General features: G+C 73.5%; 52 protein-coding genes (1 of these 52 only partly in view). 39 read left to right on the top strand and 13 right to left on the bottom strand.

Features of this window, described 5'->3' with window-relative positions; all coding sequences use genetic code 11:
• Window positions 1-80: 80 nt before the first annotated feature.
• The 5 genes from VFG42_RS24295 to VFG42_RS24315 all read right to left on the bottom strand — a co-directional run bounded on the left by VFG42_RS24295 (window position 81) and on the right by VFG42_RS24315 (window position 3,811).
• Window positions 81-530 carry a hypothetical protein gene (locus tag VFG42_RS24295; RefSeq protein WP_324911429.1) on the bottom strand — a complete coding sequence of 150 codons (450 nt, stop codon included), beginning with the start codon at window positions 528-530 and terminating at the stop codon, window positions 81-83.
• Window positions 531-655: 125 nt separating this feature from the next.
• Window positions 656-1,819 carry a flavin reductase gene (locus tag VFG42_RS24300; RefSeq protein ID WP_324911430.1) on the bottom strand — a complete coding sequence of 388 codons (1,164 nt, stop codon included), beginning with the start codon at window positions 1,817-1,819 and terminating at the stop codon, window positions 656-658.
• Window positions 1,816-2,568, bottom strand: coding sequence for a glucose 1-dehydrogenase (locus VFG42_RS24305; RefSeq protein WP_324911431.1), 753 nt, complete (start codon window positions 2,566-2,568; stop codon window positions 1,816-1,818). Before VFG42_RS24305 ends, VFG42_RS24300 begins: the two co-directional genes overlap by 4 nt.
• 4 nt (window positions 2,569-2,572) lie before the next feature.
• Window positions 2,573-3,409: an alpha/beta hydrolase gene (locus VFG42_RS24310; RefSeq protein WP_324911432.1), complete on the bottom strand. Its 837-nt coding sequence runs from the start codon at window positions 3,407-3,409 to the stop codon at window positions 2,573-2,575.
• Between the two features lie 63 nt (window positions 3,410-3,472).
• Window positions 3,473-3,811 carry a hypothetical protein gene (locus VFG42_RS24315; RefSeq protein ID WP_324911433.1) on the bottom strand — a complete coding sequence of 113 codons (339 nt, stop codon included), beginning with the start codon at window positions 3,809-3,811 and terminating at the stop codon, window positions 3,473-3,475.
• A gap of 78 nt (window positions 3,812-3,889) precedes the next feature.
• Here VFG42_RS24315 and VFG42_RS24320 point away from each other — a divergent pair, with 78 nt between their 5' ends.
• The 6 genes from VFG42_RS24320 to VFG42_RS24345 are packed head-to-tail and all read left to right on the top strand — an operon-like array spanning window position 3,890 to window position 10,407.
• Window positions 3,890-5,347, top strand: coding sequence for an aldehyde dehydrogenase family protein (locus VFG42_RS24320; RefSeq protein ID WP_324911434.1), 1,458 nt, complete (start codon window positions 3,890-3,892; stop codon window positions 5,345-5,347).
• A gap of 14 nt (window positions 5,348-5,361) precedes the next feature.
• Complete coding sequence (locus tag VFG42_RS24325; RefSeq protein WP_324911435.1) at window positions 5,362-6,111, top strand: SDR family NAD(P)-dependent oxidoreductase; 750 nt, start codon at window positions 5,362-5,364, stop codon at window positions 6,109-6,111.
• Entirely contained in the window at window positions 6,108-6,740 is a 633-nt protein-coding gene (locus tag VFG42_RS24330) for a hypothetical protein (protein WP_324911436.1), read from the top strand. The genes VFG42_RS24325 and VFG42_RS24330 overlap by 4 nt, the downstream gene beginning before the upstream one ends.
• Before the next feature lie 10 nt (window positions 6,741-6,750).
• Entirely contained in the window at window positions 6,751-7,980 is a 1,230-nt protein-coding gene (locus tag VFG42_RS24335) for a cytochrome P450 (protein ID WP_324911437.1), read from the top strand.
• Window positions 7,970-9,040 (top strand): hypothetical protein, encoded by a 1,071-nt coding sequence (locus VFG42_RS24340; protein WP_324911438.1) that lies wholly within the window; start codon window positions 7,970-7,972, stop codon window positions 9,038-9,040. Before VFG42_RS24335 ends, VFG42_RS24340 begins: the two co-directional genes overlap by 11 nt.
• Window positions 9,040-10,407 (top strand): phosphotransferase family protein, encoded by a 1,368-nt coding sequence (locus VFG42_RS24345; RefSeq protein ID WP_324911439.1) that lies wholly within the window; start codon window positions 9,040-9,042, stop codon window positions 10,405-10,407. Before VFG42_RS24340 ends, VFG42_RS24345 begins: the two co-directional genes overlap by 1 nt.
• Window positions 10,408-10,414: 7 nt before the next feature.
• Here the strand turns inward: VFG42_RS24345 and VFG42_RS24350 are convergent, their stop codons facing one another.
• Window positions 10,415-11,362, bottom strand: a complete 948-nt coding sequence (locus VFG42_RS24350; protein ID WP_324911440.1) for a PDR/VanB family oxidoreductase — start codon at window positions 11,360-11,362, stop codon at window positions 10,415-10,417.
• A gap of 79 nt (window positions 11,363-11,441) precedes the next feature.
• On the opposite strand from VFG42_RS24350, the gene VFG42_RS24355 reads away from it, so the two are divergent.
• The 7 genes from VFG42_RS24355 to VFG42_RS24385 all read left to right on the top strand — a co-directional run bounded on the left by VFG42_RS24355 (window position 11,442) and on the right by VFG42_RS24385 (window position 19,322).
• Window positions 11,442-12,581 (top strand): amidohydrolase family protein, encoded by a 1,140-nt coding sequence (locus tag VFG42_RS24355; RefSeq protein ID WP_324911441.1) that lies wholly within the window; start codon window positions 11,442-11,444, stop codon window positions 12,579-12,581.
• Window positions 12,581-13,630, top strand: coding sequence for an amidohydrolase family protein (locus VFG42_RS24360; RefSeq protein ID WP_324911442.1), 1,050 nt, complete (start codon window positions 12,581-12,583; stop codon window positions 13,628-13,630). The genes VFG42_RS24355 and VFG42_RS24360 overlap by 1 nt, the downstream gene beginning before the upstream one ends.
• On the top strand, window positions 13,627-14,085 hold the full coding sequence (locus tag VFG42_RS24365) for a Rieske (2Fe-2S) protein (RefSeq protein WP_324911443.1): 459 nt from the start codon (window positions 13,627-13,629) through the stop codon (window positions 14,083-14,085). The genes VFG42_RS24360 and VFG42_RS24365 overlap by 4 nt, the downstream gene beginning before the upstream one ends.
• Window positions 14,082-14,930, top strand: coding sequence for an SDR family NAD(P)-dependent oxidoreductase (locus VFG42_RS24370; RefSeq protein ID WP_324911444.1), 849 nt, complete (start codon window positions 14,082-14,084; stop codon window positions 14,928-14,930). The genes VFG42_RS24365 and VFG42_RS24370 overlap by 4 nt, the downstream gene beginning before the upstream one ends.
• Window positions 14,927-15,076 (top strand): DUF1059 domain-containing protein, encoded by a 150-nt coding sequence (locus VFG42_RS24375; RefSeq protein ID WP_324911445.1) that lies wholly within the window; start codon window positions 14,927-14,929, stop codon window positions 15,074-15,076. Before VFG42_RS24370 ends, VFG42_RS24375 begins: the two co-directional genes overlap by 4 nt.
• A 16-nt stretch (window positions 15,077-15,092) precedes the next feature.
• Window positions 15,093-16,487 (top strand): 4Fe-4S dicluster domain-containing protein, encoded by a 1,395-nt coding sequence (locus VFG42_RS24380; RefSeq protein WP_324911446.1) that lies wholly within the window; start codon window positions 15,093-15,095, stop codon window positions 16,485-16,487.
• A 102-nt stretch (window positions 16,488-16,589) separates the two neighbouring features.
• Window positions 16,590-19,322, top strand: coding sequence for an ABC transporter permease subunit (locus VFG42_RS24385; protein ID WP_324911447.1), 2,733 nt, complete (start codon window positions 16,590-16,592; stop codon window positions 19,320-19,322).
• Between the two features lie 4 nt (window positions 19,323-19,326).
• Here the strand turns inward: VFG42_RS24385 and VFG42_RS24390 are convergent, their stop codons facing one another.
• Entirely contained in the window at window positions 19,327-20,157 is an 831-nt protein-coding gene (locus VFG42_RS24390) for an SDR family oxidoreductase (protein ID WP_324911448.1), read from the bottom strand.
• 81 nt (window positions 20,158-20,238) lie between these two features.
• Here VFG42_RS24390 and VFG42_RS24395 point away from each other — a divergent pair, with 81 nt between their 5' ends.
• Entirely contained in the window at window positions 20,239-21,417 is a 1,179-nt protein-coding gene (locus VFG42_RS24395; RefSeq protein WP_324911449.1) for a serine hydrolase domain-containing protein, read from the top strand.
• A 28-nt stretch (window positions 21,418-21,445) separates the two neighbouring features.
• On the opposite strand, the gene VFG42_RS24400 is transcribed toward VFG42_RS24395, so the two are convergent.
• Window positions 21,446-21,856 carry a nuclear transport factor 2 family protein gene (locus VFG42_RS24400; protein ID WP_324911450.1) on the bottom strand — a complete coding sequence of 137 codons (411 nt, stop codon included), beginning with the start codon at window positions 21,854-21,856 and terminating at the stop codon, window positions 21,446-21,448.
• 59 nt (window positions 21,857-21,915) lie between these two features.
• Here VFG42_RS24400 and VFG42_RS24405 point away from each other — a divergent pair, with 59 nt between their 5' ends.
• Genes VFG42_RS24405 through VFG42_RS24475 form a run of 15 tightly spaced genes read left to right on the top strand, consistent with a single transcriptional unit; the run spans window position 21,916 to window position 39,388 of the window.
• A complete protein-coding gene (locus VFG42_RS24405; protein ID WP_324911451.1) occupies window positions 21,916-22,590 on the top strand; it encodes an ABC transporter ATP-binding protein in 675 nt (224 codons plus the stop codon).
• Window positions 22,590-23,954 (top strand): 4Fe-4S dicluster domain-containing protein, encoded by a 1,365-nt coding sequence (locus tag VFG42_RS24410; RefSeq protein ID WP_324911452.1) that lies wholly within the window; start codon window positions 22,590-22,592, stop codon window positions 23,952-23,954. Before VFG42_RS24405 ends, VFG42_RS24410 begins: the two co-directional genes overlap by 1 nt.
• Window positions 23,951-24,802, top strand: coding sequence for an LLM class F420-dependent oxidoreductase (locus VFG42_RS24415; RefSeq protein WP_324911453.1), 852 nt, complete (start codon window positions 23,951-23,953; stop codon window positions 24,800-24,802). Before VFG42_RS24410 ends, VFG42_RS24415 begins: the two co-directional genes overlap by 4 nt.
• Entirely contained in the window at window positions 24,799-25,659 is an 861-nt protein-coding gene (locus VFG42_RS24420) for an SMP-30/gluconolactonase/LRE family protein (RefSeq protein ID WP_324911454.1), read from the top strand. Before VFG42_RS24415 ends, VFG42_RS24420 begins: the two co-directional genes overlap by 4 nt.
• A gap of 22 nt (window positions 25,660-25,681) precedes the next feature.
• Window positions 25,682-27,256 (top strand): GMC family oxidoreductase, encoded by a 1,575-nt coding sequence (locus tag VFG42_RS24425; protein ID WP_324911455.1) that lies wholly within the window; start codon window positions 25,682-25,684, stop codon window positions 27,254-27,256.
• Entirely contained in the window at window positions 27,253-28,455 is a 1,203-nt protein-coding gene (locus VFG42_RS24430) for a cytochrome P450 (RefSeq protein ID WP_324911456.1), read from the top strand. The genes VFG42_RS24425 and VFG42_RS24430 overlap by 4 nt, the downstream gene beginning before the upstream one ends.
• 22 nt (window positions 28,456-28,477) lie before the next feature.
• On the top strand, window positions 28,478-28,678 hold the full coding sequence (locus VFG42_RS24435) for a ferredoxin (protein ID WP_324911457.1): 201 nt from the start codon (window positions 28,478-28,480) through the stop codon (window positions 28,676-28,678).
• Complete coding sequence (locus VFG42_RS24440) at window positions 28,675-29,844, top strand: NAD(P)/FAD-dependent oxidoreductase (RefSeq protein ID WP_324911458.1); 1,170 nt, start codon at window positions 28,675-28,677, stop codon at window positions 29,842-29,844. The genes VFG42_RS24435 and VFG42_RS24440 overlap by 4 nt, the downstream gene beginning before the upstream one ends.
• Before the next feature lie 58 nt (window positions 29,845-29,902).
• On the top strand, window positions 29,903-32,023 hold the full coding sequence (locus tag VFG42_RS24445) for a hydantoinase/oxoprolinase family protein (RefSeq protein WP_324911459.1): 2,121 nt from the start codon (window positions 29,903-29,905) through the stop codon (window positions 32,021-32,023).
• Window positions 32,020-34,215, top strand: a complete 2,196-nt coding sequence (locus tag VFG42_RS24450; RefSeq protein WP_324911460.1) for a hydantoinase B/oxoprolinase family protein — start codon at window positions 32,020-32,022, stop codon at window positions 34,213-34,215. Before VFG42_RS24445 ends, VFG42_RS24450 begins: the two co-directional genes overlap by 4 nt.
• Window positions 34,216-34,271: 56 nt before the next feature.
• Window positions 34,272-34,913: a TetR/AcrR family transcriptional regulator gene (locus VFG42_RS24455; RefSeq protein WP_324911461.1), complete on the top strand. Its 642-nt coding sequence runs from the start codon at window positions 34,272-34,274 to the stop codon at window positions 34,911-34,913.
• A 54-nt stretch (window positions 34,914-34,967) separates the two neighbouring features.
• Window positions 34,968-36,239: an acetyl-CoA hydrolase/transferase C-terminal domain-containing protein gene (locus VFG42_RS24460; RefSeq protein WP_324911462.1), complete on the top strand. Its 1,272-nt coding sequence runs from the start codon at window positions 34,968-34,970 to the stop codon at window positions 36,237-36,239.
• A complete protein-coding gene (locus VFG42_RS24465) occupies window positions 36,240-37,226 on the top strand; it encodes a hypothetical protein (RefSeq protein ID WP_324911463.1) in 987 nt (328 codons plus the stop codon).
• A gap of 3 nt (window positions 37,227-37,229) precedes the next feature.
• Window positions 37,230-38,159, top strand: coding sequence for an NAD(P)-dependent oxidoreductase (locus VFG42_RS24470; protein ID WP_324911464.1), 930 nt, complete (start codon window positions 37,230-37,232; stop codon window positions 38,157-38,159).
• Entirely contained in the window at window positions 38,156-39,388 is a 1,233-nt protein-coding gene (locus VFG42_RS24475; protein WP_324911465.1) for a bifunctional 3,4-dihydroxy-2-butanone-4-phosphate synthase/GTP cyclohydrolase II, read from the top strand. The genes VFG42_RS24470 and VFG42_RS24475 overlap by 4 nt, the downstream gene beginning before the upstream one ends.
• On the opposite strand, the gene VFG42_RS24480 is transcribed toward VFG42_RS24475, so the two are convergent.
• Entirely contained in the window at window positions 39,378-40,277 is a 900-nt protein-coding gene (locus VFG42_RS24480) for an alpha/beta hydrolase (protein WP_324911466.1), read from the bottom strand. The genes VFG42_RS24475 and VFG42_RS24480 overlap by 11 nt on opposite strands.
• 120 nt (window positions 40,278-40,397) lie before the next feature.
• On the opposite strand from VFG42_RS24480, the gene VFG42_RS24485 reads away from it, so the two are divergent.
• A complete protein-coding gene (locus VFG42_RS24485; protein WP_324911467.1) occupies window positions 40,398-41,153 on the top strand; it encodes a TetR family transcriptional regulator in 756 nt (251 codons plus the stop codon).
• 6 nt (window positions 41,154-41,159) lie between these two features.
• Here the strand turns inward: VFG42_RS24485 and VFG42_RS24490 are convergent, their stop codons facing one another.
• Entirely contained in the window at window positions 41,160-41,996 is an 837-nt protein-coding gene (locus VFG42_RS24490) for a mycofactocin-coupled SDR family oxidoreductase (RefSeq protein ID WP_324911468.1), read from the bottom strand.
• 148 nt (window positions 41,997-42,144) lie between these two features.
• Here VFG42_RS24490 and VFG42_RS24495 point away from each other — a divergent pair, with 148 nt between their 5' ends.
• From VFG42_RS24495 to VFG42_RS24515, 5 genes are all read left to right on the top strand, one after another.
• Entirely contained in the window at window positions 42,145-43,755 is a 1,611-nt protein-coding gene (locus tag VFG42_RS24495; protein ID WP_324911469.1) for an AMP-binding protein, read from the top strand.
• A gap of 51 nt (window positions 43,756-43,806) precedes the next feature.
• Window positions 43,807-44,223, top strand: coding sequence for a nuclear transport factor 2 family protein (locus VFG42_RS24500; protein ID WP_324911470.1), 417 nt, complete (start codon window positions 43,807-43,809; stop codon window positions 44,221-44,223).
• Window positions 44,220-45,800 (top strand): GMC family oxidoreductase, encoded by a 1,581-nt coding sequence (locus VFG42_RS24505; protein WP_324911471.1) that lies wholly within the window; start codon window positions 44,220-44,222, stop codon window positions 45,798-45,800. Before VFG42_RS24500 ends, VFG42_RS24505 begins: the two co-directional genes overlap by 4 nt.
• Window positions 45,801-45,812: 12 nt before the next feature.
• On the top strand, window positions 45,813-46,682 hold the full coding sequence (locus VFG42_RS24510; RefSeq protein ID WP_324911472.1) for a mycofactocin-coupled SDR family oxidoreductase: 870 nt from the start codon (window positions 45,813-45,815) through the stop codon (window positions 46,680-46,682).
• 66 nt (window positions 46,683-46,748) lie between these two features.
• Window positions 46,749-48,131 (top strand): MFS transporter, encoded by a 1,383-nt coding sequence (locus VFG42_RS24515; RefSeq protein ID WP_414642468.1) that lies wholly within the window; start codon window positions 46,749-46,751, stop codon window positions 48,129-48,131.
• 22 nt (window positions 48,132-48,153) lie between these two features.
• Here VFG42_RS24515 and VFG42_RS24520 read toward each other — a convergent pair whose 3' ends face one another.
• Entirely contained in the window at window positions 48,154-48,465 is a 312-nt protein-coding gene (locus VFG42_RS24520; RefSeq protein ID WP_324911473.1) for a hypothetical protein, read from the bottom strand.
• 117 nt (window positions 48,466-48,582) lie between these two features.
• On the opposite strand from VFG42_RS24520, the gene VFG42_RS24525 reads away from it, so the two are divergent.
• From VFG42_RS24525 to VFG42_RS24535, 3 genes are all read left to right on the top strand, one after another.
• Entirely contained in the window at window positions 48,583-49,923 is a 1,341-nt protein-coding gene (locus tag VFG42_RS24525; RefSeq protein ID WP_324911474.1) for an ABC transporter substrate-binding protein, read from the top strand.
• Window positions 49,924-49,990: 67 nt separating this feature from the next.
• A complete protein-coding gene (locus VFG42_RS24530) occupies window positions 49,991-52,699 on the top strand; it encodes an ABC transporter permease subunit (protein ID WP_324911475.1) in 2,709 nt (902 codons plus the stop codon).
• Window positions 52,696-53,394 carry an ABC transporter ATP-binding protein gene (locus VFG42_RS24535; RefSeq protein WP_324911476.1) on the top strand — a complete coding sequence of 233 codons (699 nt, stop codon included), beginning with the start codon at window positions 52,696-52,698 and terminating at the stop codon, window positions 53,392-53,394. Before VFG42_RS24530 ends, VFG42_RS24535 begins: the two co-directional genes overlap by 4 nt.
• On the opposite strand, the gene VFG42_RS24540 is transcribed toward VFG42_RS24535, so the two are convergent.
• Entirely contained in the window at window positions 53,391-53,732 is a 342-nt protein-coding gene (locus tag VFG42_RS24540) for a hypothetical protein (protein ID WP_324911477.1), read from the bottom strand. The genes VFG42_RS24535 and VFG42_RS24540 overlap by 4 nt on opposite strands.
• 71 nt (window positions 53,733-53,803) lie before the next feature.
• Entirely contained in the window at window positions 53,804-55,054 is a 1,251-nt protein-coding gene (locus VFG42_RS24545) for an ABC transporter substrate-binding protein (protein WP_324911478.1), read from the bottom strand.
• A gap of 197 nt (window positions 55,055-55,251) precedes the next feature.
• On the opposite strand from VFG42_RS24545, the gene VFG42_RS24550 reads away from it, so the two are divergent.
• A protein-coding gene (locus VFG42_RS24550; protein ID WP_324911479.1) for an amidase crosses the window boundary here: on the top strand, window positions 55,252-56,517 show its 5' portion. 183 nt of this gene lie beyond the right edge of the window; the window shows 1,266 of its 1,449 coding nt (coding positions 1-1,266); it begins with the start codon at window positions 55,252-55,254; its stop codon lies off the right edge, out of view.

A 56,517-nucleotide genomic window follows, 5' to 3' on the forward strand; every position in this document is an offset into this window, starting at 1 on the left:
CGCGCCGCCGTCAGGCGGCGCGCCGGTGCCGGTGCGCTCGCGGCAGCCGACCGCGGCGCCCGCGGCCTGACGCCCCGGCGTCAGGCCGGGGTGTGCAGGATCGCGAGGAGGCCGGCCTGCTCCTCGCTCTCGTTGCGCCAGGCGTGGCGCGTGGCCTGCTGGATGACGACGTCGCCGCCGCGCAGCACGACCTTCTCGGTGTCCAGCAGCATCGTCAGCTCGCCGTGCGTGACGTAGTCGACGTCGAAGGTCCGCGTCGTGTGGAAGCCCTCCTCGTCGAGGCCGGGCAGGTCCGGCGGCGGGCCGGTCATCTGCGACACCGGCGTGTGCGCGATGTACATGATCTTGATGCCGCCCGCGGGCGGCTCCAGCCACTCGGCGGTGGTGCCGTCCTCGACGTCGCCGATGATCGACCGGACGTGGTCCGGGGTGAAGTTGTGGACGTCGATGAACAGCTCGACCTCGAGCTCCTCGCTGGACACGACGTAGGACTTGCCCTCGTCGTTGACGCCCGTGATGACCCGCTTCAACGCGGTCTCCTCTCCGTGGGGGATCGTGACCGTCAACATACAGGTTGACGACGGTCTCGGCTAGCGCTTTGCGCGCAGGCTCCAGGCGAACGCCCCGCGGCAGACGACGGTCCCGCCGCCGGCGCTCACGCCGGCGGCAGCACCGCGCCGATCGCGGCCGCCGCGCTCGTCAGGCGCTCGGCGAAGCCCGCGACCTCGGTCGCGCCCATCGCGTCCGGCAGCCCGTACAGCGCGAGCGCCAGCGGCACGCCGCCGCCGGCGTCCCGGACCGGGGCCATGATGTTGCTCGGGGCCGTCAGGCCGTCGAACGCGGCGGGCTCGTAGGACCCGACGACGCTCGACAGCACGTCGGCGACCAGCGAGCGGTTCCGGTCGGGGCCGTCGCCGTGGCGGAAGACCGCCGCCTCGACCTCGCGGACCCGCGGGTGGTCGACCGCGATCGACCAGCCGCGCGAGCGCACGCGCTCCAGCCCCGCGCGCAGCACCGCGTCCCGCTCCGGCGACGGCTCGGGCGCGCGCGCCAGCCAGGCGTCGACCTCCGGCTCATCCGCCCAGGCGACGAAGACGCCGCCGATCGGCGGGATGTGCGGGATCCGCTGGCCCAGGCGCGTCGGCTCGGGGCGCAGGCGCGGCTCGCCGGCGCTGCCGAGGACGACCAGGTCCTCGCCGACGAGCGAGACGGCCAGCACCTCGACCCGCAGCTCGTCGGCGAGCCGCTGCATCGGCCCGCGCGCGAGGTCGACGAGGCGCAGCTGCGCGACCAGGTCGAACTCCGCGACCGCCGCGCGCGACGGCTGCGTGAAGCTGCCGTAGCCGCCCTTGAAGAACAGCAGCGGCAGGCTGCCCTGGTGCACGTCGAGGTCGCGGACGCGGCCGAGGACGATGTAGTGGTCGCCGGCCTCGGCGACGCTCTCCAGGTCGCAGTCGATCCAGGCGACCGCGCCGTCGAGCACCGGGCTTCCCGACGGGCCGGCCGCCCACGGCACGTCGCGGAACTTGTCCTCCACCTTGGCCGCCAGCGCGCGGCAGACGTCCTCCTGGTCGGCGCCGAGCACGTTGACGCAGAACGACCCGGCCGCGCGGATCTTCGGGAAGCTCGTCGAGGACCGGTCGGGCAGGAACGCGACCAGCGGCGGGTCCAGCGACACGGAGGTGAACGAGCCGACGGCCATCCCGGCGGGCCGGCCGCCGACGATCGCGGTGACGACGCACACGCCGGTCGGGTAGTGGCCGAGCACCTGCCGGAACGTCTGCGCGTCGAAGCCCGGCCGGGAGGCCACGGCGCTCATGCCCGTCGTCCGCCGTCGAGCGAGATCGAGATGCCGGTGGCGAACGACGCCTCCTCCGAGCACAGCCAGACGGCGGCGGCCGCCTGCTCCTCGGGTCGGCCGAGGCGGCCGAGCGGGATCGCGTTGACGCGCTGCGCGACGCCGTCGGTGCCGTGGGTGTAGGCCTCGAGCATCGGCGTCTGGGTCGAGCCGGGGCAGAGCGCGTTCACGCGGACGCCGTGCTTGCCGTAGTCGACGGCGGCGGCCTTGGAGAGCCCGACCACGCCGTGCTTGCTCGCCACGTAGGCGGGCATGTTCGGGACCGCGTGGAGGCCGGCGTTGGACGACGTGTTGACGATCGCCCCGCCGCCGCGCGCGACGAGGTGCGGCAGCTCGTGCTTCATGCAGAGGAAGACGCCGGTCAGGTTGACGCGCAGCATCCGGTCCCACTCCTCGAGGCCGAGGTCCTGCAGCGGGCCGTTGGCGCCCATGATCCCGGCGTTGTTGTGGGCGAAGTCGAGGCCGCCGAACGCGTCGACGACCGCGCTGACGGCCGCGGCGACCGACGGCTCGTCGCCGACGTCGACGGTGACGGGCAGCGCGCGGCCGCCGGCCGCCTCGACCAGCCGCGCGGTCTCGGCGGCCTCCTCGGCGCGGACGTCCAGGACGCCGACCGCGGCGCCGCGGGCGCCGAACGCGATCGCGCTCGCGCGGCCGATGCCGGTCCCGGCGCCGGTGACGAGGCCGACCTTGTTGGTGAAGTCGCTCATGGGCTCAGTCCTCCTGCAGGAACTCGACGATCTCGGGCACGAGCTCGCGCCAGACGGCGAAGTGCTCGTTCTTGGTCCACAGGGACCACCAGTCGTGGCTGTCCCAACGCGCGGGCGCGATCAGGCGCGAGTCGGGGATCAGGCGGTGGTACTCCTCCGACAGCTCCGGCGGATGGCTGTCGTCGCCGCCCTGGAAGATGAGGGTCTTCATCGGCAGCCCGCTCAGCTGCTCCTCGGTCATCCCGCCCGTGAGGATCTTGTCGCCCTCGGGCAGGTAGAAGCGCGCCCACTCCTTCATCCGCGCGATGAAGTCCATCGGATCCCAGGCCAGCAGCAGCTCGCGGTTGCGCGGGTTGTCCGCGATGAGCTCGGCCATCTGCGGGACCTCGGCGACCGCCTCCATCCCGCCGATCCACGCGGCGCGGATCATCGGCGTGTAGCGGCCGCCGGCGAGGATCGCCCCGGCGAACCAGCCGCCGACGGCGTTCCACACCACCAGCTTGCGGACCAGCTCGGGGTGGCCGATCGCGAAGAACAACGACATGCGCGAGCCGCCCGAGCCGCCGAGCACGTGCAGCGGCCCGAGGCCGAGGCCCTGGACCAGCTCGGCCAGGTCCTGGCGCCACATCTGCCCTTCGGAGGGGCCGTCGAAGCAGATGTCCGACCGGCCGGTGTTGCGGCGGTCCCACAGCAGCACCTGGTAGTGGCGGGACAGCTCGTGCGCCATCGGCCAGAGCTCGTCGAGCCCCGCGGTGCCGCCGGGCGTCACCACGATCGGCACGCCGCTGCCGATGATCTCGTACCGAACGCGGCCGCCGTCGCTGAGGGTGAAGAAAGCCAACCCAGGTCCTCCGTCGTCGTAGTCGAGCGGGACCATACTACGGTCAACGCAACTGTTGAAAGATCAGTCGACGATGGGCGCCGCGGCCTCGTAGGGCAGCGTGACGGCGCCGGCGACGACGCCCGGCGGGGGCGGCGTGACGCGCCCTTCGGCCGACGCGGCGGCGATCGCGGCGCGGGCGGCGGCGACGTCGCCGCCGGCCACCGCGTACAGCGCCAGGAAGCGTGAGGTGGGGGAGGGCGGCGCCGCGCTCTCGGGCGCGCCGAGCGTGTAGCGCCGGGCGCCCACGATGCTCGGCACGGCGTCGACGACCTCGCGGATGTGCGCCTGGTGCCACGCGTGGTAGGCGGCCTCGGCGCCGTCGGCCACGTCGATCGAGATGACGATCAGCCCGTCTTCCATGGGGAGAGCCTAGCGGTCGGTCGACTGGTTTCAACACCTACGTTGACTTCGCTCGAGGGCCGGGCTAGCCTCGGCCCCATGGCCGGCACCATCCAGAGCATCGACAGCATCTTGATCGGCGGCGCGTGGACCGAGCGTCCCGACCGCGATGTCATCGAGGTCACCAACCCGTCCGACGGCAGCGTCATCGCCCACGTCGCCGAGGCGACGGTCGCCGACGCCGACGCCGCGGTGGCCGCGGCGCGCCGCGCGTTCGACGACGGGCCGTGGCCGCGGATGAGCTACGACGAGCGCGCCGCGATCGTCAACGCGATCGCCGACCGGCTCGACGCCCGCGCCGACGACGTGATCCGCGCGTCGATCGCCGACCTCGGGATCCCGCGCGGCTTCGCCGAGGCCATCAACCCCTTGTTCTCGGCGATCCTGCGCGACAACGCGTCGCTGGCGGGCGAGCTGGCCGAGCGGTCCCACCAGGAGCGCACCGGCATGGGCTCGCGCGTCGTCGTGCTGCGCGAGCCGGGCGGCGTCGCCGTCTGCATCGTGCCGTGGAATGCCCCGGTGCTGCTGGCCGCCACGAAGGCGGGCGCGGCGCTGATGGCCGGCTGCACGGTCGTCGTCAAGGTCGACCCCAACGCGCCGCTCGGCGCGCTCGTGCTCGCGGAGGCGTGCGCCGAGGCCGGGCTGCCCGGGGGCGTCATCAGCTTCCTGCCCGCGGGTCGCGAGGTCGGCGAGCGCCTCGTCGCCCATCCCGACGTCGACCACGTCAGCTTCACCGGCAGCTCGGCCACGGGCCGCGCGGTGATGGCGTCGGCCGCGGCCAACCTGACCCGCGTCACCCTGGAGCTCGGCGGCAAGTCGGCGGGGATCATGCTGGAGGACATGGACCCGGCGGAGGCGCTGCCGACGCTGTTCGCCGGCTGCCTGGGCATGAGCGGCCAGATCTGCACGCTGCTGTCGCGGATCCTCGTGCCCGCCGCGCGCTACCAGGAGTGGGAGGCGGCGCTGGCGGGGTTCTACGCCGCCCAGGGCATCGGCGACGCCGACCTGGCGACGACGTCGCAGGGGCCGTTGGTCTCCGAGCGGCAGCTCGAACGCGTCGCCGCGCTGGTCGACTCGGCCCGCGCCGAGGGCGCCCGGATCGTCACCGGCGGACGGCGGCCCGAGGGGCTGACGGGCTGGTTCTACGAGCCGACGCTGATCGCCGACGTGACGCCTGAGATGCGGATCGTCCAGGAGGAGGCCTTCGGGCCGGTCACCGTGTTGATGCCCTACGACAGCGTCGACGAGGCGATCGCCATCGCCAACGCCTCCGAGTACGGGCTGGCCGGCGCGATCTTCACCCACGACCGCGACCGGGCCTTCGCCATCGGCGTCCGGCTGCGCGCGGGCGCGATCTCCTGGAACGGCTTCGGGTGCTGCCCGACGCAGCCGTTCGGCGGCTACAAGCAGTCCGGCATGGGCCGGGAGGGCGGCATCGAGGGCGTCGAGGCGTTCTTGGAGGTCAAGCAGTTCGCCAACGGCGTCGGGGTCGTCTGATCCCGTCGTTCGACGTGCGGGGCAGCACGGTGCTGGTCACCGGCGGCTCCCGCGGCCTGGGGCGGATGACGGCGGTCGGCCTGGCCGAGCGCGGCGCGCGCGTGCTCGTCACCTCGCGCGCGCCCGACGGGCCACGGGACCTCGCCGGCGCCGGCTGCGTCCCGCTCCATGCCGAGCTGGGCACCGAGGCCGGCTGCCGCGCGCTGGCCGACGCGGTCGCCGCGCGCGTCGGCGACGACGGCCTGGACGTGTTGATCAACAACGCCGGGACGACGATCGCGGCGCCGCTGGAGGCGCACGACGACGCGGTCTGGGACGCGGTCGTCGACCTCAACCTCAAGGCGGTCTTCCACCTCACGCGGATGCTGGTGCCGAGCCTGCGCGCCGCGGCGCGCCGCCGGCCCCCGGCGCGCGTGATCAACATCGGGTCGGTCAGCGGCCTCGGCGTCCCGCGGCGCGACAACTACTCCTACGTGGCCAGCAAGGGCGGCATGCACCACATGACGCGGCACCTGGCGCTGATGCTCGGGCCGGACGTCGCGTGCAACGCGATCGCGCCCGGCGTCTTCCGCACCGAGCTGAGCGAGCGGATGCCCGCCGAGTACACGGACACGCTGCTCGCCGGCACGCCCGCCGGGCGGATGGGCACGCCCGACGACCTCCTCGGCGCCATCGTCTATCTGGCCTCGCCCGCCGGGAGCTTCCTCACCGGGACCGTGCTCGCGCTCGACGGCGGCATGTCGCTGACGACGCTCGGAGCGTGAGGATGGAGCTGGACGTGGTCTACGCGACGTTCGCGCGCGCCGCGCTGCCCGAGGCCGAGGCGCTGCTCGCGGGCGCCGACCTCGACGGCGCGGAGGTCGCGCTCGGCGGCGTGCGCCGCGACCGCGCGGAGCTGTGGATCCTGCGGCCCGCGACGGCGGCCGGGGCGCTGCCCGAGCGCGCCGCGTGGGCGCGGCGGCTCGGGCTCGCCGGCGACGACGCGGCGACCGGGGCCTACCGGGCGACGCCGCTGTCGGACCGGGGCGCGGCCGGTGGCGACGGCCCGGTCATGGTCATCGCGTTCGCGCCGCCCGACGCCGCGCAGCGCGCGGAGCTGGACGACTACTACGAGCGGGAGCACGCGCCGCTGCTGCTCGCCACGCCCGGCTGGCGGCGCATCCGGCGCTGGGCGCTGGACCCGCTGGCCGGGCCGCCTTGCACGCGCCTGGCCGTCCACGACCTCGTCGACCGCGACGCCGTGCGCGACCCCGCGGTCGTCGCGAGCATGGGCACCCCGTGGTACGAGCGGCTGATGGAGCGGCCCTGGTACGCCACCGCCGGGCGGCCCCCGATCGCACGGGTGAGGACTCCCGTCATCACATGTGTTGACAGTAGTCGTCCCAAGGCATAGCGTGTGAGCCGTGACGACCACCGCTGAAGCTGTCCCGCTGGATCAGGTCGAGCTGCCGTACCTGGACACCTCGACCGACGAGTACATCCAGAACCCGTTCGAGTGCGTGCGCCGCGTCCGCGAGAGCGATCCGCGCGGCGGTCGCCTGATGCGGACCCGTCAGGGCATCGAGACGATGGCCTACGACGACGGCCGCGTCATCCTGTCCGACAAGCGGATCACGAACCCCGACGCCGGGCACTTCAAGTCGATGGGCGCGGGCCCGCTGCTCGTCGAGTACCTGTCCAACGGCAAGATGACCGCGCTGCGCGGCGAGCACCACAAGGTCCACCGCCGCCTGCTCACGCCGCCGCTGGCCGCCGGCGCCGTCGAGCGCCAGCGCGACATGTACCGGGACGCGGCCAACAAGCTGATGGGCGCCTGGGTGGAGAAGGGCGCGTGCGACCTCGTCGGCGACTTCTCCCACAACTACCCGGTCGAGATCCTCTGCCGCGCGCTCGGCGTGCCGGTCGAGGACGTGCCGATCTTCGAGCGCGTCACGCTGGACTTCGCGCTGATCAACTCGTTCCCGCTCGAGCCGGTCGTGCCGCGCATCGAGGCGGCGCTGCAGTCGCTGTCGGACTACACCGCCGAGCTGATCGCCGGCCGCAGGGACGACCGGCGCGGCGACTTCATCGACGACCTCGTCGAGTACGAGCGCACCGGCGTCATGACCGAGCGCGAGATCGTCTGGAGCCTCGTCACGCTCCTGCAGGCCGCGCACTTCACGACGCGCAACCAGACGGTCTCGATCGTCCGGGCGCTGATCGAGAGCGGGGCGTGGGACGAGGTCGTCGCCGATCCCTCGCTCGTGCCCGCCGCCGTCGAGGAGGGCATGCGCTTCTACCCGGTGATCCTCGGCATCGCCCGCGTGGTCGCCGAGGAGGGCGTCGTGCTCGACGGCGTCGCGCTGCCGGTGGGCACGATCGTCCGCTGGAACCCGATGGGCACGACGCGCGACCCCGACAAGTTCGAGGACCCGGACCGCTTCGACCTGCGGCGCGAGGTCAAGGGCCGCATGCCGTTCGGCTGGGGCCTGCACAAGTGCCTCGGCCAGCACATGGCGCGCTCCGACATGGAGGTCGCGATCGAGGTGCTGACCCAGACGCTGAAGCGCCCGCGCATCACCGAGCCCGTCACGATGGTGGCCACCGGAGCCCTCTGGGGCCCCGGCGCGCTGCGGCTGGCCTTTGACGTCTGAGGCCGTCACCGCCGGGACGGCGCTCAGCGGCGCGGACGACCTGCTGGTCCACCAGCTGGCGCGGCCGTTCGCGCAGGTCGCCGAGCGGTCGCCGAGCTGGTTCGACCGGTTCTACTTCAACCTGCACGCGCCCGGCCCGGGGCCGTCGCTGGTGCTCGGCGCGGGCCGCTACGCCAACGCCGGCGTCATGGACGGCTACGCATGCCTGGTCGTCGACGGCCAGCAGCGCAACCTGCGCGTCGCGCGGCGGGTCGGCCCGGGCGAGGCGCCGACGTCGATCGGCCCGCTGACCTGGGACGTCCTGGAGCCGCTGCGCCGCTGGCGCCTGGTCGTCAACGGCGGCGTGGAGGGCTTCTCGCTCGACGTGGTCTACACCGCGCGCGCCCAGCCGTACCTCGTCGAGCCGATCGCGGTCGCCCACGCCGACGGCCCGCCGACCGAGTTCTCGCACTTCTTCCAGCCCGGCCGCTACGAGGGCGAGCTGCGCGTCGACGGCGTCGTGCACGACGTCGCCGGGTGGTGGGGGATGCGCGACCGCTCGTGGGGCGTGCGCCGCACGCAGGAGCGTCTCGGCCTGCACCTCTGGGGCGGCGCCCAGCTGGAGGACCGCTGCATCGCCGTGCTCTACAACGAGGGCCGCGACGGACGACCCGTCCATGTCGACGGCGCGGTGCTGCCCGAGGGCGGCGGCGCGCCGGAGCCGATCGTCGCCGTCGAGCACGACCTGCGCACGGACGCGCGCGGCGAGTTCACCGATGGCCGCGTCCGCGCGCGCCTGGCCACCGGCGAGGCGATCGACGTCGACTGGGCCGCGCTGGCGCCCGGGATCTACATGGCGCCGGCGGGATACGGCGGCTGGCACGGCCAGGATCGCGGCGCGCTGCACGTCGAGCACGAGCGGATGGCGCTGGGCGAGTCCGTCGTGCTGCGCGACATGTCGCTGGCGCTGACCGACAAGCTCTGCTCCTGCCGCGTCGGCGAGGAGGCCGGCACCGGCATCTTCGAGCTGGCGATCTCCCGGAGCAGGTCCTACACCTACCGCCCGACGCTGACGGGCTGATGGACCTCGAGGCGTCCGCGCGCCGGCTCGAGGCGCACCTCAACGCGTGCGGGCACGTCTGCCGCGTCACCGAGTTCGCCCCGCTGGGCGGCGGGCGGTCCGCCACGTCGGTCCGCGTTCGGCTGGACGACGGCGGCGGGGCGATGAACGTCGTGCTGCACCTCCACCCGGAGGGCGGGCCGCTCGCGGGGATGACGAGCGTCGCGCAGCAGCACGCGCTCCTGTGCGCGCTGGAGGCGACCGAGGTGCCCGCGCCGCACGCGCTCTGGGAGGTCCCGGCGGAGGTGCTGGGACGCGAGGGCTACATCACCGACTACCAGCCCGGCGACGTGCCCGACCCGTTCAGCCGGTCCGGGCGCGAGTACCTCGCCGGCCATCCGCCCAACGGCCCGCTGGCGGAGGACTTCCTGGCCTGCCTGTGCGCGGTCCACCGCGTGCGGCCCGAGCCGGCGGCCGCCGCGCTCGGGCAGCCGCTGGACGGCGGCGCGCCGCACGCCGTGCGCGAGCACCGGCGGTGGGCCGAGGTGCTCCGCGCCGCGCCGGCGTTCGCCGACGACCCGCTGCTGGCCTACGCCGACGCCTGGCTCGCGAGCACGGCCCCGGCGCCGGTCGCGCCGCGCCTGGCGCACTGCGACTACCGCGTCGGCAACGTGGTGATCGTCGGCGAGCGGATCGCGTCGGTGCTCGACTGGGAGCTGGCCGAGCTGGGCGACCCGCTCTACGACCTCGGCGCCGCCTGCTCTCCGGCGCTGCGCACCAACGGCCTGGCCTGCGGCCTGTGGGAGCCCGACGCGCTGGTTCGACGCTACGAGGAGCGCATGGAGCGCGACGTGCCACCCGTCGCCCTGCGCTACTTCGCCGTGCTCGCCACCTTCAAGGTCGTGTGCCTGTGGATCAACGCCAGCCGCCCGTTCAGCGACGGCGCCGACGACCTGACCGCGCTGCGCGCGGGCTTCAGCGCGCTGGAGAGCCGGCCGATGCTCGCGGAGGCGCTCGGGCTGCCGGCCGGGACGGGGTCGTCGTCCGACGGGGACGGCGACCGTGCCATCGCCGTCGTCCAACGCGCCGTGCGCGACGCCGCGCGCACCGGCGGCGGCGAGCTGCGGCTGAGCGCCGCGGTCCTGCGCGGGATGGCGCGCCCGCGCGGCGACCTGCGGCCGTCCTTCGCCGACGACGTCGAGGACCTGGCGCGCGACGCCGGCGCGCCGCCGTCCACCGGCCTGGCCGCGCTGGCCCGGAGGCTGCTGGACGACGCCGCCTTCGCCGCCGACCTGCACGACCCGCGCCACCAGCGGCTGCGCCGGCTCGTCGCCGAGGCCGGCAACAGCGACCCGGCCGGCTGGCCGCCGCGCACGCCCGCGGGCTGACCAAGACCTACAGGTCGAGGACCAGCCGCGGGGTCCGCGCGCGCGAGCAGCAGATCATCATGACCTCGCCCGACGCCTGCTCGCTCGCGCTGAGCACCGAGTCGCGGTGGTCGGGCACGCCCTCCAGCACGGCGGTCTCGCACGTGCCGCAGGTGCCCTCGCGGCACGACGTGTCGACGTCGACGCCCGCGGCCTCGATCGCGTCGGCGATCGTCTCGTCCGGGCCGACGGCGATCGTGATCCCGCTCTCCTGGAGGACGACCTCGAAGGCGGTGGCGGCGCCCTCCAGGGCACCGTCCTTGGGCGCGAAGCGCTCCAGGTGCAGCGCGCCCGCGGGCCAGCGCTCGGCGCGGGCCTCCACGGCCGCCAGCAGCCCCTCGGGCCCGCAGCAGTAGATCGCGGTGCCGTCGGCGGGCGGGCCGAGGAAGGCGTCGAGGTCCAGCAGCCCATGCTCGTCCTGTGGCCACAGCACGACGTCGCCGCCCAGCGCGGCCAGCTCGTCGACGAAGGCCATCGAGCCACGCCGCCGGCCGCCGTAGAGCAGCCGCCACGGGCGTCCCTCCGCGGACAGGCGGGCGAGCATCGGCAGGATCGGCGTGATGCCGATGCCGCCCGCGACGAACCGGTAGGCGTCGGCCTCGACCAGGTTGAAGTGGTTGCGTGGGCCGCGGACCGTCAGCCGGTCACCAGCGGCAACGGAGGTGTGGACGAACGCGGATCCGCCGCGGCTCTCGGGCTCGCGCAGGACGGCGATCCGCCACGCGTCGCGCGCCTCCGGCGCGCCGCACAGCGAGTACTGGCGCTCGAGGTCCCCGCCGAGCAGGAGATCCACGTGCGCCCCGGGCTCCCAGGGCGGAAGCGCGTCCGCGCCGGTCGGCCCGAGCCGCAGCGAGAGCACGCCGTCGGCCTCGCGATCCACCGAGAGGACCTCGGTCTCGATCTCCCGCACCGTCATCGCCACGACGGTAGTCGGCGTTCGGCGCTCCGTCAACAAAGATGTTGAAACAGCCGTGGCGATGCGTTAGCGTCGCGGAATGACCGACCTGCAAGTGGCCGCGCCGGCCGCGTCCGCCCGGCGCGTCGCCGTCAAGAGGATCGACTGCGACGTCCATCTGACGCCGATGCCCGCGACGCTCGTGGACTTCATGCCGCGTGACGTCCTCGACACGGTCATGCGCAAGGACCTCCGGCGGCTGATCCCGCGGTCGTGCTACCTGCTGCTCGGCGAGGGCCTGCGCCAGGACGCGTGGGGCCCGGACGGCGAGGTGCCCGGCACGCACAAGGAGACCGTCAAGCGCCAGCTCTGGGGCGAGGCGAAGATGGACTTCGGGTTCATGACGCCCTTGGTCGGCGTCGGCGCGGACCCGGCCGTCAACCTCGCGATCATGCGCGGCCTCAACGCCTGGCAGGCCGAGACGTGGCTCAACGAGGACAACTTGCGCTTCTTCGGCTCGATCTGCGTCCCCGTCGACAACGTCCCCGGCGCGATCGCCGAGATCGAGCGCTGGGCCGGGCACGAGGGCTTCCGGCAGATCCTGATCCAGCCCGACGGCGACCGCCCGTTCGGCCACCCCAGCTACCTCCCGCTGTGGGAGACGGCGGCGCGACATCGGCTGCCCGTCGCCATGCACTTCAACGAGAGCAACCGGCTGCAGATGGGGATCACGCCCACCGGGCGCTTCACCACGTACTTCGAGTACCACGCGATCTCGCACCCGCTGGAGTACGCCGCGCACCTGACGAGCTGGATCACGGCCGGCACGTTCGCGCGGCTGCCCGAGTTCAAGGTGGTGTTCGTGGAGGGCGGCTTCCTCTGGCACCGCCCGTTGATCGCCCGCATGAGCCGGCAGTGGGAGGCCAAGCGCGGCTTCCTGGCCGAGGCCACCAAGAGCCCGCTGGAGTGCCTGCGCGACCAGGTCCGCTTCTCCAGCCAGCCGCTGGAGAGCGCGGTCCGGCCCAAGGAGCTGGCCGCCTACCTGCGCGCGGCCGAGGCCGACAAGCTGCTGATGTTCGCGACCGACTACCCGCACTACGACTTCGACGACCCCGACGTGGCGCTCCCGCCCGCGGTCGACGACGCGCTGCGCGGCCGCATCATGAGCGAGAACGCGCGCGAGTTCTACAACCTGCCGGCGACCCGCCCCGGCGGCCCGTACGACGAGGTCGACGCCTGATGGTCGTCGACGCGGCGGTGCACCCGTCGATCTCCACCGAGGAGTACCTGCGGCGCCTGCCCGGGCCGTGGCGCGACCACAACATGGGGTTGCCGACGCCGCTGGGCCGGCTCTGGGAGACGCCGATCGACGAGGTGGCGGACCTCGCCGCGGCCGGCGATCCCGAGCGCGTCGCCGAGGCGGTCTTCGGCGCCGGCGACGTCGACGCGGCGATCCTGACGCCGCTGACCCGCGGCATCCTGCCCAACCGCCTGCACGCCACGGCTGTCGCCGCCGCCACCAACGACTGGCTGGCCGAGGCGTTCCTGGACGGCTCGGCGGACGAGCGCTTCTACGGGTCGATCCGCGTCGCGGTGACCGACGTCGAGGGCGCGGTCCGGGAGATCGAGCGCTGGGCCGGGAACCCGCGCTTCGTGCAGGTCGCGGTCGGGCTGCGCGCGTTCGCGCACTTCGGCGAGGAGCAGTACCTGCCGATCTGGGAGGCGGCCGCCGCGCACGGCCTTCCGGTCTACGTCCAGGACGACCTCGCCAACGCCGCCGAGATGTGGCACTCGGTCGCGGGCCAGCCTGTGCACTGGGCCGAGGCCGACACGCTGCGCGCGCTGACCGCCATCGTGCAGATGGCCAGCGTCATGGGCAGCGGCCTCTACGAGCGGCTTCCCGACCTGCGGTTCATCTTCGGCGACGGCGGCCTGGACCTCGCGCCGACGCTGCTGTGGCGCCTGAACAACGACTGGCGCGCCGGCCGGGTCGAGGTGCCGTGGATCGAGGAGCTGCCGAGCACGCTCGTCCAGCGCTACGCGCGGTTCGTCTGCTCCTACACCGACGGGCGCCCGGACGGCGAGACGCTCGACCCCGAGCTGGTCGCCGTCACGCGGCCCGGCACGCTGGCGATCTACGGCAGCCACCATCCGCACTGGGACGGCGCGACGCGCGCCGAGGCGACCGAAGGGCTGGGCGACGAGGACGCCGCGCGCGTGCTCGCGGGCAACGCGCTGGAGACGATCCCGCGCCTGGCCGCCGCGCTCGGCGTCGAGGTGGCGGCATGACGCGCTTCGTCGTCGGGCCCGCGCGCGAGATCCCGCCCGGGGCGGTGCGCGTCGTGCACCCCGAGTCCGAGCGGGCCGGCATCGGCGTCTTCAACGTCGACGGCGAGTTCTACGCCTTGCGCAACCACTGCCCGCACATGGGCGCGCCGCTGTGCAGCGGCTCGATCAAGGGCACCGGCGCGGCGCGGGCGCGCGCGTCGGGGGCGTTCGAGGTCGAGTGGACGCGCGAGGGCGAGATCATCACCTGCCCCTGGCACCACTGGGAGTTCGAGATCAAGAGCGGGCGGACGATCTTCCCGTCCAAGAGCCGCGTGCGGCGCTACGACGTGGAGCTGGAGGAGCCGGCGCCCGGCAGCGCGCTCGAGGCGCGGCTGAGGCGGGGCGTCGAGACGGTGCCGGTCGTCGTCGAGGACGACGCCACGGTCGTGCTGCTGCTGGGCGGTGGGGGAGCATGAGCGACAGCTCGTCGCCGCCCGACGCCGAGGCCGTCCCGGACTACGCCGCGATGGGCCGCCTGGACGGCCGCGGCGTGCTGGTCGCCGGCGCCGGGGCCGGCATCGGGCGCCAGACCGCGCACGCGCTCGCCGCGGTCGGCGCGCGCGTCGGCTGCGTCGACCTGACGCCCGCGCTGGCCGCGGGCGTCGCGGACGAGGTCGGCGGCGTCGCGCTGGTCGGCGACATCGCCGACGAGGACGACCTCGCGCGCCTGCTGGCGCAGGCCCGCGCGGCGCTCGGGCCGATCACGGGGATCGTCGACATCGTCGGCGGCGCCCGCTTCGTCGACATCATCGACTCGACGCTCGCCGACTGGGAGCAGTCGCAGCACGTCAACCTGCGCCACGCGCTCCTGCTCGCGCGCCTGGGCTCGGCGGCGATGGCCGCCGACGGCGGCGGGTCGTTGGTGTACATCTCGTCCTACGACGGCATGTCGGGCTCGGCGCACCACGCGTTCTACGGCATGGCGAAGGCCGCGCTGCTGTCGCTGGTGCGCAGCGCGGCGGTCGAGCAGGGCGAGCTGGGCGTGCGCGTCAACGCGGTCTCGCCCGGCATCGTCTGGACGCCGCGCATGGGCGCGGTCATCGGCGACGACTACCCGCGGTGGGCCGGCCTCGGGCCGCTCGGCCGCACGGCGCTGCCCAGCGACGTCGCCGCCGCCGCGCTGTTCCTGATCTCCGACCTCTCGGCCTACGTCACCGGGCAGAACCTGCTGCTCGACGGCGGCGTCGACGTCGTGTCGCCGTACCCGATCGGCGACCTGTACCGCAAGGCGAACGCCGCGAAAGGAGCTGGTGCATCGTGAAGACCAAGCTGGACTGCCCGTGCGGGGAGCGGATCACAGGCTCCGACGAGGACGAGCTGGTGGCCAACGTGCAGGCCCACCTGGCCGCCGAGCATCCCGACCACCAATACACGCGCGAAGAGATCCTGATGGTCGCTCACGCCTGAGCGGACCGCCACGACCATGCCTCCCGTCTCGGCCGAGCGCCATCGTCGCGTGCCGCGCAACCACCGGCCCGCGATCTTCGTCCGCAACGCCAAGGAGCGGCTGATCGAGCGGCTGGACCCGCGCCTCGCGCCGCTCACCAAGAAGCTCGCCTTCGCCATGTTCTCGGGCAACCGCTACGCCTGGCTGCGGTGGCTGCCCGGCCTGCCCGCCCGCCTCGGCGGCTGGTCGCGCACGCCGGTGTGGGACGACGCGTCCACGGAGACGCCGCCGGCGCTGCGCTCCTACCCGGGCACGAGGATCGACCCGGAGGGCGAGGCGCGCGCCTACGCGGAGCGCCCGCTGCACAGCTTCACGCGCACGCACTCGGAGTCGGTGATGTGGGCGCTGGAGCGCGCCTGGCCGTGGATGCTGCTGACCTACCCGCGCTTCGTCGCCGGGCTGCGCGCGCTGCACCGGGCGGCCGACGCGCTGACGGCGGGCGAGCCGCTGGTCACCGACCCCGACGAGCTGGCGACGCTCGTGCGCGACGAGGCGCGGCGGATCGGGATCAGCGACGTCGGCTTCACGGCGGCCGACCCCAAGTACACGTTCGGCGAGTACCCGGCGCCGGAGCCCGACGACACGATCATCGTCTGCGTCATGGAGCAGGACTGGGCGGCGACCCAGACCGCGCCCAGCTCGAAGGCCGAGCGCGCCGCGTTCCGCAGCTACGGCGAGCTGTTCCCGAAGGTCGCCGCGCTGGTCGAGTACCTGAAGGGCCTGGGCTACGAGACGCGCAGCACCGACGCGTTCTCGCTGGAAGGCATCGCCATCCACTACGGGGTGCAGGCGGGCCTCGGCCAGCTCGGCCTCAACGGGCAGCTGCTGACGCGCGTGTCGGGCTCGCGCTCGCGCATCGCGCTGATCACCACCAAGGCGCCGATCCGCCACGGCGCGCCGGTCGACCACGGCATCCCCGCGCTCTGCGACGCCTGCCAGCTGTGCGTGCGGCGCTGCCCGCCGGGCGCGATCCCCAAGACGCGGCGCGACAAGCGCGGCGTCCTGAAGGCCGCGATCAAGCCCGAGCGGTGCTTCCCGATCCTCGCCCAGACCCACGGCTGCGCCGTGTGCATCAAGGTCTGCCCGGTCCAGCGCTACGGCCTCGACGCCGTCAAGGACCACTACGCGCGAACCGGCGCGGTGCTCGGCAAGGGCACGCCCGAGCTGGAGACCTACGTGTGGCCGCTGGACGGCCGCGCCTACGGGCCGGGGGAGAAGCCGCCGATGAGCGGCAAGCTCATCAACCCGCCCGGATGGCCGTTCGACAAGAACGCGTACAAGCCGCTGCCGGGCGAGGTCGGAGCGGACGGCGCCGCGCCCGCGGACGGGGTCTGGGCGGGCGGCGGAGCGTCGAATCAACAAATGCGTTGACTTCGGGTTGAGCCCGCACTACAGTCGGCCGGCGGCGACCGCGTGACGGCCGGTCGTCAGCGGGGTCGTTGATTTCCGTCGAACGAGGAGAGCAGGTACACGATGTCGGACGTCATTCTCTTCGCGCTGCTCGGAGCCGGGACCGGCGCGCTCTACTCGCTGGCCGCCTTCGGCGTGGTGCTGACCTATCGCGCCTCCAACGTCGTGAACTTCGCCAGCGGCGCGGTCGGCATGATCGGGACGTTCGTCTTCTGGGAGCTGCGCGAGCAGTCCTCGTGGCCGGCCGTCCCCGCCGCGCTCGTCGGCGTCCTCGTCGCCACGTTCCTGGGCTGGGCGATCAACGCCGCGCTGATGCGCCCGCTGCGCGACGCCAGCAACCTGACGCGGCTGGTCGCGACGCTCGCGACGCTCGTCTTCATCCAGGGCGCGGCCAAGCTGCACTACCCGATCGAGAAGACCTACGTGGTGCGCGACTTCCTGCCGACCAAGGCGGTGAACCTGCTCGGCGTCTCGGTCGGCTCCGACCGCCTGATCCTGATCGGCGCGGCCGCGGCGATCACCGCGGCGACGTGGGCGTTCTACAAGTACACGCGCTTCGGGCTGGCGACGTCGGCGATCGCCGAGAATCGGCCCGCGCTGGCCACGCTGGGCTGGGCGCCCGAGCGGATCGCGTCGATCAACTGGGCCGTCGGCGGCGCGCTGGCGGGCCTGGCCGGGATCCTGCTGTCGCCGATCGTCGGCCTGTCGGTCGACAACGCCACCAACCTGATCGTGCCCGCGCTGGCCGCCGCCGTCATCGGCAACCTGCGCTCGTTCCCGCTCACGCTCCTGGGCGGCATGCTGATCGGCGTCAGCCAGACCGAGGCGACGCGCTACGTCGACGTCGCCGGCATCGCCACCGCGGTGCCGTTCGTGGCGATCATCCTCGTCGTGGTCCTGCGCGGCCGTCGCCTCCCGCTGCGCAGCGAGGCCAGCGAGCGGCTGCCGCGCGTCACGGCCGGCCAGATCAACGTCAAGGTGCTGGCCGCGTTCGCGGTCATCATGTACGTGCTGATCCAGTTCGTCTTCTCGGACCCGTGGGTCAGCGCGATGACGGTCTCGCTCGTCACCGCCGTGCTGCTGCTGAGCATCGTGCTGGTCACCGGCTACGCGGGCCAGGTGTCGCTCGCGCAGTGGGCGATCGCCGGCCTCGGCGCGCTGGTCATGGCCAAGCTGGTCGTCGCGGGCCTCCCGTTCTGGGCGGCGATCCTGCTCGGCACGCTGGCGGGCATCCCGATCGGCGTCGTCGTCGGCCTGCCCGCGCTGCGGGCGCGCGGGATCAGCCTGGCGATCGCGACACTCGGCCTGGGCGTCTGCGTCGACGCGCTGCTGCTGCGCGGGTCGAGCTGGACCGGCGGCGAGGCCGGGCTGCCGATCGGCTTCCTGAACGTGTTCGGCCTCGACCTCAGCCCGGGCCTGTACCCCAAGCGCTTCGCGCTGTTCGTGCTGGTGCTGCTGATCGTCGTCGGCGTGATGCTGGCCAACCTGCGCCGCGGCACCTCCGGGCGGCGGATGGTCGCCATGCGCGCCAACGAGCGCGCCGCGGCGTCGTTGGGCATCGCGGTCCAGGGGACCAAGCTGATGGCCTTCTCCTACGCGGCCTGCATCGCGGCGCTCGGCGGCATCCTGACGATCGTCCAGTTCCCGACGGCGCTGTTCAACGACTTCGGCCCGTTCGACTCGATCCAGTTCGTCTCGCAGGCCGTCATCGGCGGCGTCGGCTACCTCGCCGGCCCCGGCATCGGCGCCTCGGGCCAGGACGGCGGCATCGTCAGCCGCATCCTGGCCGACATCTCGCCCGGCGCCGAGAAGTACGGCCCGGTGATCTTCGCGGGGCTGACGCTCGTCGCGCTGCTGCGGGCGCCGAGCGGCTTGTTGCAGGTGATGATCGACGACGGGCGCGCGCTCGGCCGCAAGCTCGGGATCGTCCGCGCGTCGCGCGAGGACCGCCGCAGGGCGCGCGTCCCGGAGATCGTGGTGGACGAGGGCGCGGGCCGCGCGCCGGACACGACGCTGCGGGTCGAGGGCCTGACCGTCAAGTACGGGTCGGTGACCGCGGTGGAGGACATCGGCTTCACCCTGAGGTCGGGCGAGGTGCTCGGCATCATCGGGCCCAACGGCGCCGGCAAGACCACGCTGATCGACGCGATCACCGGGTTCACCGCGGCGAGCGCCGACGTGCTCAGCCTCGACGGGGAGGACCTCCGAGCGCTCTCGGTGCGTCAGCGGTCGCGCAACGGCGTCGGGCGCTCGTTCCAGTCGCTGGAGCTGTTCGAGGACATGTCGGTGGCCGAGAACCTGCTGGTCGCCGGCGACACCGGCGGCTGGGGCAACTGGGTGCGCGACCTCGCCGCGCCGCGGACCGCGGCGTTCACGCCGGGCGCGGCGTTCGCGATCCGCGAGTTCTCGCTGCAGGACACGCTCCACGAGCTGCCCTCCGAGCTCTCCTACGGCCGTCGGCGGCTGCTGGCGATCGTCCGCACGATCGCGATGGGCCCCCGGGTCATCCTGCTCGACGAGCCGGCCGCCGGCCTCGACCAGCAGGAGCGCGAGGAGCTGGCGGTCGTCATCCGCCGCCTGGCCGACGAGTGGAACATGGCCGTGCTGCTGATCGAGCACGACGTCCAGCTCGTGGCCTCGGTCTCGGACCGCATGCTCGCGCTGGACTTCGGGCGCGAGGTGATCCTCGACACGCCCGACGCGGTGCGCTCGCACCCGGCCGTCGTGCGCAGCTACCTGGGCGGTGCCCCCGACGACGAGCCGGAGCTCGTCGCCGAGGCGGCGCCCGCGTCGTGATGCCCTAGGGCACGACCGGCGTCGGCTCACCTTCGACGGTGTGCCGGCGCGGCGGGGAGGAGGGCAGCCAGCCGTGGACGACGACGCCGCCGTCGACGTGCAGGATCTCGCCGGTGATGTAGGACGACTCGTCGCTCGCCAGGAAGACCGCGGCGTTGCCGATGTCGGCGGGGGAGCCGAAGCGCGACAGCGAGATCCGGCCCAGCAGCTGGCGGTGGCGCTCCTCGTTCTCCAGCAGGGGCTTCATCATCTCGCTCATCGTGAAGCCCGGCGCGACCGAGTTGGCGCGGATGCCGTGCTCGGCGAGGTTGACGGCCAGCGCGCGCGTCAGGCTCACGATCGCGCCCTTGGAGGTGTGGTAGGCGGGCGCGCCGACCATCGGCCGCGACGCGCCGGTGCTCGCGACCGTGACGATCGAGCCCGGCTTCTCGGCGGCGACCAGGCGCCGCGCGACGACCTGGGCGATCGTGAACGTGCCGCGCACGTTGACGTCGAGCACGTCGAGGAAGGTCTCGTCCTCCAGCTCGAGTAGGCCGAGCTTGCCGCCCGCGCCCGCGATGCCGGCGCTGGTGAACAGCACGTTGGGAACGCCGAAGACGCGCTCGGCCTCGGCGACGAGCGCCTCGACGCTGTCGCGGTCGGTCACGTCCAGCGGCCGGCCGATGGCGTTGCCGCCCGCCGCCTCGATCGCCGCGGCGACCGCCTCGCTGCCCTCGGCGGAGAGGTCGCCCACGACCACCTGGGCGCCCTCCGCGGCCATCGCCTCGGCCACGCCGCGGCCGATGCCGCCCGCGCCGCCGGTGACGACGGCGACCTTTCCATCAAGTCGATGCACTTGCTTTCCCCTTCGTCGGGTTGGGTGGCGTGGGACGATCCCATCCCGTCCCGCGTCCGTCAACGCTAGTGTTGCATCATCATGTCGAGCACCCAGCCCAGCGACCTCTGTCCCGCCCCGGTCCGCGCCGCGCTCGATCGCGCCGTGGAGCTCGGCGAGGTCGGCCTCCAGGTGGCGGCCTACCTCGACGGCAAGCTGATCGTCGACGCCTGGACCGGCCAGGCCGATCCCGAGGCCGGCCGCCCGGTCGGGCCGGACACGCTGTTCCCGATCTTCTCGGTGACCAAGGCCTTGGCCACGGTCTCCGTGCACGTCCAGGCCGAGCGCGGGCTGGTCGAGTACGACGCGCCGCTGGCGCGCTACTGGCCGGAGTTCGCCGCGCACGGCAAGGACGGCGTGCGCGTGGCCGACGTGCTCACGCACCGCTCCGGCGTGCCGCACATCCCGCAGGGGACCGGGGTGGCCGAGATGGCCGACTGGGACCACATGGCCCAGGGGATCGCGGACCTCGCGCCGCTCTACCCGCCGGGCGAGCGCAGCACCTACCAGGCGCGCAGCATGGGGTGGATGCTCGGCGAGGTCGTGCGGCGCACCGACCCCGAGGGCCGGCCGTTCGGCCGCTTCCTGCGCGAGGAGATCCTGGACCCGCTGGGCTGCGCCGACACGTGGGTCGGGCTGCCCGACGAGCAGGAGGGGCGCCTGGCCGCGCTGGTCGGCGCCTACGCGGGGCCGACGCCCGACACGCTCGCGCCCGGCCGCGGCAAGGCCTATGGGTCGCTCACCGCGCCCGACATCTACGCCAGCCGCACGCTGCGGCGCGCGTGCCTGCCCGCCAGCGGCGCGATCACGACCGCGCGCTCCGAGGCGCGCTTCTGGGCGATGCTGGCCAACGGCGGCGAGCTCGACGGCGTGCGCCTGCTGAGCCCCGAGCGCGTGCGCGCGTTCCCGGCGCGGCGCGACAACCCCGAGGAGTTCGACGAGGTCCTCGGCCTGGTGCCGCTGATCGGCCGCGGCGGCTTCTGGATCGGCGGGCCCTACCCGCTGGCCGAGGCGGGCATCGGCGACCGCCCGTCGGTGATCTGCCAGCCGGGGGCCGGCGGGTCGCTGGGCTGGGCCGACGTCGAGTCCGGCCTGGCGGTGGCGATCTGCCACAACCGCATGTTCACGAACCATCCCGTGCGCGACGAGGACGAGCACCCGATGACCGCGATCGGCAACGCGGTGCGCGCGGTGGCCGACGCGGCGCGCGGGGCGGCCTAGTGTCGTGATTCATTCATGAATCACGACACTAGCCGCCGCGCGTCCACTCGACCACGGCCCGGCGCCGCGCGATCGCCCAGGTGCCGCCGCGGCGCTCGAAGCGGTCGAGGTAGCGCACCCACGCGGTGACCTGGCCGCGGCACCAGGCGTGCTCGGCCGGCCCGCGGTGCTCGGCCACGCAGTAGGTCTCGGCGGCGGCCGCGTCGTCGCCGTCGGGGTCGATCACGCACGTCGAGAGCAGGTGCATGGTCTGCTCCAGCGTCGCGGTCTCGGCGGCCAGGTAGGCGAGCAGGTCGTCGACGGTGCCCTGGACCAGCCGGCCGTAGTCCACCGTGGCGCCGGCGTGGAAGCAGGCGCGCAGCCCGGGCCAGTCGCGACGGTCCAGCGTCATGCCGTAGCGGGCGAGCACCGCGCGGATCTCGGTCTCGGGCGAGGTCATCGATTCGGCAACACTACTGTTGACGGAAGTCCCTGGACCTGGTTACGATCGGTCACGCCATGACCTTGTTGAAGACCGAAGGGCTCTCGGCGGGCTACCACGGCGTGCCCGCCATCCGCGACCTCGACCTCCAGGTGGACGCCGGCGAGATGGTGCTGCTGGCCGGGCCCAACGGGGCCGGCAAGTCAACGACCGTGATGACGCTGGCCGGGGCGATCAAGCCGCTGGCCGGCGACGTGCTGGTCGACGACGCGGTCTGCCGGCTGCCGGTGCACCGGCGCTGCCAGCAGGGCCTCGGGCTGGTCACCGAGGAGCGGACGATCTTCCCGAGCCTGACGGTGATGGAGAACCTCCGCCTCGGCCAGGGCGCGCCGGACGTGGCGCTGACCTGCTTCCCCGAGCTGGAGAAGCGCATCGGCGTGCGCGCCGGACTGCTGTCGGGCGGCGAGCAGCAGATGCTCTCGCTGGCCCGCGTGCTGGCGGCCGAGCCGAAGACGATCCTGGCCGACGAGCTGTCGATGGGCCTGGCCCCGATCATCGTCCGCCGCCTGCTGGCGGCGCTGCGCAAGGCCGCCGACCAGGGGGCCGGCGTGCTGCTCGTCGAACAGCACGTGCACATGGCGCTGCCGGTCGTCGACCGCGCCTACCTGATGCGCCGCGGGCGCGTCGAGCGCGGCGGCACCTCGCAGGAGCTGCGCGCCGACGAGGCCGTGCTGAAGGCGCTGTACCTCTGATGGGCGCCGGCCGCAGGAGCAACGCCGCGCCGGTCGTGTTCGCGCGCCGGAGCAAGGAGCGGGTCGTCGAGGCGCTCGACCACCTCTTCGGGCCGATCACCGTCGCGATGGGCAAGGCGATGCTGGCCGGGCAGCGGTTCGCGTGGATGCGCCACATCCCGCCCAAGCCCGCCTGGCTGAGCCGCTTCGCCACACCGCCGGTGTGGCCGGAGACGAAGATCGAGACGCCGGCCGAGCTGCGGTCCTACGCCGGCGCGCTGCGCGACCCGGAGGCCGAGCGGCGGGCGTTCGAGGAGCGACCCCTCCATGACTTCAACAAGATGCACCACGAGGCCATGTTCTGGACGATCCAGCACTCGTGGACGTGGCTCGTCCCGCCGTACCCCGCGCTGCGCCGCGCGATCCGCGCGCTGGACGCCGCCCGTGACCGGCCGCTCGCCGCCCGCGCGGTGGAGCGCACCCCGGCCGAGCTGTCGGCGCTGATCCGGGCCGAGGGCAAGCGCCTGGGGATCAGCGAGGTCGGCTTCGCGAAGGCCGACGGCAAGTACCACCTCGCGGAGTACCCGGCGCCGCCCGAGGGCGCCAACATGATCATCTGCATCCTCGAGCAGGACTTCAAGGCCACCAACTCGGCGCCGAGCTCGCGCGCCGAGCGCGCGGCGTTCCGCGCCTACGGCCAGGTCAACGCGCGCATCGCGCCGCTGGTCGAGTACGTCAAGTCGCTCGGGTACGAGACGCGGCCCAACGACTGGGGCAGCCAGGAGGCGATCTGCATCCAGTACGCGGTGCAGGCGGGCATGGGGCAGCTGGGCCTCAACGGCCAGCTGCTGACCCCGCAGGCCGGCTCGCGCTGCCGGCTGGCGCTGATCACGACGATGGCGCCGGTCGCGGTCGGGCAGCCGGTCGACTACGGGATCCCGAAGCTGTGCGACGAGTGCCAGCTGTGCGTGCGGCGCTGCCCGCCGGGCGCGATCCCCAAGGCGCGCAAGGAGAAGCGCGGCGTGACCAAGGCCTCCATCAAGCCGGAGCGCTGCTTCCCGATGGTCGCGCAGGCGCACGGCTGCGCGGTCTGCATGAAGGTCTGCCCGGTCCAGCGCTACGGCCTGGAGAAGGTCTACGACCACTACAACAAGACCGGCGCGGTGCTGGGCAAGGGCACCGACGAGCTCGAGGGGTTCACGTGGCCGATGGACGGCCGCTACTACGGGCCGGGCCAGAAGCCGCGGATGAGCGCGGAGACCCTGCGCCCCGAAGGCTGGGTGTTCGACAAGACCCGCGTCGTGCCGGTCGGCCAGCAGCAGCCCGCGCCGCCCGAGCCGGAGCCCGAGCCCGAGCCCGTCGCGACGCCGTCGGACGGCGAGTGAGCCTCAAGCTCGGCATCGGGATCGTCGCCACCGACGACGGCGTCGATCCGGTGCGGCTGGCCCAGGAGGCCGAGCAGCTCGGCTTCGAGTCGCTCTTCCTGGCCGACCACACGCACATCCCCGTGGCGCGCGCGACGCCGTACCCGATGCCGCCCTACGGCGACCTGCCGCGCGAGTACTACCGCACGTGCGACCCGTTCGTCACGCTGGCCGCCGCCGCCACCGCGACGTCGGTGCTGCGGCTGGGCACCGGCGTCTCGCTGCCGGTCGAGCGCGACCCGATCCTGATGGCCAAGCAGGTCGCGACGCTCGACCACCTCTCCGGCGGGCGCGTCGTCCTCGGCGTCGGCGCCGGCTGGAACCGCGAGGAGATGCGCAACCACGGCACCGACCCGCGCACGCGGATGGCGCTCCTGGGCGAGCGCGTCGAGGCGATGAAGGCGATCTGGACCCAGGAGCGGGCCGAGTACCACGGGCGCTTCGTGGACTTCGACCCCATCTACTCATGGCCCAAGCCCGCGCAGGCCCCGCACCCACCGGTGCTGGTCGGCGGCGGCGGGCCGACCGTGCTCGACCGGGTGCTGGCGTTCGGCGACGGCTGGATGCCCGGCCATCAGCGCGACCTCGGCGCGCTGGGCGCGCGGATCGACGAGCTCAACGCGCGCGTGGACGCCGGCGACGGCCGGCCGCGGCCGGTGTCGATCATGCTCGCGCGCGTCGAGGCGCTGGAGCGCTACGCGGCGATGGGGGCCGACCGCGCGGTCTTCTTGGTGGACCCGGGCGAGGGCGCGCTGCGCGAGGTCCACGCGCTGCGCGACCGCGCGGCGGCGACGGGGCTGGCGGCGTGAGCGCCGCGCGCTCGATCGCCGTCGCCGCCGCCGGCCTCGGCTTCACCGAGGGGCCGCTGTGGACGGCCGACGGCCGGCTGCTGGTCGTCAGCGTGTCGCGCGGGCTGATCTACGCGGTGGGGCGCGAGGACGCGGAAGGGGCGCGCGAGGGGGGCGGGGCGGAGGCGCTCGCCTTCGTCGTCGCCGAGCCCGGCGGCAACCCCACCGGCCTCTGCCAGACGCCCGACGGCACCATCTGGATCGCCCAGGGCGGCGGCCACGCGCCGACGCGCTCCGAGCGCCCCACCGTCCCGTCCATCCAGGCGCTGCGCGCCGACGGCCGTGTCGACGACGTCGCCGTCGACGGCCTCCACGCGCCCAACGACTGCGTTGTGGGTCCCGACCATCGCATCTGGTTCACCGACCCCGAGGGCTCCGCGCTGGACGCCGAAGGACCCGGCGGCGCGGTCCGCGCGCTGGACCCGACGACCGGCGCGGTCACCGTCGAGGCCGACGGCATCCGCTACCCCAACGGCCTCGGCTTCACCCCGGACGCGGACGCGCTGATCGTCGCCGAGACCGGCACCGCGCGCCTCCTGCGGCTGCCCTACGACCACGGGCGGCTCGGCGCGCCCGAGCCGCTCGCGAAGCTCGACCGCGGCCACCCCGACGGCCTCGCCATCGCCGGCGACGGCACCGTCCTCGTCGCCGCGACCGACGCGCACGACGTCCAGGTCTTCGCGGCCGACGGCCGTCCGCGAGCGGCCATCGCGCTGCCGGAAGGCTGCTTCCCGACGAACGTCGCGCTGTCGCCCGACGGCGCGACGACGGCCGTCACGGCGGCCAAGGGCGGCCGCGTGCTGCTCATCAACGCCTAGCTGTCCCAACGGAGGAGACGAGATGTACGACTACGTGATCGTGGGCGCCGGGTCGGCCGGCTGCGTCCTGGCCAACCGGCTGACCGAGGACCCCGACGTCCGCGTGCTGGTGGTCGAGGCCGGCCCGATGGACGAGTCGCCGCAGATCCAGATGCCGCTGGCGTCGGGCACGGTCTTCCACACGCGCTACGACTGGGACTTCCCGACCGAGACCGAGGACCGGCTCGACGACCGCAGCCTGACGGTCCCGCGCGGCAAGGTCATCGGCGGCACCAGCTCGATCAACGGCATGTGCTACACCCGCGGGCCGCGCGAGGACTACGACAACTGGGCCTCCGCCTACGGCGCGACCGGCTGGGGCTACGACGACGTCCTGCCGTACTTCCGCCGCGCCGAGGGCAACGAGCGCGGCGCGGACGCCTTCCACGGCGGCGACGGACCGCTGACGGTCTCCGACGGACGCTCGAACCACCCGTTCAGCCCGGTCTTCCTGGAGGCCTGCGAGCAGGCCGGCCTTCCCGCCAACGACGACTTCAACGGCGCGACCTGGGAGGGCGTCGGGCGCTACCAGCTGATGCAGCGCGACGGGCGGCGCTGCAGCAACGCCAAGGCCTACCTGCATCCGGTGCTCGACCGCCCCAACCTGGACCTCGTCACCGACTCCCAGGTCCTCAAGATCCTCTTCGAGGGCGATCGCGCCGTCGGCGTCGAGACCTTCCGCTACAACAACGTCCAGACGTACCGCGCCGCGCGCGAGGTGCTGGTCTGCGCCGGGGCGATCATGAGCCCCGTGCTGCTGATGCTGTCGGGCATCGGCCCGGCCGCCGAGCTGGCGCCCTTCGGCATCGAGGTCCGCCAGGACCTGCCGGTCGGCCGCGGCCTGCAGGACCACCCGACCTGCATCATCACCTTCCACACCGAGCGGGAGTCGCTGATCTCGGCGTTCACGCCGGAGAACGTCGCGCGCTTCGAGACCGAGGGCCGCGGGCCGCTGACCTCCAACGTCGGCGAGGTCGGCGGGTTCATCCGCTCCACGCCGGACGCCGAGGCCCCCGACTTCCAGATCTTCGGCATCGCGGCGATGTGGCGCGGCCCCAACGCCGTGACCGAGCACGGGCTCTCGATGGCGGGCTACCCCACCAAGATGCGCTCGCGCGGCCGCCTGGCGCTGCGCACGGCCGATCCGTTCTCCAAGCCGCGGATGGTCGTCAACTACCTCTCCGACGAGCGCGAGCGTCGCGTGATGCGCGAGGGCATCCGCCGGCTGATGGAGCTGTCCGAGCAGCGCGCCTACGCGGGGCTGATCACGAAGCCCGCCTTCGTCCCGGCCTCGAAGTCCGACGAGGACGTCGACGCGTTCGTGCGCAAGATGGTCCAGGTCTCCCACCACCACTGCGGCACGTGCGCGATCAACGAGGTCGTGGACCCCGAGCTGCGCGTGCTCGGCGTCGAGGGCCTGCGCGTCATCGACGCGTCGGTGATGCCCGAGGTCAACCAGGGCAACACCAACGCCCCGGTCACGATGATCGGCGAGAAGGGCGCCGACCTCGTGCGCGGCATCGCGTCCGCCCGGCCCGAGGCGGCGGTGGTCGCATGAGCGTCCAGGACCACACGACCGCGGAGGACTTCTTCGCGCCGGAGGTCGTCGCCGACCCCTACCCGCTGCTGGAGCGGCTGCGCGGCATCGGCCCGGTGGTGCACCACGAGGCGATGGACCTGTGGATGGTCATCGGGTTCGACGACATCAAGTGGTGCGCGGCGCGCCCGCACGTCTTCGAGTTCCCGGCCGAGTGGCAGGTCGGCACGTTCGGCGTCAACGTGATGCAGGGCTTCGACGACGAGCGCCATGACGCGATCCGCGCGGTCTGGTCGCCGGACTTCAACCGCCGCCACGTCCAGGGCTACCGCGCCATGATCACGCCGATGGTCGCCGAGCTGGTGGAGGCCTTCGCCGAGCGCGTGCGCGCGGGGGAGGCCGTCGACCTCGTCGACGCCGTCACCCGCCGGATCCCGACCTTCGTCATCACCGAGCTGATGGGCATCGGCCCGGAGCGCCGCGCGGAGTACAGCCGCTGGAGCGACGAGATGGCCCGGATCCCGCAGGCGATGATCGACAGCGATCCGCGGCGTCGGGAGCGGACGCTCGCGGAGGCCTTCGCCGCGCGCGACGAGATGCTCGACGCGCTGCGGGCCGAGATCGCGCGCCGCGACGGGGTCGAGACGCCGGACGTCATCGGCCGGGCCGCGTCGGAGGGCGCGACCGCGACGATGTCGCTCGACGAGCGCGCGGCGAACATCGCCTCGCTGGTCTTCGCCGGCTACGAGACCACGTCCAAGCTGCTGGCCCACAGCGTGCTGATGCTCGCGCGCCACCCGGAGCAGCGGGCGCTGCTGGAGCGCGAGCGCGACCGCATCCCGGCGGCCGTCGAGGAGGTGCTGCGCCACTGCGGCATCACGATGATGACCCCGCGCCGTGCGCGGGAGGACGTCGAGGTGCACGGCGTGACGATCCCGGCGGGCGCCACGGTCGGGCTGATGTTCTCGACCGCCAACCGCGACCCGGCGCGCTGGGAGCAGCCCGCGCGGTTCGACGTCACGCGCGCGCCCAAGCAGCACTACGCGTTCGGCTTCGGGCTGCACCACTGCCTCGGCCAGTCGCTGGCGCGGCTGGAGGCGGACATCTTCCTCAACGAGCTGCTGGACCGGCTGCCGGAGTGGGACGTGCCCGAGGACATCGACTTCGGCACCAACTTCTTCATCCGGGGGCCCAAGGCCGTCCCGGTGAGCGCGGCCTGAACGACGACGGAGGAGGACGAAGATGAAGATCGTGGTGGACCGGGAGCGGTGCGTGGCCGGCGGCGAGTGCGTGCTGGCCTGCGGCGAGGTCTTCGCCCAGGACGACGACGGGATCGTGGTCGTGGTGGACGAGCATCCGCCCGAGGAGCTGCGCGAGGCGGTCGAGGAGGCGATCGAGGCCTGCCCGGCGGCGATCATCGAGGCCGTGGACGACGCCGCGTGAAGGACGTCGCCTCGGTCGTGATCGTCGGCGGCGCGGCCGCGGGCCTGGCGACCGCCGACGCCCTGCATCGGCGCGGGTTCGCGGGCACGGTGGACGTCGTCAGCGACGAGCGCGTCCACAACTACGACCGTCCGCCGCTCTCCAAGCAGGTGCTGGCGGGCGAGTGGGCGCCGGAGCGCGCGACGCTGCTGCCGCCGCGGCGCCTGGCGGAGCTGCCCGCGCGGATCCACGCGGGCGTCCGCGCGACGGCGCTGGACGTCGAAGCGCGCGCGGTCACGACCGACGACGGCCGGACGCTGCGCGGCGACGCGGTGGTCATCGCGACCGGCGTGCGCCCGCGGCTCCTGCCCGGCCGGGCGCCGGCGGCGGGCGTGCACGTCCTGCGGACGCTCCACGACGCGCTGGCGCTGCGCGAGCGCCTGGCGACCCCGGGGCTGCGCCTCGTCGTGATCGGCGGCGGCTTCCTCGGGCTGGAGACCGCGGCCACGGCGCGGGCGCTCGGGGCCGCGGTGACCGTCGTCGAAGCGGCGCCGCGGCCGCTGGTCGGGCGGCTGGGCGCGGTCGTCGCCGAGCGCCTGCTCGCGCTGCACGCCGAGCGCGGGGTCGACGTGCGCGCCGGCGTCGGCGTCGCCGAGCTCGTCGGCGACGCGCGCGTCACCGCGGTGGCGCTGACCGACGGCACGACGCTGCCCGCGGACGCCGTGCTGGTGGCGATCGGCTCGCAACCCAACGTGGAGTGGTTGGCCGGAAGCGGCCTGTCGATCGCCGACGGCGTCCTCTGCGACGAGCGCTGCGTCGCGGCGCCGGGCGTCTACGCGGCGGGTGACGTCGCCTGCCGGCGGCAGGTCGGGCGGGACCGGGCGGTGCGCGTCGAGCATCGCCGCAACGCGTCCGAGCAGGCGCGCGCGGTGGCCGAGCACATCCTCGGCGAGCGGCGGTCGTCCACGCCGGTGCCGTTCTTCTGGACCGACCACCACAAGGTCAAGGTCCAGCTCGCGGGCACGGTGCCGGCGGGCGCGGTGGAGGAGGTGGTCGAGGACGATCCCGCCCGCGGCCGGCTCGTCGTCGCGTTCGCGCTGGACGGCGTGCGCACCGGCGTGGTGGGGTGGAACGCGCCCGACCGGGTGACGGAGCTGCGGCGCGACCTCGCCGCGGCCGCGACGTGAGCGAGCCCATCAACGACTACGTTGACAAGGGTGGCGCCCGGCAGTAGCTTTGCCGCCGATGAGCAGCAGCACGGGTGAGGGCGGCGCCACGGCGGTCATCGGCGCCGACGTCGGCGGGACGCACACGGACGTCAGCGTGATCCTGGGCTCGCGCGTCGAGCGCGGCAAGGCGCTGACGACCTACGACGACTTCAGCCGCGGCGTGCTTGACGCGGTCGCCGTCGCGGCCGCCAGGTACGACCTCACGCGGGACGAGCTGCTGGCCCGCACCCGCGTCTTCGTCAACGGCACGACGGTCGTCACCAACGCGCTGATCGACCTGAAGGGGTCGCCGACCGGCGTGCTCGTGACGCGCGGCTTCGGGGACACCCTGCGCTTCGCCGGCGGCCCCCGCGTCGCCGCGATCGACGATCACCTCCAGGTCAACGCGCCCGACGTCGTCGACCGCGAGGCGATCATGGAGACGCCGGAGCGGATCGACTACGCGGGCGCGGTCGTCCTCCCGCTCGACGAGGACGTGGTCCGCGCGCAGGTGCGCGAGCTGGTGGAGGAGCGCGGCGTCGAGGCGATCGCCGTCTGCTTCCTGTCGAGCTTCGCGAACCCGGCCCACGAGCTGCGGGTCGCGGAGATCATCGGCGAGCTGCATCCCGACGTCTTCGTCACGTTGTCGCACCGCGTCGCGCCGTTGCAGGGCGAGAACCGGCGCTTCACGACCGCGGTGCTGAACTCGTTCGTCCAGAAGGCCGCGGCCCAGTACCTGACGTCGGTCGACGCGAAGCTCCGCGAGGCCGGCCTGAAGGGCGGGCTGGTGTTCTTCCAGGGGCTGGGCGGCGTCATGAGCCTCGAGCGCGCGAAGGAGCTCCCGCTCGGCCTGCTGGGCTCCGGGCCCGCGGGCGGCGCCACCGGGGCCGCGACGGTCGCCGCGCGGATGGGCCTGAAGAACGTGCTCGTGGGCGACATGGGCGGCACGAGCTTCGAGGCGGGCCTGCTGCTCGACGGCGACGTCACGACCTCCAAGAACGTCCAGCTCGGCCTGCTCAGCACCGCGGTCGGCCAGGTCGACCTCGTGTCGATCGGCGCGGGCGGCGGCTCGATCGCGCACGTCAGCGAGCGCGGCGTGCCGCAGGTCGGCCCCGAGAGCGCCCGCTCGACGCCGGGCCCGGCCTGCTACGGCCGCGGGGGCACCGAGCCGACCGTCACCGACGCGATGGTCGTCATGGGGTTCATCGACCCCGACCGCTACCTCGGCGGGGCGTTCGAGATCGACGCGGGCCTCGCGCGCACGGCGCTCGACGAGCGCTTCGGCCGCCGCTTCGGCTGGTCGACCGACGAGGCGGCCGCGGGCGTCCACGACCTCGTCGTCGTCAACATGGCGACGACGCTGCGCGAGGTGAGCGTCGACAAGGGCCATGACCCGCGCGACTTCGTCTTCCTGGCCTACGGCGGGACGCTGCCGCTGTTCGCGGTGCAGATCGCCGAGCGGCTGGCGATGGAGACGGTGATCGTCCCCACCAACTCGTCGGTCTTCTCGGCCATGGGCCTGCTGTTCGCCGACTTCGTCTCGCGCTACGACCAGACGGTCAACTGGGACCTCGCCAAGCTCGACGGGGTCGACACGGTCAACGCGATCACCGAACGCGTCGTCGAGCGCGCCGTCGCCGACATCGTCGCGGAGGGCTTCACCGCCGATCAGGTCGAGGTCCTGCGCGGCGGCGACTTCCGCTTCCGCGGCCAGGCCTTCGAGCTGTCGATGCCGCTGCCCGACCGGCCGCTGTCGGCCGACGACGCGCCGCGGCTGGCCGCCGACTTCTTCACCTTGTACGAGCGCACCTACGGCGAGGGCACGGCCTGGAAGTACGTGCCCGAGCAGATGCTCAACGCGACGGTCGTCGCGCGCGGCCGCGCCGAGCGGCCGGAGATCGCGGCCGCGCCGCCGGCTCCGCGCGACCCGTCGGAGGTCGAGGTCGGCCGGCGCTCGGTGTTCCTGCCCTCGCTGCGCGAGCACCGCGAGATCCCGGTCTACGCCGACGAGCGCTTCACGCCCGGCACCCAGGTCTCGGGCCCGGCGATCGTGGACGCGACCGACACCACCATCTACGTCCCGCCCAACGCGACCGCGCGGCGCGACGAGCACCACAACTACATCTTGACGATCACGCACGGAGGGCAGGCCCGATGAGCGCCACCACGCACGGCGAGGACGTCGTCGCCGTCGAGGTCCACAGCCGCGCGCTGCGCAACATCACCAACGAGATGAGCAGCACGCTCGTGCGCACCTCCGGCTCGCCGGTGGTCACCGAGTCCAAGGACTACGCGGCGTGCGTCCTCGACACGATCCCCGAGCACCTCAGCACGGCCGCCTACCTGGTGACGCACTTCGGCACGTCGCTGGTCGGGACCCAGCGCGTCGCGGAGATCGCGCGCGGCCTGGACGACCTACGCCCCGGCGACGGCTTCATCGTCAACGACACCTACACGGGCGGCGCCAACCACCAGGGCGACGTCGGCGTGATCATGCCCGTGTTCCACGAGGCCACGCACATCGGGTGGGGCTTCACGAACATGCACCTGCTCGACATCGGCGGCGCGGGCGTCTCGGGCGTCGCGCCGGCGTCGCGCGACATCTACGGCGAGGGCCTGCGCTTCGCGGGCGTGCGCGCGATCCGCGGCGGCGCGATCGACCGCGAGTGGGAGGACTTCATCGCCACCAACGTCCGCACGCCCGGCCCGGTGCTCAACGACATCAGGTCGATGATCTCGGGCATCAACGTCGGCGCGCGCAAGCTGTCGGAGCTGGTCGCGCAGATCGGCCTGGAGCGCCACACGCGCATGTGCGCGATCCACAAGGACCTGTCCGAGGCGCTGCTGCGCGAGCGCATCGCCCAGCTGCCCGACGGCGTCTACGAGGCCTACGAGTGGAACGAGTTCGACGGCCACGGCGTCGACCACCTGCTGAGGATCAAGGTGACGATGGAGGTCGACGGCAGCGACCTGCGCTTCGCCTTCGAGGGCGCGCCGCAGATCGACGGCTTCGTCAACGCGGGCTACGGCGCGCTGCTGGGGTCCATGTACGTCGCGATCCTCACGTCGCTCTGCTACGGCGACATGCCGATGAACGGCGGCATCTGGCGCCCGGTGACGGTCGACGTCGGGCCGCCCGGCACGATCGTCAACCCGGTCGCCCCGGCACCGGTCAGCATGGGCCACTCCGAGGTCGGCATGCGGGTGCGCAAGATGACGCGCGACGTGCTCAGCCAGGCGATGGCGCTCAGCGACGACCCGGTCATCCGCGGGCGCATCTCGGGCAAGGCGCACGACGGCCCGGCCATGGGCCCGATCCTGTTCGGCGGCAACCAGCACGGCGGCCGCTCGGTCATCGTCTACCAGGACACGGCGCTGACGGGCGGCGGAGCCGCGTCGGTGCAGGACGGCCAGGACGCCTACGGCAGCTCCGGCATGACCGGCAGCGGCATGCCGGACGTCGAGACCCACGAGGCGATGGACCCGGTCGTCTTCCTGTGGCGCGGCGTGACCAAGAACTCCGGCGGGCCGGGGCAGACGCGCGGCGGGCAGGGCGTCGACATGGCCTACCGCCTGGCGTACTTCGACAAGATGTCGGGCCCCTCGACGCTGGCGGCGCTGGAGCTGCCGCCCAGCGGCGTCGGCGGCGGCTACCCCGGCGGCGCCGAGGTCAGCTGGGTGCTGCGCGGGGAGGAGGCCGAGCGGATGCTGGGCCACATGGGCACGCCCGCGGCCGAGGAGCAGCTGGCCGCGCTGGACCCGCTGCCGGGCAAGATGGGGTTCATCGAGATCCACCGCGGCGACGTCGTGATCGTGCGTGGCGGCGGGGGCGGCGGGCTCGGCGACCCGCTGCTGCGGGCGCCGGCGCTCGTGGCCGAGGACGTCCGCGGCCGCTACGTCACCGCCGCGCACGCGGAGGCGGCCTACGGCGTCGTGCTGAGCGTCGACGGTGCCGTTGACGCCGACGCGACCGCGGCCCGCCGGCTGGCGATCCGCCGGGACCGGCTCGCGGGCGAGGCTCCGGCGCGCGAGCTGGCGACGCCCGCGACGATCGGCGTCGCCGTGATCCGCACCGCCTCCGGCGCCTGGGCCTGCGGATCGTGCGCGGAGGGGCTCGGCGCGGTGGGGGAGAACTTCCGCGACGCCGCGGTGGCGCGCGAGGCGCCGATCCACGAGCGCTTCGCGCAGCTGCGCATGTACGTGCGCGCGCGCCGGTCCGCGCCGGGCGTCGTGCTGCGCGAGCACTTCTGCCCGTCCTGCGCCCAGGCGCTGGTCGTCGACGTCGTCGCCGACGACACCCCGGTGGTGCGCGCGCCCGCGCTCGCCGCCGGCGCGCCCGCGCTCGCCTGAGCCTTCGTCAACATATTTGCTGACGCAAGGCACGGCGGCGTGTATGGTCGGCGGCGATGGCGTCCTCCAGTGGCATCTCCCGCCGTCGCGCGGCGGCCAAGGCGGAGGCGAGCGCGCCCTACCGCGCACGTCGCCGGGAGCTCATCGCGGTCGCCGCGGACGTCTTCCGCCGCCAGGGCCTGGCGGGGACGAGCATCGACGACGTCGCGCGCGCCGCGGGGGTGGACCGCGCCACGTTGTACTACTACGTGGGCAGCAAGAACGAGCTGTTCGAGGAGGTCGTGGTCGAGGCGCTGGTGGCCAACGTCGAGCTGGCCGAGCGCATTCGCGCGGCCGACGCGCCGCCCGACGAGAAGCTCGGCGAGCTGGTGGCGGCGGTGATCCGCTCCTACGCCGACAACTTCCCGCACCTGTTCGTCTTCGCCCAGGAGAACGCCGAGCACCTGCCGTCGATCGGGAGCGGCCACGACATCCGCGGCCTCCAGCGCCGCTTCGACCGCGCGGTCATCGGGCTGATCGAGGAGGGGGTCGCGCGAGGGGTCTTCCGCCTCGACGTCTCGCCGCGCCTGGCGGCCTACGGGATCATCGGCATGGTCAACTGGACCCACCGGTGGTTCCACCCCGACGGCGCGGTCGGCGCCGACGCGGTGGGGGAGGCGTTCGCGCGGGTCGCGGTCGAGGGGCTGCGCAGGCGCTGACGATCATCAACAGAACTGTTGACGTACCCGTCTCGTCGGGATAAGGTCCTGGACATGGTGCAGGTCACGGCCCACGCGCAGGACGTCGACGCGGCGCTCGCACGCGCTCTGGCGCCCGGCCAGGACGTCGTCGTCGGCCAGGCCTTCGGCGCCCCGCGCACGCTGCTGGCGGCGCTGCCGCGGCACCTCGAGCGCCTTCAGGGCAGCCGCGTGTTCTTCGGGATGCTGCTCGGCGACCTGCCCGCGCTGCCGGGCGTGGCGCTGCGCACGTTCTTCCCGTCCGGCCCGCTGGGCACGGCGGAGGCGCTGGCCGCGCGCGGCGCCGTCTACGAGCGGCGGTCGCTGCACGAGCTGTCCGCCGGGCTGCGGTCGGGCGCGATCCCGGCCGACGTCGTCCTGTGCGCGGGCACGCCGGCGCGCGCCGGCGGGGCGGTCTCGCTCGGCGTCACGGTCGACTACGTCGCCCCGGCCGCGGCGCGCGCGTCGACGGTGGTGCTGGAAGCGCATCCGGACATGCCGTGGACCGGCGCGGGCTCGCTGGTCGAGCCCGCCGGCGAGCTGATCGAGGTGCCCGCGGACGACGGCCCGATCGTCCTGGACCGCATGCCGTCGGACCGCGACGCCGCGCTGGCCGCCAACGTCGCCGGGTGGATCGACGACGGCGCGACGCTGCAGTGCGGCATGGGCCCGTGGGTCGGCGCGCTGATCCCGCTGCTGCGCGAGCGCCGCGGCCTGCGCGTCCACACCGGGTTGATCAGCGACTGGCTGATGGATCTCGAGGCGGCGGGCGCGCTCGCCGCCGACCGGCCGGCCATCGGCACCGGCGCCGCGGGCAGCGCGCGCTTCTACCGCTGGCTGGACGGCCATCCCGCCGTCGAGCTGCGCGCCGCCGACCGCACGCACGCGCCGGCGACGCTCGCGGCGCTCGAGCGCCTGACCGCCGTCAACTCGGTGCTCGAGGTCGACCTGCTCGGGCGGGCCAACTCCGAGATCGGGCGCGGCGGCCGGCGCGGTGGCGTGGCCGGCCTCAGCGACTTCGCCGGCGCCGCCGCGCGCGCCGCCGACGGCCTCAGCGTCATCGCGCTGCCGTCGACCGTGGGGCGCGCGTCGCGGATCGTCGCGCGCCTGCCCGAGGCGGCCGTGTCGCTGCCGGCCGCGGCCGTCGACGTCGTGGTCACCGAGCACGGCAGCGCCGACCTGCGCGGGCTCGACGACTGCGCGCGCGCCAACGCGCTGCTGGCGGTCGCCGCGCCGGAGCACCGTGACGCGCTGGTCGCCGACGTGCGCGCCCTCCACCACCTGACCCATCCCGTCCAAGGACGCTGAATGCCCCACACGCTGCAGGAGACCGTGACCACCAAGCGCCTCGACTTCCGCGAGGTCGGCCTCCGCGAGGGGCTGCAGTCCCACGGGCTGGTGGTCCCGACCGCGCAGAAGGTCGAGTACTTCGCGCGGCTGAAGGACGCCGGCGCGCGCGAGCTCAACGTGGTGTCCTTCGTCCACCCGCGCACGATGCCCCAGATGGCCGACGCCGAGACGTTCCTGCGCGCGCTCGGCCCGCTGCGCGAGGACACGGTCCTGTCGGGCGTCGTGCCCAACGACAAGGGGCTGGAGCGGGCGATCGCGATGCGCGCCGAGGGCCTGCTCGACACGATCTTCCTGATCTTCGCCGAGAGCACCTCGACGCTGGCCGCCAACCGCATGACCGCCACGCACGCCGAGCTGCTGGCCCAGATCGAGCGCGGCGCCGCGCGCGCCGCCGAGGCCGGGCTGAACGTGTCGGTGTTCGTCAGCGCCGCCTACGGGTGCTCGATCGAGGGCCGGATCGATCCCCGGCGCGTCGTCGACCACGCCGCCCGGATCTGGGCGATGGACGGCGTCGGCGAGATCATCATCTCGGACTCGACCGGGCAGGCGGACCCGCTGCAGGTGCACGAGCTGCTGACCGCGGCGGCGACCGCGCTGCCGACCGACCGGCGCCTCGGCGTGCACCTGCACGACACCCGGGGCGCCGGGCTGGCCAACCTCTTCGCCGCGCTCGCGTCGCCGTTCGAGCACCTGGTGGTCGACGCCGCGTTCGGCGGCTGGGGCGGCGACTGGCCGTTCATCCCCGAGGCGTTCGGCAACGTCGCGACCGAGGACGTCGTGGAGATGCTGATCGGCATGGGCTTCGACCCGGGCATCGACGTCGCGGCGGTGATGGCGGTGACCAAGGACTACGCCAACCTGAGCGGGCGCCCGATCGGGGCCAAGCTCGTGGACGCCGAGCCGATCGCGTGGAAGCGCGAGCGGCTCGTGGCGGCGAGGGCCTAGGCGATGCGGATCGTCATCGTCGGCGCGAAGGGGTTCGTGGGCGCGTCGCTGACGCGCGGGCTGCTGGCGCGCGGCCACGAGGTCGTCTCGCTGGACCTGCGTCCCGGACCCGGCCGGCTGGCCGACGTCGAGGACGAGGTCGAATGGGTCGTCGGCGACGGCTCCGCGCCCGAGGCGATGCTGGCCGCGATCGGCCGCCGGCCGGTGGACGGGATCTACTACGGGCCGTACTACCGCGCGGCGCCCGGCGAGCCCGGGCTCGGCCAGGAGCTGGACGTCATGGCCGTCGCGGCCTGGCGCGTGTTCCAGCTGGCCCGCGGGCTCGACCTCTCGCGCGTGATCTTCCCCAGCTCGACCGCCGTGCACGGCCGCCAGCCGGCCGATGGCGCGCCGCTGGACGAGACGTCGCGCGTCGCGCCCTTCGGGCTCTACGGGGCCTACAAGCTGCTCTGCGAGGGCGTCGGCGAGCAGGTCAACGCGGCCGTTGGCCGCAACGTCATCACGTCGGTCCGGCTCCCGGCGATCTACGGCCCGGGCGCGGCGGTCGCCAGCCGCGGCGTCAACGTGCCCGCGGTCGCGGCCGCGCGCGGCGAGGCCGGGCGCGTCGACTACCGGCCCGAGGTGCGGGTCTGCGTCGCGCACGTCGACGACGCCGCCGCGATGCTCGTCCGCGCCTTCGAGCACGACGACCTCGCGCACGCGGTCTACGACATGGGCGGAGCGGACGTCTCGTTCGGCGAGATCGCCCAGGTCGTCCAGGACCTCGTCCCCGACGCGCGGACCGAGTTCGGCGACGACGTGGCGATGCCGCTGCCGAGCGCGATCGACAACGCCCGCGCCCGGGCGGAGCTGGGCGTCGAGCACCGCGACCTGCGCGAGGGCATGGCGTCGGTCGTCGACTACGAGCGCTCCCGGCTGGGGGCGGCGGCATGATCCGCCTGGCCACCGTCGAGGAGGCGCTGGAGGACATCGCGCGTGGCCGGATGGTCGTCGTCGTGGACGACCCGGACCGCGAGAACGAGGGCGATCTCGTCATGGCGGCGGAGTTCGCGACGCCGCAGGCCATCAACTTCATGATCACCGAGGCGCGCGGCTGGGTCTGCCTGACGCTGACGCCCGAGCGCTGCGCGGAGCTGGACCTCCCGCTGATGAGCGAGGGCAACGCCCAGGCCCAGCGCACGCCGTTCACGGTGACGATCGAGGCGGCCGAGGGCGTGACCACCGGCATCTCCGCGGTCGATCGCGCGCACACGATCCGCACGGCCGCCGACCCGGCCCGAGGCGCCGACGCGATCGTCAAGGGCGGCCACGTCAACCCGCTGCGCGCGCGTCCCGGCGGCGTGCTGGAGCGTGCCGGGCACACCGAGGCGAGCGTCGACCTGGCGCGGCTGGCGGGCTGCACCCCCGCCGGGGTGATCTGCGAGATCCTCAACCCCGACGGCACGATGGCGCGCGTCCCGCAGCTGGCCGAGTACTGCGCCCATCACGACCTGAAGCTCATCACGATCGCCGACCTGATCGCCTACCGGCGGCGGACCGAGCGCCAGGTCGAGCGGATCGTCGAGACCGCGATGCCGACCCGCCACGGCGACTTCCGCGCGGTGGGATACCGCTCGCTGCTGGACGGCAAGCACCACGTCGCGCTGGTCAAGGGCGACCTGGCGTCCGGCGGGCCCGCGCTCGTGCGCGTCCACTCGGAGTGCCTGACCGGCGACGTCTTCCACTCGATGCGCTGCGACTGCGGCGACCAGCTCGGGGCCGCGCTGACCGCGATCGAGCGCGAGGGGCGCGGCGTGCTGCTCTACCTGGCCCAGGAAGGGCGCGGCATCGGCCTCCTCAACAAGCTGAAGGCCTACAACCTCCAGATGGAGGGCCTGGACACCGTCGACGCGAACCTGGAGCTGGGCTTCCCGGCCGACCTGCGCGACTACGGCATCGGCGCCCAGATCCTCCAGGACCTCGGGCTGACCGACATCCGCCTGATGACCAACAACCCTAAGAAGATCCACGGGCTGGACGGCTTCGGGCTGCGGGTCGTGGAGCAGGTCCCGGTCGAGCTGCCGTCCAACCCGCACAACGTGGCGTACCTGAGCGCCAAGCGGGACCGCATGGGCCACCGCCTGGCGCAGGACCTGCCGCCCAGCGCGTCCGCTAGGCCGTGACGGCGCCCGCCACGGCGCGCACGAAGGCGCCGGCGGCCTCGAGGTCGCGGCGGGCCTCGGGCACGTCGTCGCGGTCGGCGAACATCTGGTAGATGTGGACCATCTGGTAGCCGACCTGGAGCGTCACGTCGACGCCGATCGATCGCGCCTTCTCAGCGATGCGCAGGGTGTCGTCCTGGAGCACCTCGCTCGTCCCGACCTGCATGAGCATCGGCGGGAAGCCGGCGTAGTCGGCGAAGACGGGGGAGACGCGCGGGTCGGCCGGGTCCTCGCCGTGCTGCAGGTAGGCGGCCGCGCACTGGCCGAGCGTCTCCTCGGCGACGAGCGGGTCCAGCGCGGCTCGCGCCTCCATCGAGTCGCCGGACAGCGAGAGGTCGGCGAACGGCGACATCGTCACGACGCCGGCGGGCAGCGGATCGCCCGCGTCGCGCAGCGCCAGCACGAGCGCGAGCGCCAGGCCGCCGCCCGCCGAGTCGCCGGACACGACCAGCCGCGCGGGGTCGACGCCGTCGTCGACCAGCGCGCGGTAGGCGGCCAGCGCGTCGTCCAGCGCCGCGGGGTATGGGTGCTCGGGCGCGAGGCGGTAGTCGGGCAGCAGCACGCGCGCGCCGGCGGCCTCGGCGTACCACGCGCCCAGCGCGCGGTGGCCGTAGGACGACCCCATGACGTAGCCGCCCGCGTGGAAGTGCAGGATCGTCGCCGCGTCGGCCTCCGGCGGCTGTACCCAGCGGCCGGGGACGCCGCCGACCTCGGTCTCCGTGACGACCACGTGCGCGGGCGGCTCGGCGCCGATGCGGTCGAACCCCGCGCGGCTCTCCTCGAGCGTCGCGTCGGGGCTCAGGAACTGGGCGTACACCGCGACGGCGATGTCACTGACGGGATGGCGCAACGGATCTCCTCCGGCCTCGCTCGCACTGCATCAACAGTAGTGTTGAAGACTAGCAGCGAGGTTCGCGCGCGTGGGGGATCTCTGATCGGTGTCCGGGACTCGCGCTATATTCGCGCGCCTATGGCCACCAGCGGGATCGCCAAGCGACGCGCCGCCGCGAAGGCGGACGGCAGCTCGCACTACGTCGCACGCCGACTCGAGATCGTCAAGCGCGCCGCGGAGGTGTTCAAGACCAAGGGCCTGGCGGCCACCAGCGTCGACGACATCGCCAAGGCCGCGGGCGTCGATCGCGCGTCGCTGTACTACTACGTGGGCAGCAAGAAGGAGCTGTTCGAGGAGGTCGTCATCGAGGCGGTCGTCGCGAACATCGAGATGGCGGAGCGCATCCGCAGGAGCGACGCCGCGCCCGCCGACAAGCTCTCCCAGCTCGTCGAGGGGCTCATGGCCTCCTACGCCGAGCACCATCCCCACCTGTACGTGTTCGTGCAGGAGGACACCGCGCACCTGCGCGGCTCGGGCACCGGCGATCGCAACATCGGCGAGCTGCAGAAGCGCTTCGACCGCGCGCTGATCGCGATCATCCAGGAGGGCGTCGACAGCGGGGCGTTCCGCGCCGACGTCCCGCCGCGGATCGCCGCCTACGGGATCATCGGCATGGTCAACTGGAGCCACCGCTGGTTCGACCCGGACGGCCCCGTCGGCTCCGACGAGGTCGGCCGCGCGTTCGCGTCGATGGCCGTGGACGGGCTGTCCGCGCACGGGAAGCCGGGCCGGGCCCCCGCCGCCAAGGCGAAGGCGCCGGCCAAGACGGCCCCGGCGAAGAAGGCCCCAGCCCGCAAGGCGCCGGCCAAGCCGCGCGCCCGCAAGGCCGCCTAGCCGCTCCTAGTACTTCTCCAGCAGGCCGCAGTCGATCTGGATCGACGTGCCGGTCACGTAGCGCGACTCGTCGGAGGCCAGCCAGACGATCGCGTTGGAGACGTCCTCCGGCTCGACCCAGGCGGCGGGCAGGATGTGGAGCGCCTGGAGCGTCGCGGCGCCGTCGTCGAGCGTCGGGTGCTCCAGGTCGGGCCGGAAGAGGCGGGTCGTCACGTCGTTGTCGATCATCGGCGTGCGGACGTTGGTCGGGCACACGGCGTTGACGCGGACGCCGTGGCCGCCCAGCTCGTTGGCCAAGGACTTCATCAGGCCGATCACGCCGTGCTTGGCCGCCACGTAGTTGGCGACGTGCGGCGCGCCGCGGTGGCCGCCGACCGACGCCGTCAGGATGATCGAGCCGCCCGCGCCCGAGGCGATCACGTGCGGGACGGCCGCCCGCGTCGTCTTCCAGACGCCGGTCAGGTTGACGTCGACCGTCGTGCCCCACTCGTCGTCGGTCAGCTCCCACGAGAGCTTCGGCGGGCCGAGGATGCCGGCGTTGGCCGACACGACGTCGAGCCGGCCGAGTCGCGCGACCGCCGTGGCCACGAAGCCGTCGAGCGTCGGGCCGTCGCGCACGTCGACCTGCTCGGCGACGATCCGGCCGCCCGCCGCCTCCACCGCCGCCACGGTCTCCCGCAGGTCGTCCGGCGTGGCGCCCGGGTAGCCGACCGTGTCCACCGGGCCGGCGACGTCGACGCCGATGATGGCCGCGCCCTCGGCCGCGAGCCTGAGCGCGTGCGAGCGGCCCTGGCCGCGCGCCACGCCCGTCACGAGTGCCACCTTGCCGTCGAGTTTCCCCATGGCGGGGCAGCCTAGGGGCCGACGGCAAATCTTGCAACACATGTGTTGACGAAGGCCCCGCGATGGGGATACGGTGCACCATCACAGGGGACGTCGGGGCGACATCGGGTCGTCGCGACTCCGGGTCATGTGGAGGAGAGACGCAAGGGTGTTGGAGATCAACGGCCACCCGCTCGAGCAGGCGACGATCAAGGACGTGATCCGCGACCGCGCGGCGCGGTTCGGCGATCGCGAGTTCGCGGTCATCGAAGGCGAGCGGCTGACCTACCGCGAAGCCGACGAGCGCGCCAACCGCGTCGCCAACGCCCTGGCGGGCCTCGGCGTCGAGAAGGGCGACGTGGTCGTCACCTACATGTACAACTCGGTCGACCACGTGGTCGCCTGGTTCGCCTGCGCCAAGCTCGGCGCGGTCTGGGCGCCGGTCAACATCGCGCTGATCAACCTCGACCTCGCCTACACGCTGACCGACGCGGGGCCCAGGGTCGCGCTGATCGACGCGGAGCTGTGGGACAACTTCGCCCAGGTGCGCGAGCAGGTCGACGTGCCCGGCCTGATCCCGGTCGTCCGCGGGGCGATCGACGACCGCTCGGTTCCCGCGTTCGCGTCGCTGCTGGAGGGGGCCGACGGCGAGCCGGAGGCCGACGTCCTGCCCAGCGACCCGGCCGGGATCATCTACACCGGCGGCAGCACCGGCCTGCCCAAGGGCGTCGTCGTCGCCAACCTCTGGTACTTCCCGGCGCTGGTCCGCTACGACGAGATGTTCGGCGTCCGTCCCGACGACGTCCACATGGGCGTCGGCCAGATGTGCCATGCCATCGGCTCGGCGGTCGACGTGCTCTGCCCGTTCTACTACGGGCTGAAGACCGTCATGACCAAGTGGTTCAGCGCGTCGCGGTTCTGGGACATCGCCTTCGAGCACCGCACGACGATCGTCGGCGTGCTGATCGGCCCGCTGATGGTCGCGCTGGACAACCAGCCCCCGCGCGACGACGAGGCCGACAACCCGGTGCGGATCGCCAGCTCGGGCTCCGGCCAGGTGCCGCGCGACCGGATCGAGTCGTTCAAGCGCCGCTTCGGCGTCGACCTGCTGGAGATCTACGGGCAGACCGAGACCGGCCCGCTCGGCGCGGTCGGCCAGCGCCTCGACGACCTTCCCTACCACTCGCTCGGCCGGCCGCACGGCTGGTGCGAGGTGCGGGTCGTCGACGAGCACGACCAGCCCTGCGCGCCGGGCGTCGAGGGCGAGATCACGCTGCGCTGCACCGTCCCGTACTCGTTCATGGTCGGCTACCACAACAAGCCCGACAAGTTCGCCGAGGCCTGCCGCAACCTGTGGTTCCACAGCGGCGACGTCGGCCACCTGGACGAGAACGGCTACCTGCACTTCGGCGGGCGCCTGTCGCATTCGATCCGTCGGCGCGGCGAGAACATCTCGGCGCTGGAGGTCGAGTCCGCGGTGCTGCTGCACGAGGCGATCGCCGAGTGCGCGGTCGTGGGCGTCGAGGCGGACCTGGGCGAGGAGGACGTCAAGGTCTTCGTCCAGCTCGAGCCGGACGCCGCGCTGGAGCCGGGCGACCTGATCCGGTTCCTGGAGGAGCGCATCGCCTACTTCAAGGTCCCGCGCTACGTCGAGTTCATCGACACCATGCCGCGGTCGGCCACCAAGAACGAGATCGAGCGCTTCAAGTTGCGCGAGCGCGGCGTCGGCGACGCCTGGGACCGGGAGCTCGCGGGCTTCTCGGTTCGGCGTCGCGTCTGAGCCGCCGAGAACACCGTAGAACCGAAACCGTCCTCGAACGGAGGTATCGCCGTGCCCGATCAGGGCGAGCAGGTCATCCGCGACTACATCGCGGCGCAGGAGTCGCTCGACGCCGACCGGATCGTCGCCTTCCTGGCCGACGACGCCGTGCTGGAGTTCCCCTACGCGTTGCCCGGGATGGCGGCGCGCGTCGACGGCGGCCCGGAGGCGCTGCGCGAGCACGCCGGCCAGATCCCGCAGTTCATGAGGTCCTTCACCTACTCGGAGGTCGTGGTCCACCCGCTGGCCGCGGCCGGGCGGTACTTCGTGGAGGTCAGGGTCGACGGCGTGCTCACCAACCCGGCGGCGCCGCCGTACCGCAACCGCTACGCGATCCTCGCCGAGGTCTCGGGCGAGCAGGTCACGTTCTGGCGCGAGTACTTCGGCGCGACCGAGGTCGGCGGGCTGCTGGCGGGGATGGCGGCATGAGCGACTACGTGGTGATCGGCGCCGGGGCGGCCGGGTGCGTGATCGCGGCCCGCCTCAGCGAGGACCCGGACGTCACGGTGACGCTCATCGAGGCGGGCCCGATGGACGGCGCGCCCGAGCTGGAGATGCCCGCGGCCTACAGCTCGACGTTCCACAGCCGGTACGACTGGGACTTCCCGACCGAGCGCGAGCCCGGGCTGGACGGCCGCCAGATCTCGATCACGCGCGGGCGCGTCGTCGGCGGCTCGACCGCGCTCAACGCCATGGTCTACACCCGCGGCCACCGCGAGGAGTACGACCGCTGGGAGGCGCTCGGCGCGAGCGGTTGGAACTACGACGAGCTGCTGCCCTACTTCCGGCTCTCGGAGGACAACCAGCGCGGCGCCGACGCCTACCACGGCGAGGGCGGCCCGCTGACGATCTCCGACCTGATCCTCCGCCACCGCCTCACCGACGTCCTGCTGGAGGCCGCCGAGGAGGCGGGCCAGCCGCGCAACGACGACGTCAACGGCGCCGACACGGAGGGGTTGGGCAGCTACCAGCTCTTCCAGCGCGACGGGCGCCGCTGCAGCAACGCCAAGGCCTTCCTGCACCCGGCGCTCGGGCGGCCGAACCTCACGCTGGAGGCCGACTCGCACGTCACGCGGATCCTCTTTCAGGGCGACCGCGCGGTCGGCGTCGAGGCCGTGCGCTTCGGCGCGCCGGCGACGTACCGCGCCGAGCGCGAGGTCATCGTCTGCGGCGGCGCGGTCCAGAGCCCGCAGATCCTGATGCTGAGCGGGATCGGGCCGGCGGCCGAGCTGTCGGCCTTCGGGATCCAGCCGCTCGTCGACCTCCCGGTCGGGCGAGACCTGATGGACCACACGACGCTCGTCATGTCGTGGCTGACCGACGAGGAGTCGCTGCTGACCGCGTTCACGCCCGAGAACCTCGCGCTCTTCGAGGCCGAGGGCACCGGGCCGATGACCTCCAACTACGGCGGCACCGGCGGCTTCATCCGCTGCTCGGAGGACTCGACCCGCGCCGACTTCCAGGTCTTCGGCATCGCCGCGCTCTACACCGGCGGCGGCGTGGTGACCGAGCACGGGCTGAGCATCGCCGGCAACCCGTCGCGCGTGCGCGACCGCGGCGCGGTGACGCTGCGCAGCGCCGACCCGCTGGCCAAGCCGCGCATCCAGCACAACTTCATGTGCCACCCCGAGGACCGCCGCGAGATGCGCGAGGGCGTGCGCCGCATGCTGGAGCTCACCGACCAGCCGGCCTACCGCAAGCTCATCACCGCGCCGTACTCGGTGCCCGACTCGCGCTCGGACGCCGACGTCGACGCCTACGTCCGCCGCGAGGGCCTGACCTCCTACCACCAGGCGGGCACCTGCGGCATCGGCCGCGTCGTCGACCCCGAGCTGCGCGTGCTGGGCGTCGAGGGCCTGCGGGTGGTCGACGCGTCGGTCATGCCGGACCTCGTCGGGGCCAACACGACGGCGCCGACGACGATGATCGGCGAGAAGGGCGCGGACCTGATCCGCGGGATCGACAGCCGCCCGGCGCCGTCGACGGCCGTCGACGCGGCGGCCTAGGGGAGGGTGGAGATGGGCATGCTCGACGGCAAGGTCGCGCTGATCACCGGCGCGGCGCGCGGCCAGGGCCGCTCGCACGCGGTGCGGCTCGCCGAGGAGGGCGCCGATGTCATCGCCATCGACATCTGCGACCAGATCCCCTCGATCAAGATCCCCATGTCGACCCGCGAGGACCTCGCCGAGACCGAGCGGCTGGTGACCGCGCTCGGCCGGCGGGTCGTGACGGCGGTCGGCGACGTGCGCGACCGGCCCGCGCTGGCCGCGATCGTGTCCGGCGCGGTCGACGAGCTCGGCCGCCTGGACATCGTGGTGGCCAACGCCGGCGTCTGGGGCGCGAACCCCGACACGCCCGGCGGCCCGGACGCGCGGATGGAGCCCGCGGCCCGCGACACGCTGTTCCGCGACATCATCGAGACGAACCTGATCGGCGTCTGGAACACGCTGCAGGCGACCGTCGGGCACGTGATCGCGGGCGGTCGCGGCGGCGCCATCGTGCTGACCAGCTCGACCGCCGGCCTGCACGGCATGCCGGTCAACGACTTCGCGCAGGACGCCTACACCGCGTCCAAGCACGGGATCGTCGGGCTGATGCGCAGCGCGGCGGTCGACCTCGCGCCGCACGACATCCGCGTCAACACGGTCAACCCGACCGGCGTGCGGACGCCGATGGCCGAGAACCAGGTCGTCGCCGACTACTTCGGCGAGAACCCGGACCTCGGCAACCTGTTCGGCAACGCGCTCGACGTCGACATGGTCGAGGCGGTCGACGTCAGCAACGCCATCGTCTACCTCGTCGGCGACAGCGGGCGCTACGTCACGGGCGTGACGCTGCCGGTCGACGCCGGCTTCCTCGCCGGTGGCGCGCTGGCCAGGAAGGGCTGAGCCGTTCCCGCCCCGTCCCGCCGCCGCCCGGCCTGGGCGACGTTCGCCGTCCTGGCGGCGGCGGTCATGTCGTTCGCGCTGGGCCAGTCGCTGATCGTCCCGGTGCTGCCGACCGTCCGCGAGCACCTGCACACGTCGCAGAACACGGCGACGTGGGTGTTGACGGCCTACCTCCTGTCGGCGTCGATCTTCACCCCGCTGCTCGGCCGCCTCGGCGACATGCTCGGCAAGCGCCGGATGCTGATCGTCGCGCTCGGCGCGCTGGCCGTCGGCTCGGTGATCGCCGCGTTGACGACGTCGATCGCGGTGATGCTCGTCGCCCGCGCCATCCAGGGCGTGGGCGGCGGGATCCTGCCGCTGGCCTTCGGGATCGCCCGCGACGAGCTGCCCCCGCGGCGCGTCGCCGGCTCGATCGGCCTGCTGTCGGGGCTGACCGGCGCGGGCACGGGCGTCGGCCTCGTCCTCGCCGGCCCGATCGTCTCGGGCCTCGGCTACACGTGGCTGTTCTGGTGCGGGCTGATCGTGGCGGGGACCACCGCGATCGCGGCGCGCCTGGTGCTGGACGCGTCGGCGCCGACGACGACCGGCCGCATCGGGTGGCGCGCGCCGGTCCTGCTGTCCGCCGCGCTCGTCGCGCTGCTGCTGCCGATCAGCCAGGCGCCCGACTGGGGCTGGCTGTCGGCGCGGACGCTCGGGCTGATCGTCCTGGCGATCGCGTTCGCCGTGGCGTGGATCGCGGTCGAGGCGCGCTCCGAGCATCCGCTGATCGACATGCGGATGATGCGGATGACGGCGGTCTGGACGAGCAACCTCATCGCCTTGCTCTTCGGCGCGGGCCTGTACGCGACGTTCGCGTTCGTCCCGCAGTTCGTGCAGACCGGGCCGCCGGCCGTCTACGGGTTCGGCGCGAGCGTCACCGAGTCCGGCCTGGTGCTGCTGCCGTTCACCGTCGCGACGTTCGCGATGGGGGTCACCGCGGGCGCGTTCGAGCGCCGCCTGGGCGCCAAGGGCGTGCTGGTGCTGGGGTCGGTCGTCAGCGTCGTGGCCTTCGCGCTGGTCGCCGTCGCGCACGGGGAGGAGTGGGAGGTCATCGCCGCGATGACGATCCTCGGCTTCGGGTTCGGGATGCTGCTGGCGGCGCTGCCGACGGCGATCGTGAACGCCGTGCCCGCGCACCAGACCGGCGTCGCGACCGGGATGAACGCCAACATCCGGACGATCGGCGGCGCGATCGGGACCGCGGCGATGTCGACGATCGTCACCGCGTCGGCGCCGAGCGGAGGTGGGTTGCCGACCGGCGGTGGCTATTCGACGGGCTTCGCGATGCTCGCGGGGGCGATGGCGCTCGCGACGCTGGCCGGGGTCCTGATCCCGGTGGGGCGGGGCGCGACCGAGCCGCCGGCCTTGGCCGACCTGGCGTTCGCGCCCGCCACCGAGTCATCAACGTAGTCGTTGCCCTTGGGGCCCTTGGCTAGGGGCGCCACTCGACGTGCGCGCGGACCGCGCCCTGGGCGTCGACCCAGCCGTGCTTCTGGGCGACGTCGAGCATGCCTTCGAGGTCCGCGCGCCAGGTCGCGTCCTCGGCGCGCGCGCCGGCCATGCGGGACAGCGCCGGGACCGTCACGAAGACGTGCTCGGCCCCGTCGCTGCGGCCGATCTCGGTGGTCGCGGCGGCCAGCGCGGCGGCGTCGGGCGCCCCCTGGGCGACGACGCGGAAGTCCTTGAAGTTGTCGGCGTCGGCCAGCTCGGGCGCGTCGCCCGTGCCGCTCAGGATGATCTGCATCGAGGCTCCTTCGAGGTTCGTCAACAGAGTAGTTGACAGGATGCTACTATCGCCCCCTCGGAGGAGTTCCGCTGACTTAGGAGGTCGTGCGCGATGGAGTTCATGGGTCGACGCTGGGTGTCCCTGGCGTCAACGGTGGTGCTGATGGGCGGCCTGCTGGTCGCGGGGTGCGGCGACGACAAGGACTCCGGGTCCTCGGCGGGCGCGAGCACCGGAGCGTCCGCGACGTCGACGGGGTCGGGCGCGGCCGACACGACCGCCGCCGCGCCGGCGGCCTCGTCGTCGCCGCTCACGCCGGAGTCCTCGGGCGTGGGGGACTCCGAGGAGGCCGCGAGCGGCACGCCGATCAAGGTGATGGTGACGGCGCCCATCGACAGCCCCGTCGGCACCGCGCCCGGCGTCCAGGCCAACGTCACCGCCGCGTTCAACGACATCAACGCGCACGGCGGGGTCAACGGCCATCCGCTGAAGATCGTCTTCTGCAACAACTTCAACGACCCCAACAAGACCGCGGCCTGCGCCCGGCAGGCGGTCTCGGAGAAGGTCGCCGCGGTGATCCCCTACGCGGCGACCCAGGGCCCGTCGCTCTACCCGTCGCTCGAGAAGGCCGGGATCCCGGTGATCGGCGCGCTGCCGAGCACCCAGCCCGACTGGACGAGCAAGGTCGCCTACCCGATCAGCGCCGGCATCTCGCAGATGACGCTGGCCTCGGGCCTGCAGCTCAAGGCGCACGGCGCCGACTCCGTCGGCGGCATGATGATCGACATCCCGTCGGCCCACGTCCAGGAGTCGCTGATCAAGCGCGGCGCCCAGATCGCCGGGCTCAAGTTCACCACCGCCGTCTACCACCCGGCCACGGCCGCCGACGTCTCGGCGCAGGTGCAGAAGCTCGTGTCCGCGGGGGCCAAGGCCATCACGTTCGTGGACACGACCGCGGCGACGGTCGCGGCCGTCAAGGCCGCCCGCCAGCTCGGCGGCAACGGGATGCTGTTCCAGCAGAACGCGCAGTCGCTCGACGAGGGCCTCTTCAGCGGCCTGGGGTCCGACGGCGGCGGCCTGCTCGTCACCGCCGGGCTCCCGCCGGAGACCGCGACGCGGCAGTTCCCCGGCATCAAGCTGTGGCGTGACGAGCTCGACGCGGCCAAGCAGGCCGGCGTCAAGGACACCGACACCAAGGGGTCCAGCCAGGCCGCCTGGATCGCGGCGCACGCGCTGGCGATCGCCGCGCAGAAGGTGAAGGGGTCGGTCACGGCGGCGTCGCTGACCAAGGCGCTCGACGACACCGAGGACATGGACCTGCTCGGCCTCCTGAAGTGGACGCCGGGCCAGGGCCCGAAGGAGTTCCCGCGGCTGAACAGCGGGACGATCTACTTCTGGGTCGCCAAGGACGGCGGGTACGTGATCGACCCGAAGATGCCCGACCCCGTCGACATCTTCGCCAAGGCCGGGCTGCGATAGCGACAGGCCTCCTCCCCAAAGGGGCGTCGGGCCAACGCGCCCGGCGTCCCGCCGGGGACCCCACGCCATGACCAGCTACCTGCAATTCGCGGCGCTCGGGCTGGGCAGCGGCGCCGCGTACGCCGTCTTCGCGCTCGGGATCGTCGCGCTCTACCGCGGCTCGGGCGTCCTCAACTTCGCGCACTGCGCGATCGGCCTCGTCGCCGCCTACCTCTACGCCGACCTGACCCAGAGGTCCGGCTGGGCCACCGTGCCCGCGATGGTCGTGGCCGTCGGCGCCGCGGCGCTGATCGGCGTCGCCACGTACTTCCTGCTGATCCGCCCGCTGCGCGGCGCCTCGGCGCTGTCGCGCGTGATCGCGACGCTCGGCGTCCTGCTCGTGATCCAGGGCGCCGCGGTCCTGATCTGGGACAGCCAGCCGCGCTTCGTCGACCCGATCCTCGGCCAGGGGATCGTCAACGTCGGCAGCGTCCACATCGGCGCCGACCGCCTCATCCTGCTCGGCATCGCGGGCGCGATCACGGTGCTGCTGACCGTCGGGTACCGCTACACGACCGTCGGCCTGGCGACCTCGGCGGTGTCCGAGTCCCCGCGGGCGGCGGCCGCGCTGGGCTGGTCGCCCGACGTCCTGGCGGGCGCGACGTGGGCGATGGCCTCGGCGCTGGCGGGGCTGGCCGGGATCCTGATCGCGCCGTTGACCGGCATCCAGGCGTCGGCGATGCCGCTGCTGGTGATCCCCGCGCTGGCCGCGACGCTGTTCGGCGGCCTGACGTCGTTCCCGCTGACCCTGCTCGGCGCGGTCGTCATCGGCGTCATCCAGTCGCTGGTGGCGTTCAAGGTCGACGTCCAGGGCGCGGCCGACACGCTGCCGTTCCTGCTGATCGTCGTCGCGCTCGTGGTGCGCGGCAAGGGCCTGCCGGTGCGCGGCTACATCGGCGAGCGCTTCGCCGACGTCGGCTCGGGGCGCGTGCGGCCCGCGGTGCTCGTGCCGGGTGTGGTCGTCCTCGCGGCGCTGATGCTGACCGTGTTCGGCGACGACCTGCTGGCGGCGTCGACGACGACGCTCGGCGTCGGCTGCATCCTGCTGTCGATCGTCGTGCTGACCGGCCAGGCGGGGCAGCTGTCGCTCGCCCAGTTCGCGGTCGCGGGCGCCGGCGCGCTGATCGCCGCCAAGCTGGACAAGAACGTCGGCCTGCCGTTCCCGCTGGCCGTGCTCGGCGGCGCGCTGGCCACCGTCCCCGTCGGCGTGCTCTTCGGCCTGCCCGCGCTGCGCACGCGTGGCGTGAACCTGGCGATCGTGACGCTCGGCCTCGGGCTCGCCGTCCAGTCGATGGTGTTCAACAACCCGTCGGTCGCCGGGACGGCGGACGGCACGCCGGTCGACGCGCCGTCGGTGCTCGGGCTGAGCCTCGACGCGATCGACCACCCGGGGCGGTACGCGGTCCTGACGCTCGTGCTGTTCACGCTCTGCGGGCTGTTGGTGGCCAACGTGCGCCGCGGCGTGATCGGGCGGCGGCTGATCGCCGTGCGGACCAACGAGCGCGCCGCGGCGGCACTGGGCATCGGCGTCTTCGACGCCAAGCTGTACGCCTTCGGGCTGGCCGCGTTCATCGCCGCGGTCGGCGGCGTGCTGATCGGCTTCCAGGACCACACCGTCGCCTACGCGCCGTTCAACCCGATCGGGTCGATCGGCGGCGTCGCGTTCGCGGTCGTCGGCTCGGTGGGGTGGGTGCTGGGCGCGGTCGTCGGCGCGACCTTCTACGCCGGAGCGCTCGGCAGCTGGGTGATCCAGGTGGTCTTCGGCGGCAGCATCGACCGCTACATCACGCTCGTCGGCGGCGTCTCGCTGCTCGTGTTCCTGCTGCTGAACCCCAACGGGATCGTCAGCGGCGACGCGAAGCTGCTGCGGGCCCTGCGCGCGCGGCGCGGGGCGGGCGACGCCGGCGCCGCGGCCGCCGCGATCGCCGCGGCGACGGAGCCCGCGGGCGAGGCGCCCGCGCGCCGCGACGGACGGAGCCTGGACGTGCGGGGCCTGACGGTCCGCTACGGCGGCGTCACCGCGGTCTCGGACTTCTCGGTCACGGTCGCGCCGGGCGAGATCGTCGGCCTGATCGGGCCCAACGGCGCGGGCAAGACGTCGGTGATCGACGCGGTCAGCGGCTTCGCCCCGGCCGCCGGCGAGGTCCGCCTCGGCGACATGGCGCTCGACGGGCTGTCGGTGCACCGCCGCGCGCGGGCCGGGGTCAGCCGGTCGTTCCAGTCCTTGGAGCTGTTCGACGACGTGTCGGTGCTCGAGAACCTCCGCGCCGCCTCCGACCCGCAGGGCTGGCGGTCCTACGTGGCCGAGCTGTTCCGCCCCGGGCGCGCGTCGCTGCCCGCCACCGCGCAGGCCGCGGTGCGCGAGTTCCGCCTCGAGGACGACCTGGGCCAACGCCCGGACGCGCTGTCCTACGGCCGGCGGCGGCTGGTCGCGGTGGCGCGCGCGGTCGCGGCCGACCCCGAGATCCTGCTGCTGGACGAGCCCGCCGCGGGCCTCGACGAGCGCGAGTCCGCCGAGCTGGCCGAGCTGGTCCGCGTCCTGGCCAAGCGCTGGGGGATCGGCGTGCTCGTCGTCGAGCACGACATGGCGTTCGTCATGAGCCTGTGCGATCGCGTCACGGTGCTCGACTTCGGGCGCCAGATCGCGAGCGGGAGCGTCGCCGAGATCCGCGAGGACCCGGCCGTCATCGCCGCCTACCTGGGGGCGCCGTCCGAGGAAGTGGGAGGTCTGGCATGAGCGCGGCGATCGCGACCGAGGGGCTGTCGGCGGGCTACGACCGACGCGCGGTCGTCACCGGCCTGGACCTGCGCGTGGAGAGCGGCGAGGTCGTCGCGCTGTTGGGCGCCAACGGCGCCGGCAAGACCACCACCATGCTGACGCTGGCGGGCGAGCTGCCGCCGCTGGCCGGATCCGTCGCGATCGACGGCGCCGCCGGGCGCGCGCCGCTGTACCGCCGCGCACGGCGCGGCCTGGCGCTGGTGACCGAGGAGCGCTCGGTGTTCATGCGGATGTCGACGGCCGACAACCTGCGCGTCGGGCGCTGCGACCGCGCTCGCGCGCTGGCGCTGTTCCCCGAGCTGGAGCCGCTGCTGGACCGGACCGCGGGGCTGCTGTCCGGCGGCGAGCAGCAGATCCTGACCCTCGCGCGCGCGCTCGCGCGTTGGCCGCGCGTGCTACTCGCCGACGAGCTGTCGCTCGGGCTGGCGCCGATGGTCGTCGATCGCCTGCTGCAGGCCGTGCGCGACGCGGCCGACCAGGACGGCGTCGGCGTGCTGCTCGTCGAGCAGCACGTCGAGAAGGCGCTGCGCGTCGCCGACCGCGCCTACGTCATGAGCCGGGGGCGCGTGGTGCTCTCCGGCCGCGCCGACGAGGTCCGGCAGCGCCTCCACGAGGTGGAGGACGCCTACCTCGCCGGCGGCGCCCCGAGCTAGCGAGCGGCCGCGAGCGGGCGCGGGACGAGCGCGAGGCGCGGCGCGCCGGGCACCCGGATGCGGCGGCCGCCGCGCGGGCGCCGGCGCGGCGGGTCGTCGGGCTCGGCGCCCGGTCCGCGCTCGACCGGCAGCCGATCCTCGACGGTGAGGCGGATGCGCCGCTCGTCGTCGGCGTCGGCGGGGCGGACGAGGATCTCGACGAGCATGCAGCAGTCGGTGAGCACGCCGCCGGTGGCGATCACCCGCGGCGCCGCGCGGACCAGCGCGGGCGGGGCGTCGGCGGCGAGCCACACGAGGTCGCCGGGGCACAAGGTGGTGGGGTAGGCGAGTTCGGGCACGGTGGGTGGCTCCAGAAGCGCTGAAGCCGGCGGAGCGCACGCGCTCCGCCGGCTCCCGCGAGGCGGTGGGGCTAGTTGAAGCTCGCGAACAGATCGGACAGGTCGACCTGGTTGGGCTCCGGCTGAAGCTCCTTCTTGCCGTTCTTGATGATCTTGAGGAACATCGTGTAGTTGTGGATCCGCGGCGCGGACTTCAGCGGGGCGGGCTGCGCGAAGTTCGACTCGCCGGCCACGCCCTCGGGGTTGAAGTCGAGCTTGTCGAGCGTCTCGATCAGGCTGGCCGAGGTGACCTTCCCGGCGGGGATCTCGTTGGCCGCCTGCTCGAAGAGCGGGACCGCCAGGTACTGCGAGAAGCCCTGCAGGGTCTGGAGCTTCGGGTCGGTCTTGCCCGCGGCCTTCATGTCGGCGGCGTACTGCTTCATGATCGCCGGCGCGTCGGGCGCGGGGTCGAGCGTCGGGTCGGGCGACGGCTCCGCGACGGGGGACCCGTCCAGCTTGGTGCCCATCCCGGCGAGGTTGTTGCCGACGTGGTTGAGGCCGCCGAGGCGGATGTCCGAGCCGCTGGTCTTCATCGCGCGGACCAGCCCCGGGACGCTCTGGTCCGGGCCGAGCGTGAACCCGCAGTCGGCCCCGTCCTTGATCGCCTTGGCGACGACCGGCGTGAAGTCCGTCGTGCTGGACGGGAACCGCGCGTCGCCGACCCACTGCGCCTTGGCGTACTTGATGCCGGCGTGGGCGAACTGGAAGTAGGGGTCGTAGGCCTTGTCCTCGAAGCCGAAGTCGGCGATCTTCTTGCAGCCCGCGTGGGCCATCGCGATCGGCGGCGCCGCGACGTAGGCCTGCGGCGAGTAGCTCACCGGGAACGACATCGGGCTGGTCCAGTCCTTGGGATCGGACGGGCCGTTGCCGATCGTCGGGAGCTTGGCGGGCTCCAGCACCGAGTAGAAGCCGGAGCCGCCGATCAGCGAGTAGGAGCCGATCAGCGCCACGTCCTTGTTCTTGACGGCCTGCTGCGCGCACTGCGCCGACTTGTTGGGGTCGTTGCCGTTGTCGCAGGTGTCCAGCTCGATCTTCGAGCCCTTGATGCCGCCCTTGCGGTTGATCGCGTCGATCCCGGCGCTGACCGTGTCGACGATCTCGGGGGCGGCGTAGGCCTTGGCGTTGATCGGCGCGCTGACCATCAGCTTGATCGGCGGGCCCGTGAACTTGTTGCCGCCGCCACCGCTCGCCCCGGCGGCCGAGCTGTCGCTGTCCGAACCGCCGCAGCCGCCAACGGCGATCGCCGCGAGCCCGACGGCTCCCAGCAGGTGCCATCTCCTCATCCTGAAAACTCCTCCGTGGAAACACGAACGTAGGCCTCCCGCGCGGGAGCGCCTTTGACCCTCAGCGGCGCGTGCACCGGTGCCGTGAGTCAGCCGACCGTAGTGCGCTCGCGGAGCGCTGTCAACACAAATGTTGAAGATCGACAGCGAGACGAAAGAGCTTGCGTCGTCTCGTTTATCAACGATACTGTTGAGCAATGTCGCAACCGACGCCCACCCCGGACGGGGCCGCTCCGCTGACGCTCCTCGACGCCGCGCGCGCCCTGCGCGAGGGCAGCGTGACGAGCGTCCAGCTCACGCGCGCGGCGCTGGCGCGGGCCGACGCGCTCGATGAGCGGCTCGGCGTCTACCTCGAGCGCTTCGACGCCGAGGCGCTCGCCTCCGCCCGGCGCGCCGACGCCGAGCGCGCCGACGGCGTCGACCGCGGCCCGCTGCACGGCATCCCGGTCGGGGTGAAGGACATCCTCGCCGCGGCCGAGGGGGCGACGACCGCGCAGAGCCTGGTCCACGACCCGGCGTGGGGGTCGGGCAAGGACGCGACGGTGGTCGCCCGGCTGCGGGCGGCGGGCGCGGTCATCGCCGGCAAGACCACCACGATGGAGTTCGCGATCGGCGCGCCCGACCCGGCCAAGCCGTTCCCGGTGCCCCACAACCCGTGGGACGTCGAGCGCTGGCCGGGCGGCTCCAGCTCGGGCACCGGCGCCGGCGTGGCGGCCGGGCTGTTCCTGGCCGGGGTCGGCACCGACACGGGCGGGAGCATCCGCGTGCCCGCGGCCTTCTGCGGCGTGACCGGGCTGATGCCGACGTTCGGCCGGGTGCCCAACTCCGGCTGCGTGCCGCTCGGCTTCTCGCTGGACCACATCGGCCCGCTGGCGCGCACCGCCCGCGACTGCGGCGCGTTCCTGGAGGCGATCGCGGGCCCCGCCGCGGAGGACCCGTCCTCGCGGGACGAGCCCGTCGGGCGCTTCGACGCCGGCGCCGCGGGCGGTTCCCTGGAGGGTGTGCGGGTCGGCGTCGAGCGCGCCAACCACTTCCCCGGCGACGGCGACCCCGCGGTGGCCGAGCGCTTCGAGGCCGCCGTGGAGGCTCTCGGCGCGCTGGGCGCGACCGTGGCCGAGGTCGAGCTGCCCCACCATGCCGAGACGCTGACCGCGATGATGATCACGTCGATGTGCGAGGCGATGGCCTACCACCGCGACGACCTCCGGGCGCGGTGGGAGGAGTTCACGCCGGGCACGCGCGGGATGATCGCCAGCGGGGCGCTGTTCTCGGGGGCCGACTACGTCCAGGCCCAGCGCGTGCGCCGCGTCGCGCAGCGCGCGCTCGGCGCGCTGATGACGGGCGTCGACGTCATCGCCACGCCCACGGCGGGCAAGGTCGCGCCGACCTGCGAGGAGGTCTTCGCCGGCGGCGCGATGTCGGTCTACGAGCGCGTCCACACCACCTACTGGAACGCGGTCGGC

Origin of the sequence: Baekduia sp. (assembly GCF_035685985.1) — a bacterium.
GTDB lineage: Bacteria > Actinomycetota > Thermoleophilia > Solirubrobacterales > Solirubrobacteraceae > Baekduia.

Coding starts and splice junctions, on each gene's coding strand:
- VFG42_RS24395 (WP_324911449.1), top strand. CDS start 20,239: ATGTCGAGCACCCAGCCCAGCGACCTCTGTCCCGCCCCGGTCCGCGCC.
- VFG42_RS24470 (WP_324911464.1), top strand. CDS start 37,230: ATGCGGATCGTCATCGTCGGCGCGAAGGGGTTCGTGGGCGCGTCGCTG.
- VFG42_RS24475 (WP_324911465.1), top strand. CDS start 38,156: ATGATCCGCCTGGCCACCGTCGAGGAGGCGCTGGAGGACATCGCGCGT.
- VFG42_RS24455 (WP_324911461.1), top strand. CDS start 34,272: ATGGCGTCCTCCAGTGGCATCTCCCGCCGTCGCGCGGCGGCCAAGGCG.
- VFG42_RS24410 (WP_324911452.1), top strand. CDS start 22,590: ATGGGCGCCGGCCGCAGGAGCAACGCCGCGCCGGTCGTGTTCGCGCGC.
- VFG42_RS24460 (WP_324911462.1), top strand. CDS start 34,968: ATGGTGCAGGTCACGGCCCACGCGCAGGACGTCGACGCGGCGCTCGCA.
- VFG42_RS24400 (WP_324911450.1), bottom strand. CDS start 21,856: ATGACCTCGCCCGAGACCGAGATCCGCGCGGTGCTCGCCCGCTACGGC.
- VFG42_RS24425 (WP_324911455.1), top strand. CDS start 25,682: ATGTACGACTACGTGATCGTGGGCGCCGGGTCGGCCGGCTGCGTCCTG.
- VFG42_RS24435 (WP_324911457.1), top strand. CDS start 28,478: ATGAAGATCGTGGTGGACCGGGAGCGGTGCGTGGCCGGCGGCGAGTGC.
- VFG42_RS24535 (WP_324911476.1), top strand. CDS start 52,696: ATGAGCGCGGCGATCGCGACCGAGGGGCTGTCGGCGGGCTACGACCGA.
- VFG42_RS24520 (WP_324911473.1), bottom strand. CDS start 48,465: ATGCAGATCATCCTGAGCGGCACGGGCGACGCGCCCGAGCTGGCCGAC.
- VFG42_RS24545 (WP_324911478.1), bottom strand. CDS start 55,054: ATGAGGAGATGGCACCTGCTGGGAGCCGTCGGGCTCGCGGCGATCGCC.
- VFG42_RS24345 (WP_324911439.1), top strand. CDS start 9,040: ATGGACCTCGAGGCGTCCGCGCGCCGGCTCGAGGCGCACCTCAACGCG.
- VFG42_RS24430 (WP_324911456.1), top strand. CDS start 27,253: ATGAGCGTCCAGGACCACACGACCGCGGAGGACTTCTTCGCGCCGGAG.
- VFG42_RS24320 (WP_324911434.1), top strand. CDS start 3,890: ATGGCCGGCACCATCCAGAGCATCGACAGCATCTTGATCGGCGGCGCG.
- VFG42_RS24355 (WP_324911441.1), top strand. CDS start 11,442: ATGACCGACCTGCAAGTGGCCGCGCCGGCCGCGTCCGCCCGGCGCGTC.
- VFG42_RS24530 (WP_324911475.1), top strand. CDS start 49,991: ATGACCAGCTACCTGCAATTCGCGGCGCTCGGGCTGGGCAGCGGCGCC.
- VFG42_RS24515 (WP_414642468.1), top strand. CDS start 46,749: ATGTCGTTCGCGCTGGGCCAGTCGCTGATCGTCCCGGTGCTGCCGACC.
- VFG42_RS24305 (WP_324911431.1), bottom strand. CDS start 2,568: ATGAGCGACTTCACCAACAAGGTCGGCCTCGTCACCGGCGCCGGGACC.
- VFG42_RS24450 (WP_324911460.1), top strand. CDS start 32,020: ATGAGCGCCACCACGCACGGCGAGGACGTCGTCGCCGTCGAGGTCCAC.
- VFG42_RS24405 (WP_324911451.1), top strand. CDS start 21,916: ATGACCTTGTTGAAGACCGAAGGGCTCTCGGCGGGCTACCACGGCGTG.
- VFG42_RS24365 (WP_324911443.1), top strand. CDS start 13,627: ATGACGCGCTTCGTCGTCGGGCCCGCGCGCGAGATCCCGCCCGGGGCG.
- VFG42_RS24490 (WP_324911468.1), bottom strand. CDS start 41,996: ATGGGGAAACTCGACGGCAAGGTGGCACTCGTGACGGGCGTGGCGCGC.
- VFG42_RS24315 (WP_324911433.1), bottom strand. CDS start 3,811: ATGGAAGACGGGCTGATCGTCATCTCGATCGACGTGGCCGACGGCGCC.
- VFG42_RS24505 (WP_324911471.1), top strand. CDS start 44,220: ATGAGCGACTACGTGGTGATCGGCGCCGGGGCGGCCGGGTGCGTGATC.
- VFG42_RS24510 (WP_324911472.1), top strand. CDS start 45,813: ATGGGCATGCTCGACGGCAAGGTCGCGCTGATCACCGGCGCGGCGCGC.
- VFG42_RS24465 (WP_324911463.1), top strand. CDS start 36,240: ATGCCCCACACGCTGCAGGAGACCGTGACCACCAAGCGCCTCGACTTC.
- VFG42_RS24445 (WP_324911459.1), top strand. CDS start 29,903: ATGAGCAGCAGCACGGGTGAGGGCGGCGCCACGGCGGTCATCGGCGCC.
- VFG42_RS24385 (WP_324911447.1), top strand. CDS start 16,590: ATGTCGGACGTCATTCTCTTCGCGCTGCTCGGAGCCGGGACCGGCGCG.
- VFG42_RS24350 (WP_324911440.1), bottom strand. CDS start 11,362: ATGACGGTGCGGGAGATCGAGACCGAGGTCCTCTCGGTGGATCGCGAG.
- VFG42_RS24370 (WP_324911444.1), top strand. CDS start 14,082: ATGAGCGACAGCTCGTCGCCGCCCGACGCCGAGGCCGTCCCGGACTAC.
- VFG42_RS24360 (WP_324911442.1), top strand. CDS start 12,581: ATGGTCGTCGACGCGGCGGTGCACCCGTCGATCTCCACCGAGGAGTAC.
- VFG42_RS24380 (WP_324911446.1), top strand. CDS start 15,093: ATGCCTCCCGTCTCGGCCGAGCGCCATCGTCGCGTGCCGCGCAACCAC.
- VFG42_RS24485 (WP_324911467.1), top strand. CDS start 40,398: ATGGCCACCAGCGGGATCGCCAAGCGACGCGCCGCCGCGAAGGCGGAC.
- VFG42_RS24300 (WP_324911430.1), bottom strand. CDS start 1,819: ATGAGCGCCGTGGCCTCCCGGCCGGGCTTCGACGCGCAGACGTTCCGG.